55 protein-coding genes and 2 pseudogenes (2 of these 57 only partly in view) are annotated in these 56301 nt (G+C 68.5%); 22 read left to right on the top strand and 35 right to left on the bottom strand.

What is annotated here, in order from left to right; genetic code table 11:
* Together ACIA76_RS34955 and ACIA76_RS34950 are read left to right on the top strand one after the other, a co-directional pair.
* A protein-coding gene (locus tag ACIA76_RS34955; protein WP_397158227.1) for an ABC transporter permease crosses the window boundary here: on the top strand, nucleotides 1–611 show its 3' portion. It extends 160 nt beyond the left edge of the window; only the last 611 of its 771 coding nucleotides appear in the window; the start codon falls outside the window, past its left edge; it ends in the stop codon at nucleotides 609–611.
* A complete protein-coding gene (locus ACIA76_RS34950; protein ID WP_397158225.1) occupies nucleotides 608–1240 on the top strand; it encodes a TetR family transcriptional regulator in 633 nt (210 codons plus the stop codon). The genes ACIA76_RS34955 and ACIA76_RS34950 overlap by 4 nt, the downstream gene beginning before the upstream one ends.
* On the opposite strand, the gene ACIA76_RS34945 is transcribed toward ACIA76_RS34950, so the two are convergent.
* From ACIA76_RS34945 to ACIA76_RS34935, 3 genes are read right to left on the bottom strand one after another with little or no spacing between them, the layout of a single operon-like run.
* Entirely contained in the window at nucleotides 1224–1445 is a 222-nt protein-coding gene (locus ACIA76_RS34945) for a Trm112 family protein (RefSeq protein ID WP_397158223.1), read from the bottom strand. The two genes, ACIA76_RS34950 and ACIA76_RS34945, sit on opposite strands and share 17 nt — an antisense overlap.
* Nucleotides 1446–1455: 10 nt before the next feature.
* Nucleotides 1456–1920, bottom strand: a complete 465-nt coding sequence (locus tag ACIA76_RS34940) for a GtrA family protein (RefSeq protein WP_397158221.1) — start codon at nucleotides 1918–1920, stop codon at nucleotides 1456–1458.
* Entirely contained in the window at nucleotides 1917–4145 is a 2229-nt protein-coding gene (locus ACIA76_RS34935; RefSeq protein ID WP_397158219.1) for a hypothetical protein, read from the bottom strand. The genes ACIA76_RS34940 and ACIA76_RS34935 overlap by 4 nt, the downstream gene beginning before the upstream one ends.
* 125 nt (nucleotides 4146–4270) lie before the next feature.
* Between ACIA76_RS34935 and ACIA76_RS34930 the strand changes: the two genes are divergently transcribed.
* Both ACIA76_RS34930 and rffA read left to right on the top strand, forming a co-directional pair.
* Nucleotides 4271–5353 (top strand): glycosyltransferase, encoded by a 1083-nt coding sequence (locus ACIA76_RS34930; protein WP_397158217.1) that lies wholly within the window; start codon nucleotides 4271–4273, stop codon nucleotides 5351–5353.
* Nucleotides 5346–6479 (top strand): dTDP-4-amino-4,6-dideoxygalactose transaminase, encoded by a 1134-nt coding sequence (rffA, locus tag ACIA76_RS34925; RefSeq protein WP_397158216.1) that lies wholly within the window; start codon nucleotides 5346–5348, stop codon nucleotides 6477–6479. Before ACIA76_RS34930 ends, rffA begins: the two co-directional genes overlap by 8 nt.
* A 48-nt stretch (nucleotides 6480–6527) precedes the next feature.
* Here rffA and ACIA76_RS34920 read toward each other — a convergent pair whose 3' ends face one another.
* Complete coding sequence (locus tag ACIA76_RS34920) at nucleotides 6528–9428, bottom strand: AMP-binding protein (RefSeq protein WP_397158254.1); 2901 nt, start codon at nucleotides 9426–9428, stop codon at nucleotides 6528–6530.
* A gap of 466 nt (nucleotides 9429–9894) precedes the next feature.
* On the opposite strand from ACIA76_RS34920, the gene ACIA76_RS34915 reads away from it, so the two are divergent.
* From ACIA76_RS34915 to ilvA, 5 genes are all read left to right on the top strand, one after another.
* Complete coding sequence (locus ACIA76_RS34915; protein WP_397158214.1) at nucleotides 9895–11304, top strand: family 2B encapsulin nanocompartment shell protein; 1410 nt, start codon at nucleotides 9895–9897, stop codon at nucleotides 11302–11304.
* Nucleotides 11305–11318: 14 nt separating this feature from the next.
* A complete protein-coding gene (locus ACIA76_RS34910; RefSeq protein WP_397158212.1) occupies nucleotides 11319–12671 on the top strand; it encodes a family 2 encapsulin nanocompartment cargo protein terpene cyclase in 1353 nt (450 codons plus the stop codon).
* A 38-nt stretch (nucleotides 12672–12709) separates the two neighbouring features.
* Complete coding sequence (locus ACIA76_RS34905; RefSeq protein ID WP_397158210.1) at nucleotides 12710–13582, top strand: geranyl diphosphate 2-C-methyltransferase; 873 nt, start codon at nucleotides 12710–12712, stop codon at nucleotides 13580–13582.
* On the top strand, nucleotides 13579–14127 hold the full coding sequence (gene idi / locus ACIA76_RS34900) for an isopentenyl-diphosphate Delta-isomerase (RefSeq protein ID WP_397158208.1): 549 nt from the start codon (nucleotides 13579–13581) through the stop codon (nucleotides 14125–14127). The genes ACIA76_RS34905 and idi overlap by 4 nt, the downstream gene beginning before the upstream one ends.
* Before the next feature lie 153 nt (nucleotides 14128–14280).
* Complete coding sequence (ilvA, locus tag ACIA76_RS34895; protein ID WP_397158206.1) at nucleotides 14281–15510, top strand: threonine ammonia-lyase; 1230 nt, start codon at nucleotides 14281–14283, stop codon at nucleotides 15508–15510.
* Nucleotides 15511–15513: 3 nt separating this feature from the next.
* Here the strand turns inward: ilvA and ACIA76_RS34890 are convergent, their stop codons facing one another.
* The 5 genes from ACIA76_RS34890 to ACIA76_RS34870 form a co-directional block, all read right to left on the bottom strand.
* On the bottom strand, nucleotides 15514–16479 hold the full coding sequence (locus ACIA76_RS34890; RefSeq protein ID WP_397158204.1) for an ABC transporter substrate-binding protein: 966 nt from the start codon (nucleotides 16477–16479) through the stop codon (nucleotides 15514–15516).
* A gap of 29 nt (nucleotides 16480–16508) precedes the next feature.
* Nucleotides 16509–17537 carry an ABC transporter permease gene (locus ACIA76_RS34885; RefSeq protein ID WP_397158203.1) on the bottom strand — a complete coding sequence of 343 codons (1029 nt, stop codon included), beginning with the start codon at nucleotides 17535–17537 and terminating at the stop codon, nucleotides 16509–16511.
* On the bottom strand, nucleotides 17534–18286 hold the full coding sequence (locus tag ACIA76_RS34880) for an ATP-binding cassette domain-containing protein (RefSeq protein WP_397158201.1): 753 nt from the start codon (nucleotides 18284–18286) through the stop codon (nucleotides 17534–17536). The genes ACIA76_RS34885 and ACIA76_RS34880 overlap by 4 nt, the downstream gene beginning before the upstream one ends.
* A gap of 92 nt (nucleotides 18287–18378) precedes the next feature.
* The gene (locus tag ACIA76_RS34875; RefSeq protein ID WP_397158199.1) at nucleotides 18379–18702 is read right to left on the bottom strand and encodes a DMT family transporter; all 324 of its coding nucleotides are present in this window, start codon (nucleotides 18700–18702) and stop codon (nucleotides 18379–18381) included.
* Between the two features lie 55 nt (nucleotides 18703–18757).
* The gene (locus tag ACIA76_RS34870; protein WP_397158197.1) at nucleotides 18758–19216 is read right to left on the bottom strand and encodes a MarR family winged helix-turn-helix transcriptional regulator; all 459 of its coding nucleotides are present in this window, start codon (nucleotides 19214–19216) and stop codon (nucleotides 18758–18760) included.
* A gap of 147 nt (nucleotides 19217–19363) precedes the next feature.
* Between ACIA76_RS34870 and ACIA76_RS34865 the strand changes: the two genes are divergently transcribed.
* Nucleotides 19364–19840, top strand: a complete 477-nt coding sequence (locus ACIA76_RS34865; protein ID WP_397158195.1) for a hypothetical protein — start codon at nucleotides 19364–19366, stop codon at nucleotides 19838–19840.
* Between the two features lie 68 nt (nucleotides 19841–19908).
* On the opposite strand, the gene ACIA76_RS34860 is transcribed toward ACIA76_RS34865, so the two are convergent.
* The 8 genes and pseudogenes from ACIA76_RS34860 to ACIA76_RS34825 all read right to left on the bottom strand — a co-directional run bounded on the left by ACIA76_RS34860 (nucleotide 19909) and on the right by ACIA76_RS34825 (nucleotide 26649).
* Nucleotides 19909–21060: a lipase family protein gene (locus ACIA76_RS34860; protein ID WP_397158194.1), complete on the bottom strand. Its 1152-nt coding sequence runs from the start codon at nucleotides 21058–21060 to the stop codon at nucleotides 19909–19911.
* Nucleotides 21061–21127: 67 nt separating this feature from the next.
* Nucleotides 21128–21427 carry a helix-turn-helix domain-containing protein gene (locus ACIA76_RS34855; RefSeq protein WP_397158192.1) on the bottom strand — a complete coding sequence of 100 codons (300 nt, stop codon included), beginning with the start codon at nucleotides 21425–21427 and terminating at the stop codon, nucleotides 21128–21130.
* Between the two features lie 5 nt (nucleotides 21428–21432).
* The gene (locus ACIA76_RS34850; protein ID WP_397158190.1) at nucleotides 21433–21777 is read right to left on the bottom strand and encodes a type II toxin-antitoxin system RelE/ParE family toxin; all 345 of its coding nucleotides are present in this window, start codon (nucleotides 21775–21777) and stop codon (nucleotides 21433–21435) included.
* 49 nt (nucleotides 21778–21826) lie between these two features.
* A complete protein-coding gene (argH, locus tag ACIA76_RS34845) occupies nucleotides 21827–23248 on the bottom strand; it encodes an argininosuccinate lyase (RefSeq protein WP_397158188.1) in 1422 nt (473 codons plus the stop codon).
* Nucleotides 23245–24138, bottom strand: coding sequence for an SAM-dependent methyltransferase (locus ACIA76_RS34840; RefSeq protein ID WP_397158186.1), 894 nt, complete (start codon nucleotides 24136–24138; stop codon nucleotides 23245–23247). Before ACIA76_RS34840 ends, argH begins: the two co-directional genes overlap by 4 nt.
* Nucleotides 24139–24150: 12 nt before the next feature.
* Complete coding sequence (locus ACIA76_RS34835; RefSeq protein WP_397158184.1) at nucleotides 24151–25353, bottom strand: argininosuccinate synthase; 1203 nt, start codon at nucleotides 25351–25353, stop codon at nucleotides 24151–24153.
* A 136-nt stretch (nucleotides 25354–25489) separates the two neighbouring features.
* A pseudogene (locus ACIA76_RS34830) lies at nucleotides 25490–25924 on the bottom strand (helix-turn-helix domain-containing protein); the annotation flags it as partial.
* Between the two features lie 281 nt (nucleotides 25925–26205).
* The gene (locus ACIA76_RS34825) at nucleotides 26206–26649 is read right to left on the bottom strand and encodes a hypothetical protein (RefSeq protein WP_397158182.1); all 444 of its coding nucleotides are present in this window, start codon (nucleotides 26647–26649) and stop codon (nucleotides 26206–26208) included.
* A 211-nt stretch (nucleotides 26650–26860) separates the two neighbouring features.
* On the opposite strand from ACIA76_RS34825, the gene ACIA76_RS34820 reads away from it, so the two are divergent.
* Nucleotides 26861–27019: a hypothetical protein gene (locus ACIA76_RS34820; protein WP_397158180.1), complete on the top strand. Its 159-nt coding sequence runs from the start codon at nucleotides 26861–26863 to the stop codon at nucleotides 27017–27019.
* Between the two features lie 119 nt (nucleotides 27020–27138).
* Here the strand turns inward: ACIA76_RS34820 and ACIA76_RS34815 are convergent, their stop codons facing one another.
* Together ACIA76_RS34815 and ACIA76_RS34810 are read right to left on the bottom strand one after the other, a co-directional pair.
* Entirely contained in the window at nucleotides 27139–28356 is a 1218-nt protein-coding gene (locus tag ACIA76_RS34815; RefSeq protein WP_397158252.1) for an alpha-hydroxy-acid oxidizing protein, read from the bottom strand.
* Between the two features lie 19 nt (nucleotides 28357–28375).
* Nucleotides 28376–29125: an SDR family NAD(P)-dependent oxidoreductase gene (locus ACIA76_RS34810; protein ID WP_397158178.1), complete on the bottom strand. Its 750-nt coding sequence runs from the start codon at nucleotides 29123–29125 to the stop codon at nucleotides 28376–28378.
* 178 nt (nucleotides 29126–29303) lie between these two features.
* Here ACIA76_RS34810 and ACIA76_RS34805 point away from each other — a divergent pair, with 178 nt between their 5' ends.
* Genes ACIA76_RS34805 through ACIA76_RS34785 form a run of 5 tightly spaced genes read left to right on the top strand, consistent with a single transcriptional unit; the run spans nucleotide 29304 to nucleotide 35182 of the window.
* The gene (locus ACIA76_RS34805; RefSeq protein ID WP_397158176.1) at nucleotides 29304–30617 is read left to right on the top strand and encodes an enolase C-terminal domain-like protein; all 1314 of its coding nucleotides are present in this window, start codon (nucleotides 29304–29306) and stop codon (nucleotides 30615–30617) included.
* Entirely contained in the window at nucleotides 30617–31705 is a 1089-nt protein-coding gene (locus tag ACIA76_RS34800) for a sugar ABC transporter substrate-binding protein (RefSeq protein ID WP_397158174.1), read from the top strand. Before ACIA76_RS34805 ends, ACIA76_RS34800 begins: the two co-directional genes overlap by 1 nt.
* Nucleotides 31702–33216 carry a sugar ABC transporter ATP-binding protein gene (locus ACIA76_RS34795; protein WP_397158172.1) on the top strand — a complete coding sequence of 505 codons (1515 nt, stop codon included), beginning with the start codon at nucleotides 31702–31704 and terminating at the stop codon, nucleotides 33214–33216. Before ACIA76_RS34800 ends, ACIA76_RS34795 begins: the two co-directional genes overlap by 4 nt.
* Nucleotides 33213–34193, top strand: a complete 981-nt coding sequence (locus ACIA76_RS34790) for an ABC transporter permease (protein ID WP_397158170.1) — start codon at nucleotides 33213–33215, stop codon at nucleotides 34191–34193. Before ACIA76_RS34795 ends, ACIA76_RS34790 begins: the two co-directional genes overlap by 4 nt.
* A gap of 23 nt (nucleotides 34194–34216) precedes the next feature.
* Nucleotides 34217–35182, top strand: a complete 966-nt coding sequence (locus tag ACIA76_RS34785; protein ID WP_397158168.1) for an aldo/keto reductase — start codon at nucleotides 34217–34219, stop codon at nucleotides 35180–35182.
* A 2-nt stretch (nucleotides 35183–35184) separates the two neighbouring features.
* Here the strand turns inward: ACIA76_RS34785 and ACIA76_RS34780 are convergent, their stop codons facing one another.
* Nucleotides 35185–35853 carry a FadR/GntR family transcriptional regulator gene (locus ACIA76_RS34780; RefSeq protein ID WP_397158166.1) on the bottom strand — a complete coding sequence of 223 codons (669 nt, stop codon included), beginning with the start codon at nucleotides 35851–35853 and terminating at the stop codon, nucleotides 35185–35187.
* A gap of 41 nt (nucleotides 35854–35894) precedes the next feature.
* Here ACIA76_RS34780 and ACIA76_RS34775 point away from each other — a divergent pair, with 41 nt between their 5' ends.
* Nucleotides 35895–36749, top strand: a complete 855-nt coding sequence (locus ACIA76_RS34775; protein WP_397158164.1) for an amidohydrolase family protein — start codon at nucleotides 35895–35897, stop codon at nucleotides 36747–36749.
* Nucleotides 36746–37591 carry a fumarylacetoacetate hydrolase family protein gene (locus tag ACIA76_RS34770; protein WP_397158162.1) on the top strand — a complete coding sequence of 282 codons (846 nt, stop codon included), beginning with the start codon at nucleotides 36746–36748 and terminating at the stop codon, nucleotides 37589–37591. Before ACIA76_RS34775 ends, ACIA76_RS34770 begins: the two co-directional genes overlap by 4 nt.
* Nucleotides 37592–37616: 25 nt before the next feature.
* On the opposite strand, the gene ACIA76_RS34765 is transcribed toward ACIA76_RS34770, so the two are convergent.
* From ACIA76_RS34765 to argC, 6 genes and pseudogenes are all read right to left on the bottom strand, one after another.
* Nucleotides 37617–38126: an arginine repressor gene (locus ACIA76_RS34765; RefSeq protein WP_397158160.1), complete on the bottom strand. Its 510-nt coding sequence runs from the start codon at nucleotides 38124–38126 to the stop codon at nucleotides 37617–37619.
* Complete coding sequence (gene argF / locus ACIA76_RS34760; protein ID WP_397158158.1) at nucleotides 38123–39061, bottom strand: ornithine carbamoyltransferase; 939 nt, start codon at nucleotides 39059–39061, stop codon at nucleotides 38123–38125. Before argF ends, ACIA76_RS34765 begins: the two co-directional genes overlap by 4 nt.
* 77 nt (nucleotides 39062–39138) lie before the next feature.
* Nucleotides 39139–40320: pseudogene (locus tag ACIA76_RS34755) on the bottom strand (acetylornithine transaminase); the annotation flags it as partial.
* Nucleotides 40317–41207, bottom strand: coding sequence for an acetylglutamate kinase (gene argB, locus ACIA76_RS34750; protein WP_397158156.1), 891 nt, complete (start codon nucleotides 41205–41207; stop codon nucleotides 40317–40319). The pseudogene ACIA76_RS34755 and the gene argB, both read right to left, overlap by 4 nt.
* A complete protein-coding gene (argJ, locus tag ACIA76_RS34745; RefSeq protein WP_397158154.1) occupies nucleotides 41204–42421 on the bottom strand; it encodes a bifunctional glutamate N-acetyltransferase/amino-acid acetyltransferase ArgJ in 1218 nt (405 codons plus the stop codon). The genes argB and argJ overlap by 4 nt, the downstream gene beginning before the upstream one ends.
* Complete coding sequence (argC, locus tag ACIA76_RS34740; protein WP_397158152.1) at nucleotides 42418–43476, bottom strand: N-acetyl-gamma-glutamyl-phosphate reductase; 1059 nt, start codon at nucleotides 43474–43476, stop codon at nucleotides 42418–42420. The genes argJ and argC overlap by 4 nt, the downstream gene beginning before the upstream one ends.
* Before the next feature lie 130 nt (nucleotides 43477–43606).
* Between argC and ACIA76_RS34735 the strand changes: the two genes are divergently transcribed.
* Entirely contained in the window at nucleotides 43607–44404 is a 798-nt protein-coding gene (locus tag ACIA76_RS34735; protein WP_397158150.1) for an isocitrate lyase/phosphoenolpyruvate mutase family protein, read from the top strand.
* 121 nt (nucleotides 44405–44525) lie between these two features.
* Here the strand turns inward: ACIA76_RS34735 and ACIA76_RS34730 are convergent, their stop codons facing one another.
* The 5 genes from ACIA76_RS34730 to ACIA76_RS34710 all read right to left on the bottom strand — a co-directional run bounded on the left by ACIA76_RS34730 (nucleotide 44526) and on the right by ACIA76_RS34710 (nucleotide 51228).
* Nucleotides 44526–45176 (bottom strand): hypothetical protein, encoded by a 651-nt coding sequence (locus tag ACIA76_RS34730; RefSeq protein ID WP_397158148.1) that lies wholly within the window; start codon nucleotides 45174–45176, stop codon nucleotides 44526–44528.
* A gap of 801 nt (nucleotides 45177–45977) precedes the next feature.
* The gene (locus tag ACIA76_RS34725) at nucleotides 45978–47420 is read right to left on the bottom strand and encodes a GntP family permease (RefSeq protein WP_397158146.1); all 1443 of its coding nucleotides are present in this window, start codon (nucleotides 47418–47420) and stop codon (nucleotides 45978–45980) included.
* A gap of 30 nt (nucleotides 47421–47450) precedes the next feature.
* Nucleotides 47451–48071: a bifunctional 4-hydroxy-2-oxoglutarate aldolase/2-dehydro-3-deoxy-phosphogluconate aldolase gene (locus ACIA76_RS34720; protein ID WP_397158144.1), complete on the bottom strand. Its 621-nt coding sequence runs from the start codon at nucleotides 48069–48071 to the stop codon at nucleotides 47451–47453.
* The gene (locus tag ACIA76_RS34715) at nucleotides 48068–49678 is read right to left on the bottom strand and encodes an amidohydrolase family protein (protein ID WP_397158142.1); all 1611 of its coding nucleotides are present in this window, start codon (nucleotides 49676–49678) and stop codon (nucleotides 48068–48070) included. Before ACIA76_RS34715 ends, ACIA76_RS34720 begins: the two co-directional genes overlap by 4 nt.
* Before the next feature lie 14 nt (nucleotides 49679–49692).
* A complete protein-coding gene (locus tag ACIA76_RS34710) occupies nucleotides 49693–51228 on the bottom strand; it encodes an amino acid deaminase (RefSeq protein WP_397158140.1) in 1536 nt (511 codons plus the stop codon).
* A gap of 132 nt (nucleotides 51229–51360) precedes the next feature.
* On the opposite strand from ACIA76_RS34710, the gene ACIA76_RS34705 reads away from it, so the two are divergent.
* The 3 genes from ACIA76_RS34705 (at nucleotide 51361) to ACIA76_RS34695 (ending at nucleotide 53739) form a co-directional block, all read left to right on the top strand.
* Nucleotides 51361–52398, top strand: a complete 1038-nt coding sequence (locus ACIA76_RS34705) for a sugar kinase (protein ID WP_397158139.1) — start codon at nucleotides 51361–51363, stop codon at nucleotides 52396–52398.
* Between the two features lie 170 nt (nucleotides 52399–52568).
* Nucleotides 52569–53342 (top strand): IclR family transcriptional regulator, encoded by a 774-nt coding sequence (locus ACIA76_RS34700; RefSeq protein WP_397158137.1) that lies wholly within the window; start codon nucleotides 52569–52571, stop codon nucleotides 53340–53342.
* Nucleotides 53335–53739, top strand: a complete 405-nt coding sequence (locus ACIA76_RS34695) for a RidA family protein (protein ID WP_397158135.1) — start codon at nucleotides 53335–53337, stop codon at nucleotides 53737–53739. Before ACIA76_RS34700 ends, ACIA76_RS34695 begins: the two co-directional genes overlap by 8 nt.
* A gap of 1 nt (nucleotide 53740) precedes the next feature.
* Here ACIA76_RS34695 and ACIA76_RS34690 read toward each other — a convergent pair whose 3' ends face one another.
* The 4 genes in view from ACIA76_RS34690 to ACIA76_RS34675 are tightly spaced (at most 31 nt apart) and all read right to left on the bottom strand, a layout consistent with a single transcriptional unit that may run on beyond the window.
* Nucleotides 53741–54766 carry a hypothetical protein gene (locus ACIA76_RS34690; RefSeq protein ID WP_397158133.1) on the bottom strand — a complete coding sequence of 342 codons (1026 nt, stop codon included), beginning with the start codon at nucleotides 54764–54766 and terminating at the stop codon, nucleotides 53741–53743.
* A gap of 31 nt (nucleotides 54767–54797) precedes the next feature.
* Nucleotides 54798–55289, bottom strand: a complete 492-nt coding sequence (locus ACIA76_RS34685) for a hypothetical protein (protein ID WP_397158131.1) — start codon at nucleotides 55287–55289, stop codon at nucleotides 54798–54800.
* Between the two features lie 9 nt (nucleotides 55290–55298).
* Nucleotides 55299–56063: an alpha/beta hydrolase gene (locus ACIA76_RS34680; RefSeq protein WP_397158129.1), complete on the bottom strand. Its 765-nt coding sequence runs from the start codon at nucleotides 56061–56063 to the stop codon at nucleotides 55299–55301.
* A 9-nt stretch (nucleotides 56064–56072) separates the two neighbouring features.
* On the bottom strand, nucleotides 56073–56301 hold the end of the coding sequence (locus ACIA76_RS34675; protein ID WP_397158127.1) for a phospholipase D-like domain-containing protein. It continues 335 nt past the right edge of the window; only the last 229 of its 564 coding nucleotides appear in the window; its start codon lies off the right edge, out of view; the stop codon is at nucleotides 56073–56075.

Here is a 56301-nt window from a genome sequence, read left to right as displayed (position 1 = left end):
CGGGCGTGCCGCGGCTGTTCGATCGGGTCGGCATCGCCATGCTGGGCATCCTGCCGTTCATCGTGATGTTCCTGATCACCGCGATCGCCATGCAGCGCGAACGCATCTCCGGCACGCTCGAGCGGCTGATGACCACACCGCTGTCGAAACCGGATCTGCTGGCGGGCTACGGCACCGCGTTCTCCGTCGCCGCGGCCGCGCAGGCGGGGCTGGCATGTCTGGTGTCGTTCGGGCTGCTGGGGCTCACCGCGCGGGGCAGTGTCTGGCTCGTCCTGCTGATCGCGATCCTCGACGCCGTGCTCGGGGTGGCGCTGGGGCTGCTGGCGAGTGCGTTCGCGCGCACCGAATTTCAGGCGGTCCAGTTCATGCCGCTGATCGTCGGACCGCAGTTCTTCCTGTGTGGGCTGCTGGTGCCCCGCGATCAATTGCCGCGCTGGCTGGAGATCATCAGCGATGTGCTGCCGCTCAGCTATGCGGTGGACGCGCTGCAGCAGGTCTCGCGGTTCACCGGCGCGACCGGGCAGATGTGGCGGGATCTGGGGATCGTGGCCGTATTCGCCGCCGTCGCACTGGGTTTGGGCGCGGCCACGCTACGCCGGCGGACCGCGTGACGGGCGTGGACACCGGCGGGCGCAGCGGTCGCCGGCCGGGGAATTCCGGGACGCGGGAGGCGATTCTGGACGCGGCCCGCCTGCGGTTCGCCGAGGTCGGCTTCGACAAGGCCTCGATCCGGTCGATCGCCGGTGCGGCCGGGGTGGATCCGGCGCTGGTGCATCACTACTTCGGCGCCAAGGCCGAACTGCTCACCGCCGCACTGGATCTGCCGATCGATCCGCAGGTCGTCATCGGCCGGATCGCCGCCGCTCCCGATGACCAGCTCGGCGAGACCATCGTGCGGCATGTGGTCACGATCTGGGACTCCCCCGTCGGTACGCAGGCGGTCGCGGCCTTCCGCAGCATCATCGGTGGTGGCGGCAACGAGTCGATGGCACGCGCCTTCCTGCTGGAGGTGGTGCTCAAAGACATTCGCACGCGGGTGGATTCACCGCCGGGGACCGGCGACACCCGGGTCGTGCTGGCGGCCTCGCAGATGATCGGGCTGCTGGTGGCCCGCAAGATCGTCGGCATCGAACCGCTGGCATCGATGCCGCCCGAACTCCTCGCGCGGCTGGTCGGGCCGACGCTGCAGCGCTACCTCACCGGCGATCTCGGCGCCGCGGGGTTCAGCCCTGGGCGGTGAACGCCTCGTGTTCGGCGTCGCTCACCTCGCGCGCCTCATCGATCAGCAGGACGGGGATCCCGTTGTCGATGCGGTAGGCGCGGCGCAGGCGCGGGTTGTAGAGCAGGCTGTCGCCGTTGCCGTCGCGCACCAGCGACAGCGGGCCCTTGTCCTGCGGGCAGGCCAGCAGGCTCAACAGCGTGGAATCCAAGATATGTTCCGCCATGATCGATAACCTACCGGTCCCCGGGGACCGGACCGTGCGGCGCCCGGCGGAACGAGAAGTGCCGATGGCCGAAGAAGCTGGCCACCGCCACCAGGCCCATCACCACCACCGTCGCCGGGGTCTCGGGCAGCCGCCACACGCCGACCGCCAGCTGCACGCCCGCCGCATTCAACAGCAGCCCACCGGAATTCACCAGCACGAACCGCCCGAAGTCGCGCAACAGCTGCCCGCGCACCCGGAACACCAGGGTGCGGTGCGCGACGAAGGCGAACACGATGCTGACGCAGTAGGCCAGCACCACCGCCACCGCGGGCGGCCAGCTGTGGTCGAGCACCTTCAGCCAGAACACCGTCAGCGCCATGCCCAGCAGGGTGTTGGCGACGCCGACGGCCGCGAAGGCGATCTCCTGGCGGCGGATCAGGCGCAGCAGCGGACCGGGTGGCGGCGCGGGCGACAACAGCTGGGGGTCGGTCACGAAACCGCTTCCGCCAGTTCCCGTTCCGCGTCGCCGCTGGCCGCGGGCGGGGCCGGATCGTCATCGCGGCGACAGCGCGAGCGCAGGTACAGCCACTGCATGACGCCGAGGCCGATCAGCCCGGCGATCGCGCTCGCGATGCCGATCTTCCAGCCCGGCGGACGCCAGCTGACGTCCAGGACGGCGTTCTCGGTGCCCGCCGGAATGTTCACCGCGACAAAGGATTTCGAGACCGTCGTGAATCCGATGTCCTTACCGTTCAGGCTGACCCGATAACCCGGCCAGCCGAGCCGCGCGAAGACCACGCGCCCGCCCTCGGCCGAGGACACCCGCACCCGGCTGGTGGTATCGGATTCCGAGATCGAGGTGGCGGTGACGCCGCTGGTGTCGGCGACGCGACCGTTGATGCCCGAGATCGGGCCGCCCTCGCGCTCGAGCACCCGGATGTAGCGATCGTGTCCGGGATAGTCGACCCACTTCCAGCCCTCGGGCGCGGGATGGTCACCGGCCTCGGGGAACATGGCCCGCTGCAGGACGACCCGGTCCAGCTTCATCAGATCCACTGGTGCGCGACCGGTGCTCGGCTCGGGGGTGAACAGGCGGCGGAAGGCATCCGGGCAGACGCTGGAATCCCAGCGCATGCACAGCATTTCGCCGAACCAGTAGTGCCCGTTGGGTGTGTAGCCGTTGACGTAGTGCAGGTTCAGGTCCTTGGCGTAGTTGCCGAAAACCAAGGAGCCGTAGGCGCCCTGCAGCGTCTTGTCCTGCGGTTGCAGCAACCCGCGATCGCCGAGCTGAATGGTCAGCCCATCGAACTTCGGGAACGCCGCCTTCGCCTCGGAGCGGTTGGTCGGCAGGTTCCAGCTCATCGGATTCGGTTGTGCCGCACGCACTTGCAGATAGGCGATCGGGAACATCGCCGCGATCGTCAGCGTCACCGCCGCGGCCGTGCCCCGAGTACGGCCCAGCGCGATCACCCCCGCCCCGACCGCGGCCACCACCACGGCCGACAGCACATGCCAGAGGGCATCGTGCGGATCGGCGGAGAACGTGCGCACCCAGAGCAGCCCGATCAGCACCAGTGCCGCGAGGCCGCGGTGACGCCAGTTCGCGAAGGTGCCGAACCGGCCGAGCAGCACGCACACCAGCACCAGCAGACCCAGCGCCAGCATCGGCAGCACCCGCGCGGGCCAGCGCAGCGGGCCGACCGTGCCCGGTCCGGCCGTCCACATCAGGAACATGATCGCGAACAGCGCCACGGCGGTCAGCTCTCGCCACGCCGCCCGCGCCTTACCCCAGTCGATGAACGCCAGCGCCGGGATGAGGAACCAGGCGATATAGGTCATCGGCATCGGCTGGATATAGCCCCACCAGGAATTGAACGCCGGGAGCGTGGACGGGAGGCTGGCGTTCAGCGACTCCGACCACGGCACGGTGAGGAACTGGTCATTGTTGATCTGCGAGGTGCCGCGCCAGCTCACCTTGGCCGAGAGCATGCTCGGCAGATAGGTCGCCAGGCCCGCCAGACCCGCGAATCCGGCCACCACCGCCAGGCGCAAAATCGGCTGCCATTTGCGTTGGTAGACAAGCTCACCCACCGCGACGGCCACGAGCATGAGCGCCGATTCCACGGCCGGGAACACGTACTCCACCGAGATAGCCAGGTAGAGAAATACGAAGACCGGGATCGGTCCGCCCTTGCCGCGCGCATAGCGCACCGAACTCGCCCACGCGTGCACCATCCACGCCGTACCGGTCAGCGAGGTGACCCAGCTGGCCTGATCGAAGAACAGGAACCAGCCGGTGAACGGAAAGGCGATGCCCGCCACCGCCGCCCACTGCACGCGGCCGCCGTAGGCCAGGCATACCCGGTACACACCCAGCGCCGCGATGATCGCGAAGATCAGCTTCACGACCGTCGTCAGCACCGCCAGGTTGTCGACCGAGGGCGCGATCAGATCGATCAGCAGCTGCGGCGGGTTGAACAGGCCCGCCTCTTCCATCGTGTAGTTGCCGGTCATCCACTGCTCGGGCAGGAGCACCGGCAGATGGCCCTCGCGCAGATAGCGACCGAGCATCACCCACAGCGGGGCGTACTGGGATTCGGTGTCGTCGGTGTAGAAATGTCTCGCGTTGGCGAGCAGGACCGCGACATATCCCGCGACCACTCCGAGGGCGGTGATCGCGGCCCACCGATAGACGTCTTTACGCGGACTTTCCACCACGATTGACAGACCCTACAGGGCGCGAGGACGGCCTTGACAGCGTGTTAGAGTTCACGCGATTCGGGCTCTGTTCATCCCACTACACGCAGTCCGGCGCGCACCGTCGTCGAAAGTCGAACCAGCTGATGTCGATTCCCTCCGTACAGTCGCCGCATCCGCCGCCCGTCGCCGGTAACGGTCATCGCCGGGTGCACGCGGTCTCGGTAGTGGTTCCGGTCTATCGCGGCGAGCAGACGATCGCGGGACTGGTGCGGGAGCTGTCCGAGCTGACCCGGCCCACCACCACCGCCGACGGCAACACCTTCGCCGTGGAGGAGATCGTGCTGGTGCACGATCACGGTCCCGATCGTTCCGATGTGGTGCTGCAGCGGCTGGATCGCGAGTACGAGCGGGTGCGGGTGGTCTGGCTGAGCCGCAACTACGGCCAGGACGCGGCGACGATCGCGGGGATGGCGGCCGCGCGCGGCGAGTGGATCGTCACGATGGACGAGGACGGGCAGCACGATCCCGGATTCCTCGGCTCGTTCCTCGACACCGCGCTGGCGCAGCGGGCGGATCTGGTCTACTCCAAACCGTCCAACACCCGGCCGCACGGCTTCCTGCGCAATCTCACCTCGCGGGGCGCGAAGCTGGTGCTGGCGTCGCTGTTCGCATTTCCCGATTCGACGCGATTCGAAAGCTATCGGCTGATCCGCGGGCCGATCGGGCGGCAGCTGGCCGAGGTCGCCTCCAACGGCGTGTATCTGGACGTGGCGCTCACCTGGGTGGTGGACAATACCGCGCAGGCGCCGGTGGTGCTGCGCGACGAGGGGCGCGAGGAGTCGGGCTACAACTATCGGTCGCTGTTCTCGCTGTTCTGGAAGATGGTGCTGTGCAGCGGAACTCGCGGGCTGCGGCTGGTGAGCATGTTCGGGGTGACGCTGGCGCTGGCGGGACTGGTGGTCGCGGGAATCATCGTGTGGCAGAAGATATTCGGGCACGGCGACAATCCCGAGGGCTGGGCGTCGACGATCGTGGTGTTGCTGGTGGTGTCGGGGGCGATCCTGTTCTCGCTCGGCCTGATTGCCGAGTATCTGGGGGTTGCCCTGCATGTCCTGGTCGGCAAACCACTGTATTTGACGGTAGATTCGCCGACACCGCGTCCCGAGCACGAGGCGCGGACATCGTCCACGACCGCAGCGATCGGGGGGAACGACCCGCGTGACTGACCGCATCATCTTCAGCCGCCCCTTCCGGGCGGCGCACGAGCTGGCCAATCTGGAAACCGTGCTGTCGTCGGATCAGAGCCATGGCGACGGACCGTTCACCGCGGCGGCGACCGCGAAACTCAAGGGCATCACCGGGGCGCCGCACGCACTGCTGACCACCTCATGCACCCACGCACTGGAACTGGCGGCGCTGCTGCTGGACCTCGGGCCCGACGACGAGGTCATCGTGCCCAGCTTCGCGTTCACCTCGACCGCGACGGCGATGGCGCTGCGCGGGGCGGTCTGCGTATTCGCCGATATCGACGAACGCGGCAATCTCGATCCCGACTCGGTGGCCGCGGCGATCACCGAGCGCACCAAGGCGATCACGCTGATCCACTACGGCGGCGTGGCCGCGGAGATGGATCGGCTGCTGGAACTGGCGGGGGCGCACGGGCTGGCGATCATCGAGGACAATGCGCACGGACTGGGCGGCAGCTGGCGCGGGCGGCCCCTGGGCAGCATCGGCACGGCGGGCGCGCTGAGCTTCCACGACACGAAGAACGTGCACTGCGGCGAGGGCGGGGCGATCCTGCTCTCCGACGAGATCCTGATGGCCCGCGCGGAGATCATCCGGGAGAAGGGCACCGACCGGGCCCGCTTCCTGCGCGGCGCGGTCGACAAGTACTCCTGGCAGGACATCGGCTCCAGCTATCTGCCCAGCGAGCTGAACGCGGCCGTGCTGGACGCGCAGCTGAGCGAATTCGACACCATCCAGGCCGGTCGCTTCCGGGTATGGAACGCCTATGCCGCCGGGCTCCCGGGCTGGGCCGCCCGCAACGACGTCCGCCTGATGGAGGTCCCCGCGGACCGCGAACACACCGCGCACCTGTACTACCTGCGCACCCCCACCGAGACCGCCCGCGACGCGCTCATCGATCACCTACGCGCCCAGGGCATCTCGGCCCCGTTCCACTACGTCCCGCTGGACTCGAGCCCCGCGGGCCTCAAACTCGGCCGCACGCCCCACCCGTGCGCGAAGACCGCCGAATTCTCCAGCACCCTGATCCGTCTCCCGCTCTGGCCGGATCTGTCCGATGCGCAGATCGCGCGCGTCCTCGAGGCCGTCACCGCTTTCACGATCTGATACTTCCCGTCGTGCGGCCGCGGCCGGACGACGGGAAGCCCTCTGCGGTCAGTCGAGCAGACGGTCGAGGGCCTCTTGGGTCAGCGGCTCGTAGGCGTCCGAATCGCGGTTGTAGAGCCAGGTCTTATCGCTCGGTTCCAGTTTCACCGCGGCTTGGACCGCGCGGGTGGAGGGGCGATAGGAGGAGCTGCGGGGGATGTCGTCCACCACGTAGATGAGGTCGGGACGTTGAGCGGCGTCCAGGGTGCGCAGGCATTCGGTGACGTCCTTGGGCCGCAGGCGGTGGTCCGGGCGGACGCTGACGGCGGCGACGGCGAGGGTCTTACCCGCGGTGTGCAGGGCGAAGGCCACTTCCATATCGACGGGGGTGATGTCGTTGAGGGCGTCGACGATGGGCTGGGTGTAGACGGGGCCGCGGGCGGTGCGGATGACCGTATCGCGGCGGTCCATGAGCCAGTAGTCACCGTCGCTGTCGCGGCGGAACAGGTTCTCCGTCGGCATCCAGGCGTCGCCGGGAGTGAACACCCCGCGCAGGCCGCCCTGGGAGATGTCGACCGTCTCCGCGGCCTTGCCGATCAGCAGGCCCACCTCGTTGTCGGCGGCGCGACGCGCGAAACCCTGTGCGTCGGTGAGTATCTCGCCGGTCTCGGAGTTGTAGGAGATCAGCTCCACCCGCGCGGTCCCCGGTACCGGGCGGCCCTTGCAACCGATCTTCAGCCCGGCCACGTTGGCCAGCACCACATCGCCCTCGATGGAGGCGTAGAACTCCAGAACCCGTGCGGGAGCGAACCTTTCGGTCGTGCGCCGCCACAGCCCGGCGGGCATGCCGGATCCGATGAACAGCCGGATCGGATGCGGATGTCCATCGGGGAAGGTGCCGGCGTCGAGGATGTCGCGCAGCATCGTCCAGGTGTAGGTGACGACCGTGACCCCGTAGCGGTGCACCTCCTCGGCGAATCCGGCCGGATCCAGCGAGCGCGCCAGCGCGATCCGGCTGCCACCGGCCACCGCGCCGCCCAGGCTCACCAGCAGCCCGGACGAATGATGCAGCGGCGCAAGGCAGTAGACGGTATCGCGGCGATCCAGATCGGCCGAGGTCGCGGTGCCGAACGCCGACAGCGCCCAGCGATGGTTGGTGATGTACTTGACCTGCAGCTTATCCCCGGTGCCGGTGACGAGCACGAACGCCAGCTCACGCGCGAGGCCCGGATCCGGCCGGAACCAGCCGGGCAGCACCACCTTCGACGGATCGATCTGCTCGAGATCGACCACCTCGCCGTCCAGCGGCACGTCCAGCCCGCGGGAGTCGCCGCCGCCCAGCACGAGCACCCGGGCGCCGGTGGCGCACGCATCGCGCAGATTCTCCGGATCGGCGATGATCGTTCGGGCGCCGGTCAATTCGACCGCCCGCTCCAATTCGCTGCCCGGCGCCAGCAGCACGGCCACCGCGCCCAGCCGCGACAGCGCCGCCACCGCGGTGAGCGCGCTGGGCCGGGTCTCCATCAGCACCCCGATCCGCGCCGCGGGCCGCACGCCCACCGAGATCAGCCCGCGCACAACGTTATCGATGCGCACGTTCACCTCGGCATTGGTGTGCACGCGATCGTCGAACAGGAACAGCTCGCGCAGCGGCGCCCGGCGCGACTGCTCGGACAGCAAGCGCCCCAACGAGATTCGGGTATGCGGCTGAATCATGCCGAGGCGGGTCAACCGGGGCAGGGCCCGCGCCGCCTCACCGCTCAGCTCGAACGATCCGCGCACCGCATTGCTCGCGATGCCACCCAGCGCGGTGCCCAGCCCCGCGCCGGTCTCGGCGAGCGAGGCCGCGGTATGCACCATCCGGGTGGCCGCCGAACGCTGCCGGGTGGCGGGCTCGTGCTCGGTCATCGGCGCGATCTGCTCGGGCAGCTCGCCTTCGCCGCTGAGCCAGTTCACCCAGTCGCGCACCAGCGGCCAGGTGTGATTGGTCGCCATACTGCCCGCGACCAGGCCGAAGTGCCCGGCCACCAGTGATACCTCGTAGACATCGGCATTCGGCGCGGCCCGCAGGATGCCCCGCACCGCCGCCGGCTGCCCGATATCGTCGACCTCGCCGACGAAGGCCACGATCGGGCACTTCAGCTCCGCCAGCGATACCGGCTGATCGCGGATCACGAAGCCGCCCAACATCAATCGGTTGTGCACGACGAACTGCTTGAGCAGATCCGCCGCGGCCGGACCGGCGTATCCGACCCAGCCCTCCCGCTCGAGGAAGCGGCGCTGACGCTCCTTGGGCAGCAGCGCCTCGCGATCGTGCAGCTGGCGCAGGAAGTCCAGGCGCGCCTTGGCGGTCTTGACCGGATCGAGCATCTGGAATCCGACCCGGACCATCGCGTCGGTGATCGGCAGCCGGTTGAGCACATGGTCGGCCACGAAATCGGCCACCTCGGAGACCAATCCGTGCGGCAGACCGAAGGGCAGCCCGGCCACCACGTCCACGGGGGCGCCGAAGGTGACGATGCTCTCCACGCCCTTGCCGTAGCGGAAGGCGGCGGTCTGGTAGGCGAACATGCCACCCTGGGAATAGCCCATCAGATGGACGCTGCGACCGGTCAGTTCGTTGACCGTATCGATCGCGCTCGACAATGCCAGCACATGGTCGGCGAGGTCGCGCTGCCAGCCGCCCTCCTCGGACGCCGGGGAGCCGAAATCCATGACCCAGCAGTCGATTCCGGCGCGCTGCAGAATGCCGACGGCGCCGCCCTCGAGGTTCACGTCGTAGATGTCGGCGCTGACCATCAGCGGGGGCACGAGCAGCGCGACCGGGCGGCCGGGGGTGGTGTCGTCGGGGAAGTAGTGGCGCAGCCGGTACATCCGCTTACGCTCGGCGACCTCGTACGGCGACGATTCGACATCGTGGGTCAGCCCACCGAACCGGATCACCTCGAGCCCGTTCTGCGCGGTCGCCATCAACCGCTGCACCGACCCGATGACCGACCTCGTCGTGAACTTCACGGTAGCTCCCAGACCTCACCCTCGTACGTGACACCCATCACGGTCCCCTGCGTGTCCTGTTGAGCTTGCCACAGTGCGAGCCTACTGCGCGCACCGTGTGACGAGGCGCATTGGCCACTCCTACCCGGCCGTGTGGTTCGTCACCGATCGGGGTTCGGCTCTGCCACCGACCCCGATCGTCGCCGATTCGTTATCGGCACAACGCCTTTCACGGGGTCTCGAGCGATTTCGCCGCGAACATCCCCTTCGGGGTCATACCATCGATCTGCCGGACCGCATCGTCGCGTAACTCCGGAACGCACTGTCGCACATCACCATTCACTCGCGTCACAGACTCAGCAGGCGTCATCGAGCCTGCCGGTTCGTCATGGATAAAACCATCCGGTCCTCGGATGGCCATCTCGAGGTGAGGACTTCAGGCATGACCATCGAATTGCCGATAGAGACCGAGAATCAGACCCAAAAGAGCCTTTCGACCAGTGCCGCCCATTTACTGGCGCACACCACCAAATCCGAACCGCAGATGCAGGGCATCAGCTCCCGGTGGCTGACCCGCTCGCTGCCCTGGACACAGGTGCACGGCGGCATCTACCGGGTGAACCGCCGCCTGACCCATACCGTCGGAAACAATGAGGTCGAGTTCGATATCGACGGCTCGCACGCCCGCGTCATCCCCTCCGAACTCAGCGAATTGCCGCCGCTGCGCGGCTTCGACGACGAGGAGGTGCTCGGCGCGCTCGCGCATCGATTCGAACAGCGCGATCTCGAGCCCGGCACCGTCCTCGCCGAATTCGGGAATCCGATGGATCAGATAGTCCTGATCGTGCACGGCAAGGTGGGCAAACAGGGTACCGGCGAATTCGGCGAGACCACCCGGCTCGGCATACTCTCCGATGGCGATTTCTTCGGCGACACCCTGATGACGAACGGCGATATCCTGTGGTCGGCGACGGCCAAAACCCTCACGCAGACGACGGTGCTGGTGCTCTCGCGCACCGATTTCGATCGGGTGCGTGCGGACTCCCCCGCATTGCGCGAGCAATTGTCCCGCACCGCGGCCCTGGCGCAACGTCCGCAGAACAAACAGGGCGAGGCGACTATCGAGATCAGCTCAGGTCACGCCGGCGAGCCGCTGCTGCCCAGCACATTCGTCGACTACGAGGCCAACCCGCGCGAATACGAACTGAGTCTGGGGCAGAGCGTATTGCGGGTGCATACCCGCGTCGCGGATCTGTTCAACGATCCGCACAATCAGATCGAACAGCAGCTGCGGCTGACCGTCGAGGCCCTCTACGAGCGCCGCGAATACGACCTGGTCAACAACCCCGACTTCGGCCTGCTCAACAATTGCGATCTCAAACAACGCATCTACAGCGAATCCGGCGCCCCGACGCCCGATGATATGGACGAGCTGCTGAGCATGCGGCGCAGTACCAAACTGTTCCTGGCCCATCCCAAGGCGATCGCCGCCTTCGGTCGCGAATGCAACAAGCGCGGGCTGTATCCGGATCCGGTCGAGGTCGACGGCCATCGCGTCCCGGCCTGGCGCGGGGTCCCGATCTTCCCGTGCGGCAAGATTCCGATCAGCGGCAACCACACGACCTCGATTCTGGCCATGCGCACCGGCGAGAAGGATCAGGGCGTGATCGGCCTGCACCAGACCGGAATTCCGGACGAGTTCGAGCCGAGCCTGAATGTGCGGTTCAAGGGCATCGACGATCAGTCGATCATCTCCTACCTGGTGAGCTGCTATTACTCGGCCGCGGTGCTGGTGCCCGACGCGCTGGGCGTGCTCGACAACGTCCTGATCGCCCGGCAACAGGCCGAATGACGGGGTGAGCGACGATGTCGGTGCTGTCGCGTGTCGCGGCGCCGCCGGCCACACATGATGTGGCCGCGACGGTGACCGCGCTGCTGACCAACCTCGACCATGCGCCGCCCGCGGTGCTGGCACTACCGGGCGAGGCGAAACCATCCGCAATCCAACCGGTTTCGTCTCCCCTGGCCGAGATGCTCACGGACGGTTCACCGTACCGACTGCTCGGTCCCATCGGGCTCGGCGCGATAGCTGTGCCGAGCCCGCCCGCCCGGATCACCGAGCCCGAGGCACCCGCCGGTCCCGCGCCGGGGCGCATCTCGTTCGTGCCCACCGGAGTCGGCACCGCCGCGAGCGCCCTTCGCCCGCCCTCGGCGGCCCCGGCGGCGCCGGGGCGGGCGATTCCGGCGCTGTACTGTCCGCCGCCGGTCCGCGACGATCCCGCGCTGGCCGAGGCGGTGAACGCGGGAATCATCGCCTGGGCCGAGGCGATCGGGCTCTACGAGGGGCGGCTGGACGAGCTACGCAAGGCCGACTTCGGCCGGCTGATCATGCTCTGCCACCCCGATTGCAGTAATCCGGATCCGTTGCTGGCGGTGGCCAAATGCGCGGTCTCGGAATGGTCGGTCGACGACTACTACTGCGAGGCCGACGCCGACGACCGGGCGCCGGACGGCACCCCGTCCAGCGCCGAGGCCGAACTCGGGCCGCGACTCGAAATGGCCATGGCCGCACTGGATCCGGTGGATCTACCCGGCGGCTATCAGCCGCTGCTGGAGCGGGCGCTGGACGGCGATCCGATCCTGCGCGCGTTCCGCACCTCGTTCGCACATCTGGGCCAGCACGCGACGCCCGCGCAGCTGGCCCGGCTGCGCACCGAGATCGCGGGCTGGTTCATCGCACTGGGCGCGGAGGCCGGATGGCGGGGCGCGGGCCGGATGCCGCCGGTATGGGAGTACCTGGCCAACCGGCAGCCGCACAGTTTCCTACCCTGTATGGCGCCGATCGATGCCGTGGGCGGATACGAACTCGACGCCGCCGAATACACCGATCCCCGGGTCCGTCGCGTGGTCACCACGGCGGCACTGGCGGCCCAGATGGTCAACGACCTGTATTCGATGGCACGCGAAGACCTTTCCGACGGAAGGGAATTCAATCTACCGACGGTCCTCGCCGCCGAGGAGGGCTGTTCGCGACCCGAGGCCGTGCAGCGCACGGCCGAGATCCACGACGAGCTGGTGCACCGGTTCGAGCGGGAGGCGGCGATGCTGGCGGCGACCGGATCGGCGCCACTGCGTCGCTTCCTGGGTGGCCTGTGGGCGTGGCTGGGCGGCAACCGCGCCTGGCACGCCGACAGCCGGCGATACCGCGACAGCGACTGAGCGCCAGGGCATTTCACAGATCGAGAGGATGATCCGCCATGACCATGCTCGAACAGGGGACCGACAGCGTCCTACAAAGCGCCTATCAGCGGTCGGTCGCCGCCTATTGGAACAACAACCCCAACGACGATCGCGTCAACGTCAAACTCGGCGAGGTCGACGGTCTCTACCACCACCACTACGGCATCGGCGAGCCCGACCTGTCGGTGCTGGAGGGTTCGGAGGACACCCGCCAGGAGCGGATCGTCCGCGAACTCCATCGGCTCGAGACCGCACAGGCCGAACTGCTGCTGGACCAGCTCGGCGATGTGCTGCCCACCGATCGGCTGATGGATGCCGGATCCGGCCGCGGCGGAACCAGTTTCATGGCCAATCAGCGCTTCGGCTGCCAGGTCGACGGCGTGACGATCTCGGAGTATCAGGCGGGCTTCGCCACCGAACAGGCCGCCGAGCGCGGCGTGACCGACCGGGTGCGGTTCCATCTGCGCAACATGCTCGACACCGGCTTCGACACCGGGAGTATGGGTGGCATCTGGACCAACGAGACCACGATGTACGTCGATCTGGGCGAGTTGTTCACCGAATTCGCGCGGCTGTTGCGGCCGGGCGGGCGCTATGTGTGTATCACCGGCTGCTCCAACGATGTCACCGGCGGGCGATCGGCGGCGGTGAGCTGGATCGATGCGCACTACGGCTGCATGATCCATCCGCGCGGCGAATACTTCCGGGCGCTCGCGGCGCACAATCTGGTACCGGTCTCCGTGGTGGACCTCACCCCGGCGACCATCCCGTACTGGGATCTGCGCACCCACTCCGAACTGGCCACCGGCGTGGAGAAGCCGTTCCTCACCGCCTACCGCGAGGGGAGTTTCCAGTATCTGCTCATCGCCGCCGATAAGGTGGGCAGGTGAGCTCCACCTCCGAGGCAACCGATCGGGAATCCCTGCTCGTCGAATTGGTCGACGAGCAGGGCCTGGCCACCGGCATATGTCCGGTCGCCGAGGCCCATACCGCGCCCGGGCTGCTGCATCGCGCGTTCTCGGTACTGCTGTTCGACGAGTCCGGGCGGGTGCTGCTGCAGCAGCGCGCCGCGGTGAAGACCCGATTCCCGTTGCAATGGGCCAATACCTGCTGCGGACATCCGGCGCCGGGACAGTCCGTCGTCGACGCCGCGGCCGTGCGACTGGCCGAGGAGCTCGGCATCCGGACCCCGGTCCGCGAGATCGGGACCTTCCAGTACCGGGCCGCGGACGCGACGACCGGGCGGGTCGAATTCGAATTCGATCACGTGCTGATCGGGCGCTTCGACGGCATGCCGCCGCGGCCGGATCCCGGCGAGGTCGCCGATTACGCGTGGGTGCGGCCCGAGGCGCTCGCCGAGGCCCTCGACGCACGCCCGGATATCTACACGCCCTGGCTCGGCGGGGTGTTGACGGTCGTCGGCCGGTCGAACTGATTCACCCGGAGTGTCCACGGCCGATTTCCGCGCCCACCGGTACCCGTGGTTGATACGCAACCTGCACAGGTGACCCGCCCGTGGGGCGTGCGGATTGCGCAGTCCGCCGACCCTGCGGCGTGCACTCGAATCGCACGCGCTCCGTCTGGCAGCATGGCCGCCATGGAGTTGATCGGGTTGGATCGCATCGAGGCCGCGGCGAAGGTGCTCGAGCCGGTCATCCGGCGCACGCCGGTGGTCGCCTCGCGGGTGCTGTCGGAACGCACCGGATTCGAGGTGCGGCTCAAATGTGAGAATCTGCAGCGAACCGGCTCGTTCAAACCGCGCGGCGCCTACAACCGGATCGCGAATCTGCCCGAGGCCGACCGGGCGCGCGGCGTGGTGGCGGCCAGCGCGGGCAATCACGCGCAGGGAGTCGCCTGGTCGGCAACGACTTTGGGCATCGACTCGACGGTCTTCATGCCGGTGGGCGCGTCCCTGCCGAAACTGGTGGCCACCAAGGCCTATGGCGCGACGGTCCATCAGGTCGGCGAGACCATCGAGCAATCCCTCTCGGCGGCAATGGATTTCGCCGAGCAGACGGGTGCGACGCTGATCCACCCCTTCGATCACGACGATATCGTCGCCGGACAGGCGACGGTCGGGCTGGAACTGCTCGAGCAGCTGCCCGACGTGGGCACGGTCCTGGTGCCCACCGGCGGCGGCGGACTGCTGGCGGGCGTCGCGATCGCGCTGCACCACCTCGCCCCGCAGGTGCGGGTGATCGGCGTGCAGGCGGCCCAGGCTGCGGCCTGGCCGGAATCGCTGGCCGCGGGCAAACCCGTTGCACTGGAACGGATGTCGACCATGGCCGACGGTATCGCGGTCGGCCTGCCCGGTGAGGTGCCGTTCGCGCATGTGGCCGAATACGTCTCGACCATCGTCACCGTCGACGAGGACGCGCTGTCGAGCGCGCTGCTGCTGTGTATGGAACGCGCCAAACTGATCGTGGAGCCCGCGGGCGCGGCGGCGGTGGCGGCGCTGATGGCCTGCGGGACAGCGGAATTGGGGCTCGAGGGTCCGGTATGCGCGGTGTTGTCCGGCGGCAACGTCGACCCGCTGCTGCTGACCCGCATGATCGGCCACGGCCTCAGCGCGGCGGGCCGCTATCTTGCCGTGCGCGTGACGCTGTCGGACCGTCCGGGCAGCCTCGGCCGCCTGCTGGCGGCGGTCGCCAAGACCGGCGCCAGCGTGGTCGACGTAGTGCATTCACGCACCGGCGCATGGCTGGCCATCGACGAGGTCGAGGTCCTGCTCACCCTCGAGACCCGCGGGCCGTCCCATCGCGGCGATGTGCTCGAGGCGTTGGCCGGGGCCGAATACACCGTGCATGTTCAGGATTGATCGTCAGCACTTGCTCTTGTAGAAGTACTTCGAGTCGGCGCCCATATCGGCCTGGGTGATGGCGATCATGTCGGTCTGGATGGTGCGCGTGACCGGTTTGCCCTCGATCGCGGCGACGGCCTGATCGACGCCGTCCACACCGATCGTGGCCGGATCCTGGGCGATGAGCGCCTGGACGGTTCCGGCCTTCAGATCCTCGACCTGTTTGGGGCTGGCATCGAAGCCGACCAGTTTCACCTGGCCGAGCTTGTTGGCGTTGCGCAGGCCCGTCGCCGCGCCCTCGGCGGAGCTGAGGTTGGTGGCGAAGATTCCGGCCAGATCCGGATGCGCGGCCAGGGTCGCGGTGACGATCGAGGCGGCCTGCGCGGCGTCGTTGTTGTTGTACTGCACCCCGAGTGAGCTCATGCCCGGATGGTTCTTCAACTCGGCCTCGAAGCCCTGGGCCCGCTGGTCGGTGGTCGAGGTGCCCGCCTTGGTGTTGATCACCAGCGTCGGGCCCTTGTCCCCCACCAGCTTTGCCAGCGTCCGCGCCGCCAGCTGACCGCCCTTGGTGTTGTCAGAGGAGATCGACGACAGCGCGATCGAGGTGTCGTCGAGGGCCGTGTCGACCTCGATCACCTTGATGCCCGCATCCTTGGCCTGTTTTATCGGGGCGGCCATCGCCGTGGCGTGGGTCGGAGCGATGAGGATCGCGCCGGGCTTGTTCGCGATGACGCCGGTGACGATCGGGGTCTGCAGCGAGGCGTCGAATTGGGTGGGCGCCTGCGTCTGGAGTTGGTAGCCGAGCTTGCGGGCCTCGTCCTGTGCGCCGCACTGCATCGAGATGTAGAACGGCTCGTTGGCGACGCCGGGTATGAGCACGATCCGCTTGGTGTCGACCCCGCCCGAATTGCCGACCTTGCCGCCGCATCCGGCCAGTACCGCCGTCGCGGTCGCCAGCACGGCGACCATCACCGTCACGGTCCTCATTGTGCGCCTCACCTTCGAGATCTGTTGGGCTACTTACGGTCTCGCGACCGCCGTCGAATCTGGTCGAACCACACCGCCGCCACGAGCACAATGCTCACCGCGATCGGCTGCCAGAACACCGGCACCTCCGCGATGACGAAACCCTTGCGCAGCACCGAGGGGATGAACACCCCGATGACGGTGCCCAGCACCGAACCCGCACCGCCGAACAGGCTGGTGCCGCCGATCACCACACCCGCGATGGCATCGAGATTGTCGGTCCCATGCCCGCCGATCGTGGTGGTGCCGAAGTAGGCCAGATTCATGAATCCGGCCAGGCCCGCGAGCAATCCGGTCATCAGATACACCAGCACCAGATGCCGGGTGACCCCGATTCCGGCCCGGCGCGCGGCCTCGGCATTGGAGCCGATGGCATAGGTGTAGCGGCCGAAGCGGGTGGTGTGCAGCAACCACGCGCCGAACAGGGTGACCACCGCGGCCACCAGCACCAGAATGGGGACCCCGCCCAGCACCGTGCCGAAACCCAATGAGTTGCGCAGGTTTTCGGGCACCGTACGGGTATCGACACCGCCGGTGATCAGCTGCGCCGCGCCCAGTGCCGCGCCGAACGAGCCGAGCGTGACGATCAGCGGCGGAATCCTGGCCTTGGCCACCAGGATTCCGTTCACCAGCCCCCAGAACGCCCCGCCGACAAGCGAACCCAGCAGCCCGACCGTCACGATTCCCCATCCGGCATGGGTGGCATCCTGGCCGGGACTGAGCCATTCCATGAGCTTCGAGCCGATCACACCGGCGAAGATCAGCACCATGCCGACGGACAGATCGATGCCGGCGGTGATGATCACGAAGGTCATGCCGATCGACAGCACCAGCAGCACCGAGGTCTCGATCAGCAGGGTCTGCAGGGTGAATCGAGTCGGGAAGGCATGCGGGCGCAGGATGCTGAAGGCGCCGTAGAGCACGACCAGAACCAGGCCGATCCACAGCGTGCTCGCGCCCGAGATCCGTTGCCACAGACTACGTTCGGCGACCTCGACGACCTCGGTTTCGGTGCTCATACCACATCCTCGGTATTCAGCGCGCCGGTCATGGCGCCGACCAGTTGCTCGAGGGTGGCATCGGAGCCGAACCGCGCCACCCGCCGCCCGAGCCGCAGCACCTCGATCCGATCGGCCACCGCCAGCACCTCCGGCATGTTGTGACTGATGAGCACGACCGCGATGCCCTGATCGCGCACCCGGCCGATCACCTCGAGCACCCGCTCGCGCTGCACCACGCCCAGGGCCGCGGTCGGCTCGTCCATGAACACCACCTTGCTCGCCCACATCACCGCGCGGGCGACCGCGACGGTCTGGCGCTGGCCGCCGGACAGGGCGCCGATCGGCACATCCGCGCGCGGCAGGGTGACACCCAGGCGCTGGAAGTGTTCGGCCGCTTGCGTTTTCATGGCCTTGCGGTCGAGCATGCCGAGCCGTCCGGGCAGACCGCGGCGGAACAGTTCGCGGCCCAGGAACAGATTCGCCGCGGGGTCCAGATCGGGGGCGACGGCCAGATCCTGGTACACGGTCTCCACGCCCATCCTGCGGGCGGCGGTCGGCGAGGTCATCCGCACCGGTTCGCCGTCGAGCAGAATGCGGCCCTCATCGGGTTGTTCGGCGCCGGAAAGACATTTCACCAGTGTGGATTTGCCCGCACCGTTATCGCCGATCAGCGCGACCACCTCACCGGCGTCCACGCGAAAGTTGGCCCCCCGCAACGCCTCCACGCCGCCGTAGCGTTTGACCAAGCCCTCGGCTTCCAACACCACGGATCACCCCGTCGACATCGACTGTGCGGATGATCAATCCGCCCGCCCGATGGTAGTTTCACCCCGCCGGGCGCGGGGCGGAATCGGGCAAGTCAGTGCGCGCCACCGAGTTGCAGCGCGAGCACGCCGAGGATCACCAGCGCGATGCCGCCCATCTGGACCGCGGTCAGGGTCTCGTTCAGAAACAGCGCCCCGATCGCGGCGACCGCGGCTACCCCGATGGCCGACCACACCCCGTACGCGACCCCGATCGTCATGCCCCGCTTCAACGCCTGCGACAGGAGTACGAACGCCGCCACGTATCCGATCACCACGATGATCGACGGCACCAGTTTGCTGAATCCCTCCGACAGCTTCAGCGATACGGTCGCCGAAACCTCGGACACGATGGCCAACAGGAGTAGCAGGAAACTCATGGCCGCAAGATAACCACACGATCCCGACGGACCATCGGAACCGCCTCCGCACCAGCTAGATCCGCGGCGGCGGACCGGGAATCAGGGCGGCGAGTGCGGTGGTCAATCCGGTGCGATCCCCGGGGGTCAGCGAATCGAGGAGTTGGCGGTCGAGCCGGGCGGTCACATCGGCGGCGACGGCCAGCAGCTTGCGGCCGTGGTCGGTGACCTCGAGGCGCGCGCGGCGACCCTGGCCCGCGTTATGCCTGGTGACCGCGCCCATATCCTCGAGCGTGCGGACCGTGGCGTGCATGCTCTGCGCGGTGACACCCGCGCGACGGGCGAGGTCGCTGTAGGACAGTTCGGGATTGCGCGCGAGATGGCCGAGGGCGCCGAGCAGGCGCAGGCTCAGTCCGTGCTCGGACAGCGCCTCGTCCAGGCCACGGGCGGCGAAACGTCCGGCCAGGATCAGCCGGGTCGTCACCGATGTGACCAATGCCTCACCACCGGTGGGTCGCTGGGGATCGGGGCTCATCGAACGGCTCGTTTCGGCGGGGGCGGGCGGTGGGGGCGGTGCCGGGTGACGCACCTCCGATTCAGCCTAGCTTGCAGTCAGGCTTAAAGTCTGTGGGTGGGTCGATACCGGCCCGGCACGCCATGCTGATCGAGGATCGGGAGACCCGTGACGAAAATTCTTCTCTCACTGCACGTCATCGCGGTGATCATCGCGATCGGGCCGGTGACCGTGGCGGCGAGCAGATTCGCGCCCGCCGTGCGCCACATCGTCGCCGCCGCGGACGGGGTGCGCGAGACGCCCTCGCTGTCGACGCTGCATCGCATCTGCCGGGTGTACGCCGCGGTCGGCGTGGCCGTTCCGGTGCTGGGCATCGGCACCGCCGACAGCATGGGCATCCTGACCCAGGCCTGGATCGCGGTGTCGATCGCGCTGACCGTGGTGGCCGCGGCGGTGCTGGGCCTGGCCGTGCTGCCGGGGCAAGCGAAGATCCTCGCCGATCTCACCGCCGGAACCATTCCCGCCGAACCGGCGCTGTCCAAGGCCGTCGGCCGCGTCGCCGCCTATACCGGACTGTTCAACATCCTCTGGGTCGCGGTCACGGTTCTGATGATCGTGCGCCCGGGCTCGACGACCGGAGCCTGATCTCCGCATCGGTGGTCCGCCGCCCGCACAGTCCGTTGACCAGCACCAGGATTCGGGTCTCGGACGTATCAGCAGTCGTTCGGGGCGGCCACGCCGGCGAATCGGTCGGCGAGATAGGACAGCAGGCGGGGCACGGCGGTGACGCCGCCGGTCATATGTTCGCCGGGTTCGCGCAGACGGGCGACCGTGGCGCCGGCCGCGCAGTAGCGATCGAGGACGGTGTCGGCGGCCGGGAGGGTGACGACCTCGTCGCCGCTCGCGTGGTACTCCAGCACCGGGGCGCGCGGGGTCACCGCGCCGAGGCTGTTATCCGCCAACGTTTGTGCCAGCGGCCCGGCGCCGATCGGATCGGGAATGGTCGTCAGGGTGGACAGCCGGAGGAAGGGATGGCCGGCGAGCAGCTCGCCGACGCAGTGATTCCGGTCGGCGTCCACCACCTGTCGACCCGCGTCGTTCAGGATCGACCCCAGTCCGTCCTCCGGGAATGCCCGCGTCAGCCCGATCAGGCCGCCGACGAGGAATCCGGCATAGGGCCCACCGTCGATGTCGCGGAACACCTTTCGCAGATCCCCCGGCACTCCGCCCAGCGCCGCACCGACGAGATTGATCTCCGGCGCATAGCGCGCCTGCTGTTCGGCGGCCCACCCGGAGGCGAATGCCCCACCCGAGTAACCCATCACCCCCACGGGCGCATCAGGCGACAACCCCGCGGGCGCGAAACGCAATGCCGCGCGAATACCGTCGAGCACCGCATGTGCGGCCATCGGACCGGAGAAGAACTCCGACCGCGGCCCTTCGTAATCCGGCGCGATCACCGCCCACCCCCGAGCCAGCGCCGCCTCGGCCATGACCATCGCACCCCCGAGCGCCGCCCCCGGCGGCGCGGCGAACCCGTCCCGCAAGGTATGCGACACCGCACACCGCTCGGCCACGGAATCCTCGGCCTCCTGATACGACAGCAACGGCCGCACCCCCGGCCCGGCCCACGGCGCGCGCGGCACCAACAGGGTCCCCACTGCCACCACCGCACCCCCCTGCGCATCCTGGGTCGCATACGCAATCTGCCACGCCGACACAGGAATCGGCACCCCCATCGCCACAGTCGTCACGGGCGCCGCCCACAACACAACCCCATCCCCACCGCCATCGGCCCGCCCCACCCCCGCCCCCACCGACACCAGCAGCAGACCACACAGCACCCACCGAGCCACCCGCGCCATGGCGGCCACCCTATGCCGCCCCACCCCACGCAGCCGCGCCCTTCGCCGAAATCCCCTAGCCCACGCCCTAACTCGCGTCGCGGAGCGGATGGAATTCGACGCTCAATCGCACTTCCAACGCCTCCGCGATCCGCTCCAGCATGGGAATCGTCGGCATCGTGCCCCCGGCCTCCAGCCGCGCGACCGCCGGTTGTTTCAAACCGGCCCGCTCGGCAAGTTCGGCTTGCGTCAGCCCCAACTGTTCCCTGCGCTCCCGCACGGCAGTGCCGAGCTCGAATCGAATCCGGGCAGCCTCATATGCCGCGCCCGCCCCCGGGCGCTGCATCACCTCGGCACGCTTCTCGGCCCAGCCCTTACGTTCACCCATGGATCTCACTCCTCCTCCACGGTATGAGCTTCATCGATACAGCGTCGCATCACGCGCATCGCCCGCTCGATCTCGGCGGTCTCCCGCATCCGCTGCTTGGGAAACACGGTCAACAGGATGATGCGCCTTCCCGAAGCGATCCAGTAGGTGATTCGGACCGCGTCGCGAGAGAGATAGAACCGTAGTTCTCGCAGCTTTCCACTCAGCTGCCTGGTGTACGGCTCGCCCAGGAGTACGCCCCGTTCCGCCAACAGGTCGACGTAGAAGACCACGGTCTCCTGATCGTCGCCGCAGAGCGAGTCGAACCACTTCTCGACCTCCGGCTCCAGTTCCACCTCTCCCCAATTCATAACACGGACGTTATATCGACGGCAACCGTCACGTCCGAAGAATCGGTGATCAGTTCAGGTGGGTGCGGGCCTCGGTGGTGGCTTGGCGGATTTCGTCGAGTTGTTTGGCCACCTGGACGCCCGCGGTGCCGCCGCGGGAGTTACGTGAAGCGATGGAGCCCTCGACGGTGAGGACCTCGCGGACCTTCGGGGTGAGGGCGGGGTCGATGGTGGCGAATTCCTCGTCGGTCAACTCGGCCAGGCCTACGCCGCGGGATTCGGCGGTGCGGACGCAGGCGCCGGCGGCCTCGTGGGCGACGCGGAACGGGACGCCCTGGCGGACAAGCCATTCGGCGATGTCGGTGGCCAGGGTGTAGCCCGCAGGGGCCAGTTCGGCCATGCGGTCGGTGTGGAAGGTGAGGGTGGAGACCAGGCCCGCGATGGCGGGCAGCAGCAGTTCGAGCTGGGCGACCGAGTCGAACAGGGGTTCCTTGTCCTCCTGCAGATCCCGGTTGTAGGCCAGGGGCTGCGCCTTCAGCGTGGCGAGCAGGCCGGTGAGGTTACCGATCAGGCGGCCCGCCTTGCCGCGGGTCAGCTCCGAGACGTCCGGATTCTTCTTCTGCGGCATGATCGACGAGCCGGTGGACCAGGCGTCGGCGAGGGTGATGTAGCCGAATTCCGGTGTGCTCCAGAGGATCACCTCCTCGGCCATGCGCGACAGGTCGACCGCGATCATGGCCAGGACGAAGGCCGCCTCGGCGGCGAAGTCGCGCGCGGAGGTGGCGTCGATCGAATTGGCCGCGGCCGCATCGAAATCCAGGTCGGCGGCGATCGCCTCGGGATCGAGCCCGAGCGAGGATCCGGCCAATGCGCCGGAGCCGTAGGGAGATACGGCCGCGCGCTTGTCGAAATCGCGCAGCCGATCGATATCGCGCAGCAGCGGATGCGCGTGCGCGAGCAGATGGTGGGCCAGCAGCACCGGCTGCGCCGCCTGCAGATGGGTCTTCCCCGGCATCACCGCGTCCGGATGCGCCGCGGCCTGCGCGACCAGCGCGTCCACCACGTCCAGCACCCCGGCCGCGACTCGGTGCGCCCCGTCGCGCAACCACATCCGAAACAGCGTGGCCACCTGATCGTTGCGCGAACGGCCCGCGCGCAACCGGCCGCCCAGCTCCGCGCCGACCCGCTCGATCAGCCCGCGCTCCAGCGCCCCGTGCACGTCCTCATCGGAGTCCGCGGGTCCGAACGCGCCCGAATCCACCTCGGCCGCAAGGCGATCCAGGCCCGCCAGCATCTCCGCCAGATCACTCTCCGACAGCAGCCCGGCCTTGTGCAGCACGCGCGCGTGCGCCTTGGAGGCGCGAATATCGTAGGGCGCCAACACCCAATCGAAGTGTGTGGACTTGCTCAGCGCGGCCATCGCCGCGGCCGGTCCGGACGCGAAGCGCCCGCCCCACAGCGCGCCCTGATTGGTGCTGCCGCCCTGGTTCATCGCTCTCCTGTGGGTCGAATTGCGGTCATGAGAATGTGTCGGTTCAATTCCGGCAATGCGGTATCGCGCACCGCGCGACCGTGTTCGGCCAGCACGGCGACGGCATCGCCGTCGGACACCACCCAGTCGCGCGCGGCGAACCAGTCCCGCGGATCGGTGCGACCCGCCCACGGATACCAGAGACTCTCCACATTGCGAGGCACCGCGTCCACCGCCGCGGTCGGCGCGGGGCCCTCCGTGGTCACGGGCATCTCGCCGCGGCCGATGTTCAGCGCGATGCGGCTACCTGGGGCGCTGAGCGCGGCGACGTCGCCGAGCAGCCGGTCCTGCGCGTCCCCGGGCAGATAGCGCAGCAGCCCCTCCGCGAGCCAGGCCGTCGGCGCCGCCGGGTCGAAACCCTTGTCCCGCAGCGCCTTCGGCCAGTCCTGGCGCAGGTCCACCGCCACCTCGCGCCGATCGGCACGGGGCCGGTCCGCGGCGAGCGCCTCCGCCTTGAACCGCAGCACCTTCGGCTGATCCAGCTCGAACAGCACAGTGCCGGAGGGCCATTCGAGCCGATAGGCCCGCGCGTCCAGGCCCGAGGCCAGGATCACGATCTGCCGAACGCCCGCCGCCATCGCCGCGGCGAAGTACTCGTCGAAGTACACGGTGCGCGCGGTCATGAACGCGGCCATCGGCCCGTATTTGCGGTCGAGTTCCGGATCGATCTCCACCCCGCCGCGCTGCAACCGGCTCCAGCCCGGTCCGGCCGCGTCGACCAGTCCGGCCGCGTACGGGTCGTGGAACAGCGCATCCGGGCGGCGTGATTCCACCGCCCGCAAGGCTGCCACGCCGATGGCCGTGGCCCCGACACTCTCGGTGATATCCCAGCTATCGTCGTCGCTGCGCACGGCCGCAGGCTACTACTTCTTGCTGAGATCCCGGCGCGCGGCGACCTTGGACGACAGTCCGTGGATCTGCACGAAGCCCTTGGCCAGCGACTGGTCGAAGGTATCGCCCTCGTCGTAGGTGGCCAGGTTGAAGTCGTAGAGCGATTCGTCGCTGCGCCGGCCGTTGACCACGACGCTGCCGCCGTGCAGCACCATCCGCACCTCGCCGGAGACATGCTCCTGGGTGTTCTGGACGAAGGAGTCCAGCGCGCGCTTGAGCGGAGAGAACCACAGGCCGTCGTAGACCAGCTCGCCCCAGCGCTGCTCGACCTGCCGCTTGTAGCGGCCCAGCTCCCGCTCGATCGTGACCGCCTCGAGCTCCTGATGCGCAGTGATCAGCGCGATCGCGCCCGGGGCCTCGTAGATCTCGCGGCTCTTGATGCCGACGAGCCGGTCCTCGACCATGTCCAGGCGACCCACGCCCTGGCGACCCGCGCGGGTGTTGAGCTCGGTGATGGCCTCGAACACGCTGACCGGGCGGCCGTCGATGGCGACCGGAACGCCCTTGTCGAAGGTGATGATCAGCTCGTCGGGTGCCTCGAAGTTGACGGTCGGATCGACGGTGTAGTCGTAGACGTCCTTGGTCGGGGCATTCCACAGATCCTCGAGGAAGCCGGTCTCCACCGCGCGGCCCCAGAGGTTCTGGTCGATGGAGAACGGCGACTTCTTGCTGACCGTGATCGGCAGATCGTTCTCCTCGGCGAAGGCGATGGCCTTCTCCCGGGTCCAGGCGTAATCGCGCACGGGCGCGATCACGTTCAGATCGGGAGCCAGCGCACCGATGCCGACCTCGAAGCGGACCTGATCGTTGCCCTTACCGGTGCAGCCGTGCGCGACCGTGGACGCGCCGTGATACTCGGCGGCGTCGACGAGATGCTTGACGATCAGCGGGCGGCTGATCGCCGACACCAGCGGATAACGGCCCATGTAGAGGGCATTGGCCTGCACGGTCGGCAGGCAGTACTCATCGGCGAACTCGTCACGCGCGTCCACCACGATCGCCTCGACCGCACCGCAGTCCAGCGCGCGCTGGCGCACGACGTTCATATCCTCGCCGCCCTGGCCCAGGTCGATCGCGACGGCGACGACCTCCGACCCGGTCTCCTTGCCGATCCAGCTGATGGCGACGGAGGTATCCAACCCGCCGGAGTAGGCGAGTACGACGCGATCGGCCATGTCAGTAGCTCCTCATGTTTCGTGTGCAAAGTCCGCGGCGGCGTCGGGCCCGCCGACTCCCCCGGACCGCCCGAACCGCTTGCAAATGATTATGCATGATGATGCAAGCTCATTCATAATCGGGGCGCAGGCACCCCTACCGACCCCATCGGGTTCGGTCGAAACCCACATCGTCCGGCGGAGTCGGCGGCAAACCCTCCGACACCCGCAGCCTCTCGGCCATGACCGTCAGGAGGTCCTGCGAACCCTCCGACAGGGTCACCGCCCGGTCGAACAGCCTGCGCAGACCCTCCTCCTGGAATCGGCCGAGCACTTCGAGATCGCGATCGATGCGCGCCGCATAGTCGTCATCGGAGAAGTAGTCGGGCTTGACCATGAAGTACGTGGCCAGCGCCGCCACCACCTCGGCCGAGGGCATCGGCGCACGCCCGGTGAGCAACTGCTCGAGGTAGGACCTCGATACCGGGTACCCCTGCGCGGACAGGGTCACCGCCACATCGGCCGTGGTGCGCGGCGGCCGACCGGCGGGATGGACGGTCGCGAGGAGGTGATCGAGCCGCTCGGCGAAGTCACCGGCCGGTTGCCGGTCGGGTCGCCGATGGCCGAATCGCCGGGCGCGTACCCGCTGATTGATGTCCGGCGAGCCGGATTCGTCCGGCCCGCGCTCCGGCAGCACGGTGACAGTGGCGATCCCGGACGCCGGAGTCTGTGCGAGCTCGACCCCGAACAGCCCGGCCAGGACCCGTCTACCCACCGAATACCCCTCGGTCGCAGGCGGTTTCGGCACGCGCGCGGCGGCGGGCACGCCGAGCAATCCGGCCAGCATCCGGCGTCCCAACGAGGGCGCGGACATCAGCGCACATCCCTGACCGACGCACCACGGGACCCGGTCGTCGACCGCACCCCGGAACGACTCGCCTCCCCCTCGGCCTCCACCACACCGAGCGCGGGCGTACCCGCTCCGCTCACCGCCGCGGCGACCTGCGGGATGCTACCCAGTTGCGCGAGCACCGACGGCGCCGCGAATCCCAGGGCGACCGCCACGAAGGCGCCGCTGATCTGTCCGGTCGCGCCGAACATCACCGCGGACGCCGCCCCGAGCAGGGCGCGGCAGCCGAGCAGCCCGAGGTGCGCCGGCGCATCGACATACGACTTCCACTGGGGCGGATGGCCTTTGACGCGGCCCGTGGCCGTCCGCCGATCGGCCTGCCAGATCGCGAGGCATCGGAAGATCGACAACGCCTCGACCAGAATGCCGCCGCCGGCGCCGAGCAACGCGAACTGCCACCATTGCACGACGCGCCCTCCATATCCCATCCGGCCAGGCACCATCATCGCGCAAGCGGACAGGTCAGTACACCGTCTCCCGCAAACCGGCGGCACGCGACCCCGCCAAACAGGACAATTGCCACGAAATCCCAAGTGGTTCAATGCGATAGCCCACCTCGACCGGGTGCGATATGGGAACCTGAGAGAGGCAATCACCGGGCGTAGGAAGGAACGAGCGATGTTCAATGACTTCGGCAGCTTCTTCTACCAGATCGGATCGGACCTCCTGATGCTCGGGCAGTCGTTCTTCCAGGTCGTCTCCGATCTGTTCACCGCGGGCGGCGGATTCGGCGGCGGCGGTGGCGCGTACCCGCCGGGGCAGTACCCCCTCGGCTGAGATCGTCATGGTCGGGTGCCCGCCCCGGCATCCGACCATGAGCCCCGGCTGGGGGACTATCCGAAACTCACTCGCGCGAGCCGGAAGTCGAGCGGCTCGCCCTCGACCGCCGCACGGTCTCAGCGCCGGTCGAGCAGGCACACGTGGGCGGGTTCGAGTTCCTCGATCGAGGCGACGCCCAGCAGTTTCATCGTGCGGGTCAGCTGGGTGCGCAGGATCCCGATGGCGCGGTCCACCCCCGCCTCGCCCCCGGCCATCAGGCCGTACAGATACGCCCGGCCGATCAGGGTGAAGCGGGCCCCCAGCGCGAGCGCCGCGACGATATCGGCGCCGTGCATGATGCCGGTGTCGAGGTGGATCTCCAGCTCGTCGCCGACCGCGGTGCGCACGGCGGGCAGCAGATGCAGTGGGACCGGCGCCCGATCGAGTTGGCGGCCACCGTGATTGGACAGCACGATGCCGTCCATGCCCAGGCCCGCGAGGCGGATGGCGTCCTCCACGGTCTGCACGCCCTTCACCAGCACCCGGCCCGGCCACTGATCGCGCACCCACACCAGATCCTCGAATCCGACGGTCGGATCGAACATGGCGTCCAGCAGCTCGGCGACGGTGCCCGACCAGCGGTCCAGCGAGGCGAAGGCGAGCGGTTCGGTGGTCAGGAAGTTCCACCACCACTGCGGTTTACGCAGCGCGTCGAGGGCGCCGCCGAGGGTGATCGAGGGCGGTAGAGTCATCCCGTTGCGGGCATCGCGCAGCCGGGCGCCGGCGACCGGTACGTCGACGGTCACCACGAGGGTGTCGAAACCGGCCCGCACGGCCCGCTCGACCAGTGCCATCGACCTGTCGCGGTCCTTCCACATGTACAGCTGGAACCAGTTGCGCGCCCCGGAACCCGTTGCGGCGGCGAGCTCTTCGATCGCCGTGGTCCCCATCGTCGACAGCGTGAACGGGATCCCGGCCCGCTCGGCCGCCCGCGCCCCGGCGATCTCCCCCTCGGCCTGCATCATCCGCGTGAATCCGGTGGGCGCGATCCCGAACGGCAGTTCCACCCGTCGCCCCAGAACCGTTGTGCCGGTGTCGGTCTCGGAGACATCACGCAGAATCGAGGGCCGGAACTCGATCTCCTCGAACGCCCGCCGGGCCCGCGCCAGACTGATCTCCGCGTCGGCGGCCCCGTCGGTGTAGTCGAACGCCACCCGCGGCGTCCGCTTGCGGGCCAGCTCCCGCAGATCCCAGATCGTCTGCGCGCGGGCGAGTGTGCGCGTCCGTCCGGGGAAGGGCCGCTCGAACCGCACCAGCGGCGCCAGCTCCCGGGGTCGGGGCATCCGGCGATTCACCATGGCAGCGAACATACCGTCAGCTCCGCAGCCGCAGGGCGTGCATGCCCGCGTCGACCTCGAGCATCGTCGCGGTGGTCGAGGAGGACTGCGGCCCGGCCAGATAACACACCGCCGCGGCCACCTCCTGCGCGTCGACCAGCCGTCCGTGCGGTTGCCGCGCCCGCAGCGCCGCGAGCTCGGCGTCCGGATCGCCGCTGGCGGAAAGCAATCGCTGCACCCACGGCGTGTCGACGGTGCCGGGATTGACGCAGTTGACCCGGATGCCCTCGGCGAGATGATCGGCGGCCATGGCGCGGGTGAGGGCGAGCACGGCACCCTTGCTCGCGCTGTAGGCCGCCCGATTCGGCAGTCCCGTGGTCGCCGCGATCGAACAGGTGTTGACGATCGAGGCCGCCGGGGAGCGCCGCAGATGCGGCAGCGCCGCGCGCGAAACCCGCACCGCGCCCAGCACATTCACCTCGAACACCCGCAGCCACTCGGCATCGGAGTTGTCCTCGATCGTGCCTTGGGCGCCGATGCCCGCATTGTTGACCACGATATCGATCCGGCCGAAGCGTTCGGCCACGGCCGCGACGGCCGCCCGCACCGACTCGTCATCACACACATCGCACACCACCCCCACGATCCCGGCATCCTCACCGGGCGCGAGATCGAGCACCGCCACCCGCGCGCCCGCGGCGAGAAATGCCGCGGCAACGGCCTTCCCGATCCCCGACCCGCCCCCGGTCACCACCGCGGCCAGACCCGCCAGCGCTCCATCCGACATATCGACTCATCCCAGCATCGCTCCGATGTTTACCGATCGCGAACCTAACATTCACCGCGTCGTGTCAGGGGAGTTTGCCTGTGATTGCTGAAGATTGGCATCGATATCGGCCTCTTGCCTTGGCAGACATCGGATGTATAGTCGTGATCCAGATCACCGATCGGAACGAGGATCGCGCATGGCCCACATCACCGCGCTGGACACCCTCGATGTCCGGTTCCCCACCTCGGCCCAGCTCGACGGCTCCGACGCGATGAATCCCGATCCGGACTACTCGGCGGCCTATGTGGTGCTGCGCACGAATCATCCTGCGGGACACCACGGTCACGGCTTCGCCTTCACCATCGGCCGCGGCAACGAGGTGCAACAGGTCGCCATCGCCGCCCTGGCGCCGCTGGTGGTCGGCCGCTCGGTCGACGAAATCCTCGGCGACCCGGGCGGTTTCGCGCGCTCGCTCACCGACGATTCGCAGCTGCGCTGGCTGGGCCCGGAGAAGGGTGTGATGCATATGGCGATCGGCGCGGTCGTCAACGCGGTCTGGGATCTGGCCGGGCGGGTGGCCGCGAAGCCGGTGTGGCAGTTGGTCTCCGAGATGACCCCCGAACAGATCGTGGCCCTGATCGACTTCCGCTATCTCACCGACGCGCTCACCCCGGACGAGGCGCTGACCCTGCTGCGCCGCGCCGAACCGGGCCGCCGCGAGCGCGCCGACCGGCTGCTGGCCACCGGCTATCCCGCCTACACCACCTCACCCGGCTGGCTGGGCTACTCCGATGCGAAGCTGGCCCGGCTGGCGCGGCGCGCGGTCGCCGACGGCTTCGGCACGATCAAGATCAAGGTCGGGCGCGATGTCGAGGAGGATCTGCGCCGGCTGAAGGTCGCCCGCGACGCCGTCGGCCCCGATATCGGATTGGCCGTGGACGCCAATCAGCGCTGGGGCATCGACGAAGCGGCACAGTGGATTTCGCGGCTGGCCCCGGCGGATCTGGCCTGGGTGGAGGAGCCGACCAGCCCCGACGACATCCTGGGCCACGCCGAGATCCGCCGCCGCACCGGCGCGCGGATCGCCACCGGCGAACACGGCCAGAACCGGATCCTGTTCAAACAGCTGCTCCAGGCCGAGGCGGTCGATGTGGTGCAGATCGATGCCGCGCGGGTGGGCGGGGTCAACGAGAATCTGGCAATCCTGTTGCTGGCGGCCAAGTTCGGTGTTCCGGTGATCCCGCATGCGGGCGGCGTGGGACTGTGCGAACTGGTGCAGCATCTGGCGATGATCGACTACGTCGCCGTCTCGGCCACCATGTCCGGCCGCGCCATCGAATACGTCGACCATCTGCACGAGCACTTCCGCCATCCCGCGCGGGTGGTCGACGGGCGCTATCAGGCCCCGCGCGCACCGGGTTTCAGCGCCGAGATGCTGCCCGCCTCGCTCCGCGATCACACCTATCCCACCGGATCGGCCTGGCGGACCCGTAAGGAGCACGAGAACTGATGTACACCAGGATCATCGGCGCGGCCGTGGCCGCCGCCCTGGCCGTCACCGTCGCGGCGGGCTGTGCCCGCGAGAAGGTCGACACCCCCGCCGGGCCCGCGGCGAACGTCGGCAACGGCGCGGCCGACGGCGTACTCGTCGGCGCGGATCAGCCGCGCTCGGATTCCGATTTCTGGAGCGCCTACGCCGGATATCTGGGCCCGAAGGCCGCGGCGGCCGGGGTGAGACTCGAGAACACCTCCTCCGACAACGATTCCAACCGGCTGCGCTCGAATGTGGACACGCTGCTGTCGAAGAATGTGAGGGCGCTCATCCTGGCGCCGCAGGACACCGCCGCGGTGAAACCCGCGATCGCCGCCGCGGCCGCCCGCAAGGTGCCGGTCGTCACCGTCGACACCCGGCCCGACAGCGGCGGCGCGTATATGGTCGTGCGCGCCGACAACCGCGCCTACGGCACCAAGTCGTGCACCTATCTCGGTGAAACCCTGCACGGCAGCGGCAAGGTCGTCGAGTTCCAGGGCGACCTCGCCTCGATCAACGGCCGCGACCGATCCGAGGCGTTCGCCGACTGCATGCGCTCGAGGTATCCCGGTATCAAGGTCATCGAGATCCCCACCGACTGGCAGGGCGACCGGGCGGTCTCGGGCCTGCAGGACAAGCTGCTCACCGATCCGGATATCAACGGCCTCTACATGCAGGCGGGCGGGGTGTTCCTGCAGTCGACCCTGGCCCTGCTGCGGCGCAGCGGCAAACTGGTGAAAACCGGTCAGCCGGGCCACATCACGATCGTGTCCAACGACGGCATCAAGGCCGAACTCGACGCCATCGACGCCGGGGATATCGACGCCACGGTCTCCCAGCCCGCCGATCTCTACGCCCAATACGCGGTGACCTACGCCAAGGCCGCCACCGAGGGCCGCACCTTCGCGCCGGGCCTGACCGACCACGGCTCGACGATCATCGACACCGGCGTCGGCGGCATGCTCGAGGATCAGCTGCCCGCACCGGTGGTCACCCGCACCGGCGGCAAGGTCGGCGACATGGCCACGGTCGCGACGACCGATCCGGGGCTGTGGGGACGGAAATGACGCTCGCCCAGCAGGTTTCGGGTCCCGAACCGGTGGCCGAGGCGATCGGGGTGTCCAAACGCTTCGGGCGCACCGTGGCCCTGAACCGCGTCGACCTGCGTGTGGAAGCCGGGCGAACGCACGCACTGGTCGGGCGCAACGGCGCGGGGAAGTCGACGCTGGTGTCGATCCTGACCGGCCTCACCGCGCCGGACGAGGGCCTGGTGCGCTTCCAGGGCAGCCCCGCGCCCGCACCGGCCGACCGCGACGCGTGGCGAGCCAGAGTCGCCTGCGTCTATCAGCATTCGACGATCATCCCGGATCTGTCGGTGGCGGAGAATCTGTTCGTCAACCGCCAGGGCCTGGGCCGTCCCGTGGTGAGCTGGCGCGCCCTGCGCGCCCGCGCCCGCGAACTGCTCGACACCTGGTCGGTGCCGGTCGATGTCGAGACCCCGGCACGGGAGTTGTCGGTGGAGCATCGGCAGCTGGTGGAGATCGCGCGGGCGCTGTCGCACGGCGCCCGGTTCATCATCCTCGACGAACCCACCGCCCAGCTGGACGGCGCGGCCATCGCCCGGCTGTTCGCGCGCATCCGCGATCTGCAGGAGCACGGCGTCACCTTCCTCTACATCTCCCATCATCTGGACGAGACCTACGAAATCTGTTCCGATATCACGGTTTTCCGGGACGCCCGGCATATACTCACCGCCCCCGCCGTGGAACTCGGCACACCGGAGCTGATCGCGGCGATGACCGGCGATGCGATCAGCCTCGAGGCCGCGGCGCCCCGGCGGTCGCCACCACGCGGTGACGCGCCCGCGCTGCGGGTGCGGGGACTGACCCGGCCGGGTGAGTTCGACGACATCACCTTCGAGGTGGGCCGCGGTGAGATCGTCGGGCTGGCCGGGGGCGGCAGCAGCGGCCGGAACGAGGTGGCCGAGACGATCGTCGGATTGCGCCGGGCCGTCGGCGGCTCCGTCGAGGTGTCCGGAGTTCCCTTGCGCCGCCGTGGTGTTCGTGCCGGGCGCGACGCCGGAATCGGCTTCGTGCCGCGCGACCGTCATGACGAGGGCCTGGTGCCGGAGATGAGCGTGGCCGACAATGCCACCCTGACCGTCCCGCGCAGACTGGGCCGGTTCGGCGTGATCGTGCGATCCACCCGAGACGCCCTGGCCCGCAAGGCCATCGACGAACTCGGCATCAAGACCGACGGGCCCGGCCAGGCCGTGGCCGAACTGTCCGGCGGCAATCAGCAGAAGGTCGTGTTCGCTCGCGCCCTGGCCACCGATCCGGCGGTGCTGGTGCTGATCGCCCCGACCGCGGGCGTCGACGTGCGGTCCAAGCAGACGCTGCGAGAGGCCGTGCGCGACACCGCCGATCGCGGCACGGCCGTCCTGGTCGCCTCCGACGAACTCGACGATCTGCGCGACTGCGACCGGGTGCTGGTCCTCGTGCAGGGGACCGGGACGGCCACGTTCGACAAGGGCTGGGACGACCGCGAACTCGTCGCCGCCATGGAGGGAATGCTGTGACCGGCACGCCATATCGCCTGCGCTGGAGCGCGTTCCGCGACTTCCTGCTGGTGTCGCCCATTCTGCTGGTGCTGGTGGTCGGCTACTTCATCAACGACAACTTCGTCTCCCCCAGCAATCTCACCAATGTGCTCACCACCATGAGCGGCATCTCGCTGATCGTGCTGGCGGAGGTGTTGGTGCTGGTGGTCGGGCGGATGGATCTGTCGCTGGAATCGACCTTCGGGCTGGCACCCGGCGTGGCCATCTGGGCGACCATGGGGACCGCGAAGGTCGGCGCCTACACCTGGGCCTCGCCGTGGATGACGATCCCGATCGCGCTGCTGGTCGGGCTCGCGGTCGGCGCGGTCAACGGGGTGCTGATCGTGCGGTTCGGGCTCAACGGCTTCATCGTGACGCTGGCGATGCTGATCGCGCTGCGCGGCCTGCTCACCTTCCTCACCTCCGGCTTCACCCTGACGAAGATCCCGGATTCGGTCGAATGGCTCGGCAACGCACGGATATTCGGCGTTCCGGTGAACATCGTGATCTGCCTGGCGCTGTTCGTGATCGGCTATCTGATTCTGCAGTACACCACCGCGGGGCGGGCGCTGTACGCGGTGGGCGGCAACGAGGCCGCCGCGCGTGCGGCCGGAATCCGCACCGACCGCGTCGTGATCGCGGTGCTGATCATCGCGGGCGGGCTGGCCGCGGTCGGCGGGCTCATCTACTCCGGCCAATTCGCCAGCGTGCAGGTCAGCCAGGGCGACGGCATGATCTTCAACGTCTTCGCCGCCTGCGTGATCGGCGGCGTCGCGCTCAACGGCGGCCGCGGCTCGGTGGTGGGCGCGTTCTTCGGCATCCTGATTCTCACGCTGATCCAGAAGCTGCTGTCCTACGGCGGTGTGAGCGCCGATTCGCTGAAGTTCATCAACGGTGCGCTGATCCTCGTCGCACTGGTCATCACCCGCCTCGCCAGCGGACGACGACAGGAGTGAGATGCGAGCGGAACGGCTTCCCGATGCGTGAGGCGCGTGACCGGTGCGCCGTCACGACCCCGCCGCCGGGCGATACCGCCGTCGTGCTCGGCGGCGCGGGCTTCGCCGGGTTGTATCGGCCCGTGCGCGAGGCCGCCGCGCGTGAGGTGCTCGATACCGCATGGCAGAACGGGATTCGCGCCTTCGACACCGCCCCGCATTACGGTGCGGGCCTGAGCGAGGAGCGCCTGGGCCGGTTCCTGCGCGACCGGAACCGGGGCGATTTCACGATCTCCACCAAGGTCGGCCGCCTGCTCTACGACGATCCGGACGCACCCGACGGTGTCGACTGCTTCTACGGCGCGCCGAAACGGTCACGGCGGCGGGACTATTCGGCGACGGGCGTGCGCCGATCGCTCGAGGAGTCGCTGCACCGGCTCGGTCTGGACCGGGTCGATACGTTGCTGATCCACGATCCCGAGGCCCATATGCGCGCCGCGCTCGACGAGGCGATGCCGGAGCTGGAGCGGCTGCGAGCCCAGGGCGTGGCGGCGGGAATCGGGTTGGGCGTCAACGATGTCGGGGCCGCACTGCGGTTCGTCCGCGAGGCGCCGATAGCTCATCTGCTCATCGCCGGGCGCTACACCCTGCTGGATCGGCGCGCCGAACACGAACTGCTGCCCGAATGCGCGCGCCGCGGCATCCGGGTCCTGGTCGCCGGGGTGTTCAACAGCGGCGTGCTGGCGGATCCGGTGCACCGCACCACCTTCGATTACCGGACCGCCGAACCCGCGGTGCTCGCCCGCGCGCGATCGATGCAACGGATCTGCGCCGACCATGGGGTGCCGCTGCGCGCGGTCGCCCTGCGGTTCCCGGCCCGCCACCCCGCGGTCGCCGGCGTGGTGCTCGGGGCCGGCACTCCCGAAGAGGTCGAGGACAGCCTCGCCATGCTGGATATCGCTGTGCCGGAGGAACTCTGGCGCGAGCTGACCGAGCGGGCGCTGTGGTGAGCTCAGGCGGCGGCGCGCGCCAGCCACTCCATCACGCCCGCGACATGCGCCAGCGCCCGCGCATGGGCCAGATCCGGATCGCGCGCGGCGATGGCGTCACAGATGCCGCGGTGCTCGGCGACGGTCCGCTCGAACGCGCTCTCCTCGGTGACACCGCGCCAGATCCGCGCCCGCGTGGTGGGCATGGACAGCGAATCCAGCAGCGAGGCGAGCACCTTGTTGCCGCACGCGGCGCCGATGGCGGCGTGGAAGTTCAGATCCAGCGCCACCAGATCGGTGACCGAGGCGCTGTCGGGTGCGACGAGGGTACGCAGCTGGGCCAGTTCGGCATCGGTCATACGCTGCGCGGCCAGTGCGGTGGCGGCCGGCTCCAGGATGCGGCGCACCCCGAGGACCTCCAGCACGGAATCGTCCTGGTGGAATTCCAGCAGGAAGCTCATCGCGTCCAGCAGCGAATTCGGTTCCAGGCTGGCCACATACGTGCCGTCGCCCTGGCGCACGTCCAGGATGCGCACCAGCGACAGCGCCCGCACCGCCTCCCGCAGCGAATTACGCGAGACACCCAGTTCGGCCGCGAGATCGGCCTCCCTCGGCAGCCGGGAACCCGGCGTCAGATCGCCGGATACGATCATCGTCTTGATCTTCGCTATCGCATCGTCGGTGACCGACAATCCCGTTCCTTCGCTTTCCAGGATGTGAACCCATGCCTCCGATGACTGTAGACGCACATGTCCATGTTTGGGACATCACCGGTGAGAAGTTCCAGGTGGAATACGATTGGCTCAGTGAGACATCGGAGGTCTTGTTCCGGACTTACACACTCGACGATCTCGCGCCCCGGCTCGACACACAGGGAGTGGACGCGCTGGTGCTGGTGCAGGCCTCCGATTCCCTCGCCGAGAACGCCGCCCTGCTCGACGCCGCCGCGCACGCCCCGCGCCCGGCGGCGGTGGTGGGCTGGCTGCCGCTGCACCGGCCCGGCGAGGTGGCCGACGAACTGGATCGATGGCCCCTGGCCGGGGTGCGGCATATGATCCATCGCGATCCGGATCCGAAATGGCTACTGCGGACCGAGGTTTCGGAGAGCCTGGACCTGCTGGCGCGGGCCGGGCTGAGCTTCGACGCGGTGGCCGAATGCCCCGACCTGCTGGCCCAGGTTCCGTTGATCGCGGCCGCCCATCCGTCGCTGACGGTGGTGCTCGACCATCTGGGCAAACCGCCGATCGCCGTGGGCGGATGGCAGCCGTGGGCGGATCTGCTGACCGACGCGGCATCCCAGCCGAATGTGGTCGCCAAGATCTCCGGCCTGGCAACGGTTTCCGCGTCCGGCCACACCGCCGCGGGCTGGCAACCGTATGTGGACCACGCGCTGACGGTGTTCGGGCCGAATCGTCTGATGGTGGGCGGTGATTGGCCGTTCACCCTGACCGCGGCGTCGTATTCGACTGTGTGGCAGGCGACTCTGGGCACCCTGTCGGACTTGACGGGCGACGAGCGCGCGGCCGTCCTGGGCGAGACCGCATCCCGGATCTACCGAATCCCCCGAGACGAAGGAGAGCGTCCGTGAAGTTCCAGCGGATCGGCCCGATCGGCGCCGAACGACCGATCGTCATCGCCGACGGCCGGAGCTTCGACCTGTCACCCTTGACGCGCGACATCGACGGCGAATTCCTTGCCACCGAGGGCATTTCGGCAACAGCGACCGCACTGGCCGCCAACCGGCTGACCGCGGTCGACACCACCGGCCTGCGCATCGGCCCTCCGATCGCACGCCCCCAAGCGATCTGGTGCATCGGCATGAACTACGCCGCCCACGCCGCCGAATCCGGCGCGAAGCCACCCACCGAACCGGTCGTATTCTTCAAGACCCCCAATACGATCGTCGGCCCCCACGACGACATCCTCATCCCCCGTGGCTCCGAACGCACCGACTGGGAGGTGGAACTGGCCGTGGTGATCGGCCGCCGGGCCCGCTACCTGAACTCCCCCGACGAGGCGATGAACCACATTGCGGGATACACCATCTCCAACGACGTCTCCGAACGCCACTTCCAGCTGGACCGCTCCGGCGGCCAATGGTCCAAGGGCAAATGCTGCGAAACCTTCAACCCACTGGGCCCCTCCCTGATCCCCACGAACCACCTGAACCCGAAGAACCTACGCCTACGCTCATTCGTCAACGGCGACCCCCGCCAGAACTCCACCACCGCCGACCTGATCTTCGACGTGCCCTACCTGATCTGGCACCTATCCCAATTCGCGGTCCTCGAGCCCGGCGACCTCGTCAACACAGGCACCCCCGAGGGCGTCGCCCTCTCCGGCCGCTTCCCCTACCTACGCCCGGGCGACACCGTCGAACTCGACATCGAGGGCATCGGCCACATGCGCCAAACCTGCCGCCCGGCTTGACGATTCACCCCTTACCCGCCTCCGCTCAGGCGAGTTCCTCGATCTTGGCGGCCAATTCGGCCCCGGTCAGCGGCTCGCGGGCGATGACGGCGATCGTGTCGTCACCCGCGATGGTGCCGACGATCTCATGCAAAGCCGCACGATCCAGCGCGCTCGCCAGGAAGTGGGCCGCGCCGGGCGGGGTGCGCAGGACCGCGATGTTGCCGCTGTGGTCGGTCGATACCAGGAGGTCGCCCAGGAGTTTGGAGAGGCGGGCGGTGCCGCCGGTGACGCCGCGGACGGGGCTGCCGTCCTCGGGGACTACGTAGATGCCCGCGCCGCCGTCTGCCGCGCGCAGCTTGACCGCGCCCAGTTCGTCCAGGTCGCGGGACAGGGTCGCCTGGGTGGTTTCGATACCCTCGGCGGCCAGGAGGGCGGCCAGTTCGGTCTGGCTGCGGACCGCGTTGGAGGACAACAGTTCCACGATGCGTTGCTGGCGGCCCGCGCGGGTGCGGGCGATCGCGGGGCCGGGTTTGGAGGTGTCGGCGGCGCTCACACCGCCTCCGCCCGTTTGGCCAATAACCAGACCAGCAGCGCCTTCTGGGCGTGCAGGCGGTTCTCCGCCTCGTCCCAGACCACGCTGTGCGGGCCGTCGATCACCTCGTCGGTGATCTCCTCGCCGCGGTGGGCCGGAAGGCAGTGCAGCACAACGGCATCCGAGGCCGCGTGGGCCAGCAGGTCGCCGTCGATCCGGAACGGGCGGAAGGGGGCGACGCGGTCGCGGCCGTCGTTCTCCTGACCCATCGAGGTCCAGGCGTCGGTGGCCAGCGCGTCGGCGTCGGTGGCCGCGGCGATCGGATCGTCGGTGATATGGACGGTCGCACCGGTTTCCGCGGCGCGCTTGCGCGCGGCCTCGACCACCCACTCGTAGGGCTCGAAACCCGCCGGCGCGGCGACGGTCACGTTCATCCCGGCCGTCACCCCGCCCAGCAGCAGCGAATGCGCCATGTTGTTCGCGCCGTCGCCGAGGTAGGTCAGGCTGCGCCCGCGCAGATCGCCCTTGTGCTCGCGCAGCGTCTGCAGATCGGCGAGCACCTGGCAGGGATGGAATTCGTTGGACAGCGCATTGACCACCGGAACCGTTGCGGCCGAGGACATCTCGTCGAGCCGATACTGCTCGAAGGTGCGCCACACGACCGCGTCCACATACCGCGACAGCACCCGCCCGGTATCGGCGAGGGTCTCCTCACGCCCGAGCTGGGTGTCGCGGCCGTCGACGACGACCGCATGCCCGCCCAGCTGCGCGATGCCCATCTCGAACGAGAATCGGGTGCGGGTGGAGTTCTTCTCGAAGATCACCCCGACCCCGCGCGGCCCTTCCAGCGGGCGCCGCGAGAACGGCGCCGCCTTCAATTCCGCTGCGAGCGTGAGGACTTCGAGCTGCTCGGCCGGGGACAGATCATCGTCTCGGAGGAAGTGCCGAATGGTCACTGAGTTCCCTTCGCTGTATCAATGGCGGCACTCCCGGGGCCCTGCGTGGTTACGCGAGCTGCCTCCTCCGGGCCCATCGCTCGCGCCGCGGCGGCATCCAGGATGCCCGGTAGGTCGGTCACGAAGCCGTCGGCCTGCTCCTCGCTGAGGATCAGCGGCGGCGCGAGCCGCAGCACATTCGGCTTGGCCGGATTCACCAGATAGCCCGCCTCCCGCGCGGCGGCCTCCACGTGCTGCGAAACATCCTGTGTCAGTTGGACTCCGATGAGCAGGCCCGCGCCGCGCACCTGATCGATCAGCGGATGTCCGAGCTCGGCGATACCGTCGACGAGCGTCTTGCCCAGGCTCTGCACGTGCTCGAGCAGCCCGGTCTCGTCGATGGTCCGCAGCACCGCCAGCGCGGCCGCGGCGCAGACCGGATTGCCGCCGAAGGTGGTGCCGTGCAGGCCCGGAGTGAGCAGCTCGGCCGCCCGGCCCTGTGCGAGCACCGCGCCGATCGGCAGCCCGCCGCCGAGACCCTTTGCCAGAGTGATGATGTCGGGCACGATGCCCGCGGCCTGATGGGCGTAGAAGTGGCCGGTGCGGCCGATACCGGTCTGCACCTCGTCGAGGACCAGCAGCGCGCCGTGCTCGGCGGTGATCGCCCGCGCCCGGACCAGATAGTCGGCGGGCGGCACGACCACACCGCCCTCCCCCATGATCGGCTCCAGGAACACCGCCGCGGTCTCGTCGTCGACCACGGCCGCCAGTGCGTCGGCATCGCCGTAGGGCACATGCACCACACCGGGCGGCATCGGATCGAACGGCTCACGCTTGGACGCCTGTCCGGTCAGCGCGAGCGAACCCATGGTCCGGCCGTGGAAGGCCTCCTCGCAGGCAACGATCTTGGTCCGGCCGGTCAGCCGCGAGATCTTGAACGCCGCCTCGTTGGCCTCGGTGCCGGAATTGCAGAAGAACGCGCGGCCGTGCCCGTCACCGAAATGCGCCAGCAATCGCTCGGCCAGTTCGATGGTCCGCTCGTTGGCATACAGATTCGACGTATGCCCGAGGGTGCTCAGCTGCTGGGTCACCGCCTCGATGATCGCGGGATGGGCATGGCCCAGGATGTTGACCGCGATCCCGCCGAGGAAATCGACATAACGCTTGCCGTCGGCGTCGTGGACCACCGCGCCCTCGCCGCGCACCAGCGCCACCTTGGGGGTGCCGTAGTTGTTCATCAGCGCGGCCGACCACCGCTGCTGCAGCTCTTCGGTACTCATGAGGCACTTCCTGACTCGGCGGGGGTCACCATCGTTCCGATGCCTTCCCCGGTGAACATTTCCAGCAATACGGCATGCGGCACCCGGCCGTCGATCACGTGTGCGGTGGGGACACCGCCCTCCACCGCGCGCATGCACGCCTCCATCTTGGGCACCATGCCCGCGTCGAGGCGAGGAAGCAGCGTGGCCAGCGCGTCGGTATCGATGCGCGTGGTCAGCGACGAGCGATCGGGCCAATCGGTATAGAGGCCCTCGACGTCGGTGAGCACCACCAGTTTCTCCGCGCCGATGGCCTCGGCCAGCGCCGCGGCGGCGGTATCGGCGTTGATGTTGTGCACCACGCCGTCGGCGTCGGGCGCGATGGTCGAGACCACCGGAATGCGCCCGGCGGCGATGAGATCGTGCACCGCATCGGGATTCACGGTGGTGACGTCGCCGACCAGACCGATATCGGTCGCCTCGCCGTCGACGAGGACGGTGCGGCGGGTCGCGGTGAACAGCTGCGCGTCCTCACCGGAGATGCCCACGGCATAGGGGCCGTGCTTGTTGATCAGGCCGACCAGTTCGCGGCCGACCCGGCCGAACAGCACCATCCGCACGACATCCATCACCTCGGGCGTGGTGACCCGGAAGCCGCCGCGGAATTCGCCTTGCAGGCCGAGCTTGTCGAGCATCGCGGTGATCTGCGGGCCGCCGCCGTGCACGACCACCGGACGCACGCCGACCGTGCGCAGGAATGCCATATCGGCGGCGAAGGCGGTCTGGAGATCCTTGTCGATCATGGCGTTGCCGCCGTACTTGACGACCACGATCTTGCCGCTGAACCGCTGCAGCCACGGCAGCGCATCGGCGAGCACATGCGCCTTGTCGATCGCCGGCACCATCATGAGCTGTACGCCGAGTTCTCTTCCACGTACCCGTGTGACAGATCGGTGGTGCGGATGGTCGCCGCGCCCTCGCCCAGTCCGAGCGAGATCTCCACGTGTATATCGACGCCCGACAGGTCGACCTCGCGCGCCCCGGGCGCACCCATCCCGTTCACGCAGACCGGATTTCCGTTGAACGACACCGAGATTCGGTCCGGCTCCAGCGTGATCGGCGCGATGCCGACGGCGGCCAGCACCCGGCCCCAGTTCGGATCCGAACCGAACAGCGCGGTCTTGACCAGCGAATCGCGCGCCACCGCGCGGGCCCCGATCAGCGCCTCGTCCTCGTCGGCCGCACCGGTCACGGTGATCAGCACCCGCTTGGTGACGCCCTCGGCATCGGCCATCAGCTGCGCGGCCAGATCGTCGCACACCGCGAGCACGGCCGCGTCGAGATCCTCCTGCGACGGCGCGACCTCGCTGGCTCCGTTGGCCAGCAGCAGCACGGTGTCGTTGGTAGAGCAGGAGCCGTCGACGTCGAGCCGGTCGAAGGTCAGGCGAGTCGCGTTGCGCAGCGCGTGATCCAGCTGTTCGGGCGTGGCGACCGCATCGGTGGTGAGCACCACCAGCATCGTCGCCAGCGACGGGGCCATCATGCCCGCGCCCTTGGCCATACCGCCGACGTTCCACTTGTCGCGGTGATGGAACGCGACCTCCTTGGGCACGGTATCGGTGGTCATGATGGCGTGCGCGGCGTCGGTACCGCCGGACAGCCCGCCGCCCATCTCGCGCACGATCTCGGTGACCGCGGGCAGCAGCTTGTCCATGGGCAGCCGGTCGCCGATCAAACCCGTTGAGCAGACGGCGATCTCACCGGCTCCGGTCTCGGTTCCCCAGTTGCTCAACGCCTTCGCCAGCTCCTCGGCGGTGGCGTGGGTGTCCTGGAACCCGACCGGGCCCGTACAGGCGTTGGCGCCACCGGAATTGAGGATGACCGCGCGCACCTGCCCGCTCGCGAGCACCTGCAGCGACCACAGCACGGGCGCGGCCTTGACCTTGTTGCGGGTGAACACACCCGCCGCCGAATACTCCGGCCCCTCGCTGAAAACCAGTGCCAGATCGGGTCTTCCGCTGACCTTGATGCCGGCGGTAATGCCCGCCGCGCGGAAGCCCAGCGGTGCGGTCACGCCCTGTTTGCGGACCAGTTTGCCGCCGGTGACGTCGGTGGATGTCACGGTGCCACTCCTACGGTGGAAAGTCCGGCGGTCTCGTCGAAGCCGAGCGCCAGATTCATGGACTGCACCGCGCCGCCCGCGGTGCCCTTGGTCAGATTGTCGATCGCACCGATCACCACCAGCAGTCCGGCATCGGCGTCCACCGCGACCTGCAGGGTGACGGCATTGGAGCCGAGCACCGAACCCGTCTGCGGTAGAACGCCTTCGGGCAGCAGATGCACGAAAGGTTCGTCGGCGTACGCCTTTTCGTATACCGCGCGGGCCCCGGCGGCGTCCACTCGAACCGGAGCGGTGCAGGTGGCGAGGATGCCGCGCGACATCGGCGCGAGCACCGGGGTGAAGGAGACCTCGACCGCGGAATCGCCCACCGCGGAAAGGTTCTGGATGATCTCCGGGGTATGCCGGTGCGCGCCCGCGATGCCGTACGCGCGCGCCGAGCCCATCACCTCCGACCCGAGCAGGCCCACATCGAGCTTGCGGCCCGCGCCCGAGGTTCCGCTCACCGCAACGATATTCACGCGCGGCTCCACGATTCCCGCGGCGATCGCCGGGGCCAGTGCGAGGCTCGAGACCGTGGGATAGCAGCCCGGCACCGCGATGCGAGTCGCGCCGCGCAGCCGATCGCGGCCACCGGGGAGTTCGGGCAGGCCGTAGGGCCAGCTGCCCGCGTGCGGGCTCTTGTAGTACTTCTCCCAGGCGGCCGCGTCGGTGAGCCGGAAGTCGGCGCCGCAGTCGATGACAACCGTGGATTCGGGCAGGGCCCGCGCGATGGCCGCGGACTGCCCGTGCGGCAGGCCGAGGAAGACCACATCGTGTCCGGCGAGGGTCTGCGGGGTCGTCTCGTCGAGTACCCGATCGGCTAGGGGTAGCAGGTGGGGTTGCAGTTCCCCGAGCGCGGTACCAGCATTGGATCCGCCGGTCAGCGCCCCGATCTCGAGGCGCCCGGATCGGTAGGCCGGATGCTGTAGCAGCAGGCGCAGCACCTCACCGCCCGCGTATCCGCTCGCACCGGCCACCGCGACCCGCAACGCGGGCCCACTCGCGCTTTCCAACATGTGATGATTATGCACGATCGTGCAAGCTCATACATAGTTGGGTGGGCGACGGCCTCGTGAACAGGCGGTGATCGACGCGGTGATCGACACTTCGGCCACCGCCGAAGCGTCGTGCTCGTACGGTCGTGTCATGTCCGACACCTCGACCCTGTTCCGCCGCCTGCATCACGGCGAGCACCCTCTCGTACTGCCGAACGCCTGGGATTACAGCTCGGCCGCCGCCCTGGTCGCCGCGGGCTTCCCGGCGATCGGCACCACCAGCCTGGGTGTCTCGGCCGCGGCCGGACTGCCCGACGCCGCCGGAGTCGCCCGCGACGAAACCCTCACGCTGGCACGGCGTCTCGTGCGCCTGCCGGTGCCGATCACCATCGACATCGAGGCGGGTTTCAGCACCGATCCGGATGAGGTCGCGGACCTGGCGGTCACGCTGTCGGCCATGGGCGTGGCCGGAATCAACCTCGAGGACGGCCGCCCGGGCCCGGCGCTGGCCGATCCGGCCGAACAGGCCGACCTCATCGCCGCGATCAAGTCCCGCGCCCCGGGCCTGTTCGTCAATGCCCGCACCGACACCTACTGGCTGGATCTCGACCACGGGTCCACCTCCCATCGCCTCCGCCACTACGAAACGGCCGGAGCCGACGGGCTTTTCGTCCCCGGCATCCACAATACCGACGAGATCCGCCGTCTCACCGCGACTTTCGAGCTGCCGCTGAACGTGCTACAGCTCCCCGACGGGCCCACGGTGCCCGAACTCGCGACCCTGGGCGTCCGCCGGGTCAGCACCGGCGGCCTGCTGTTCCGTGCCGCGCTCGCCACCACGGTGGACACCGCCCGTGCCATCCGCGACGGCGCGCCGATTCCGTCGCCGATTCCTTCCTATGCGCAGATCCAGTCGCTGGTCACCGAATCACCGATCACGAGTTCGTAGCGCGCGAACCCTCGGGCTCATGCCACAGAGGAAGAGCCCGCGTTCTGTACGCGGGCTCTGTGGTTGGCCTCGTGATCTGTTGCGCGACCACCGGACCGGTTGGCGGCGCGCCGGACGGGAGCTACGAGCTGACGGTGATCGGGGTCGACGGGTCGGTGGTGTTGTTCAACGCGAAGGTGGCCGATGTCGTTGCCGTCGCGGGACTCGGGCAGGCGGCGTCGCCGGTGATCTTGACCGGCACCGTGACATCGGTGGCCGTCACCGTCGAGGGGTTGCCATTGGTGAAGGTACCGGCCACCGTGGCGGGCGAATCCGGCGAGAGCACGGCGGTGCAGGACAGCGCGCCACTGGTCTGCAGCGTCACTCCACCGGCGGGAGCCAGCAGATTACCGACGATCGGCGACCCGTTCTGCACCGAGACTCCCCAGGTGCCGGAGGTCGTGACGGTGGCACTGAGGGCGCCGGGCAGGTTGGTCGAGCAGTCGCTGATGGTCGGCGCCGCGATCTGCACCGACACCGAGCCGCTGGGGTTCTGGTTGTTCGGCGCCGCGGGCACGGAACCGGAGGTGGTGACGGTATTGCAGGTGACGGTCACGGGGCCTGCCGTGAAGACGATCGGACCCTGGTTGGTGCCCGAGACGGAGGCTCCGGCGGGGCTGACGGTGGTCGAGCCGGCGGCGGCCTGCGCCGGGCCGACACCGACAGCGACCGTGGCCGCCGCACAACTGACCGCGGCTAGTGCGACGCGCGCGACGAATAGTTTGCTGAGCATTGCGTACTCCTTATGTCCTCATGCGGAACGCGACAATGAATCGAATGAGCAACGCGACAGCCAATTGAACTGGACTGTCGACTAAAAGGCTATGGACAACAGCTTCGCCGCAGCAATGGCCAGGACCTGACTATTCTCGCGCAGGAGACCGGCTTCAAACGGTGTGCATTACGGTGGAAAGCTCCGATATACTGGAGAGTTTCCATACCAGTCGGCATTGTCGAATAGCATAAATACGCTTCCGTCCAGAATTAATTATGATATGATATAGCCTTGTGGCCTGTCTCGAGTTTTGATGATCTAGCAATATGGCCGGTCTACCTCGGCGAATGACGTATCCGAGGGATTCGACGAAACACATTGCCCCGCAACACAACTCTCGATGAACCCAGATAAGCGGGAAATCCATCCCCGTCGGCACCGAGGGTGCGGGTTAAAGAGGAGTTTGAGTTCCAGCCGACGGACCGTGTCTACAGCACGCCGCCGACAAGATCATCGAGATCTACACGTGATCTACATCACACTAGTGTGACTATGGCGTAGCTCACTTCCCGTGATCTAGTATTTCCGAACGAATCTATAGCAGTTCGACACACTGGTCACATAGGGGGTGAAATGCAATCCCTGTATATAACGCTGGCGGATGCCGGACTCGGCACCGGCTCGTCCACGTTCATGTTTCTGTTGAAGATCTTGGAGTCGCTGTCGCAGTCCGCATAGCCGGGCATCGTCGATGACCAACGCTCCCCGAGCACGTATCTACGAGCTCGGGGAGCGTTGATTCGGGGCGGGGCCGGGTGCTCAGGTCAGGATCGCGAACAGCACCGCCGCGACCGCGAAGCTGACCACCGACAGGATGGTCTCCAGGACCGACCAGGTCTGCAGGGTCTGTTTGACGGTGAGGTTGAAGAACTTCGAGATCATCCAGAAGCCGCCGTCGTTGACATGGCTGAGGATGATCGACCCCGCGGCGATGGCCATGGCGATCAGGGCCAGCGCGAGCTGGGAGTAGTCGTGGCCGGGCAGCAGCGGGGCGACGATGCCGCCGGTGGTGACGATGGCGACCGTGGCCGAGCCCTGGGCGATGCGCAGCCCGCAGCTGATCAGATAGGCCAGGACGATGACGGGCAGGCCCGCCTCGGACATGGTGTGCGCCAGGGCGTTTCCGACGCCGGTGGCCGAGATGACCTTGCCGAAGAACGCGCCCGCGCCGATCACCAGCAGTAGCATGCCCACGGGGCGCAGCGATTCGGCGGTGATGGTGCTCAGCTCCTGCACCGTCGATCCGCGGCGCAGGCCCAGCACGTAGAACGCCACCAGCACGGCGATGAGCAGCGCCACGGCGGGTGTGCCGAGGAACGTCAGCACCTGCAGCAGCCGGGAACTCTTGTCCAGCAACTGACTTCCGAAGGTGGCGCCGAGGATCAGCACCAGCGGGATGGCGATGATGAGGCCGATCAGCGAGGCCGAGGGCGGCGACTTCTCCAGCGTCGCAACCGATTCCGCGGGCGCGCCGGAACCGTCGGCGAGGGCCGCGGGTTCGGGGCGGACCAGGAACTCCGCGGGCACCTCGACCTGGATCCGCTTACCGATGAAGCTGCCCCACACGATGCCCGCGACCACGAATCCCGGTAGCCCGCAGACCAATCCCATCAGGATCAGCCAGCCCAGGCTCACCCCCAGCAGCCCGCCCAGCGATACCGGACCCGGATGCGGCGGCAGGAACGCATGCGTCATGGACAGCCCGGCCACCATCGGCAGGGCGTAGAGCACCAGCGAGCGACCGCCGCGCTGGGCGGCCACGTAGATCAGCGGCGCGAGTACGAAGATGCCGATATCGAAGAACACCGGAATGCCGAAGATCAGGCCCACCAGTCCCATCGCGACCGGAGCGCCCTTGGGCCCGAACAGGTTCAGCAGGCGTTCGGTGAGAACGTCCGCACCGCCGGATCGTTCGAGGATGGCGCCGAGCACGGTGCCCAGGCCGATGATCACCGCGATATGCCCGAGAATCCCGCCGAACCCCGTTTCCAGCAGGGAGTCACCGGATTTCAGCGCGGTACCCACGATCGTGGAGACCGGAAGTCCGGCCGCCAGCGCCAGGGCCAGCCCGGTCAGCAGCAGCGCCACGAAGGGCTCGAGCTTGAACCGGATGATGGCCGCGAGCAATACGGCGATGGCCAGGCCGCACAACACCAGTAGTCCCGGTGTGCTGGTGCGCAGCCAGTCGACGGCGGACTCCATTGTCTACCTCAATTCACTTCATGGAACGAATCACTGCATGGATCGAACGAAAGATGCCGCGCGCGAGGCGATATCGGCCCATCGGCCCTCGGCGACATCCGTGGGCGCCACGACGTCGGTGCCGGCGGTGACCGCCACTGCGCCATGGGCGAGAAACTCCGCGGCATTGCCCGCGTTGACGCCGCCGGACGGGATGAACGCCGTATCCGGGAACGGGCCACGCAGATCCTTCAGATAGCCGGGCCCCAGCGCCCGGGCGGGGAAGATCTTCACCGCGGCCGCACCGAGATCGAGCGCGGCGAGCACCTCGCTCGGGGTGAAAGCGCCCATGACGACCGGAATGTCGTGCCTGGCCGCCTCCCGCGCGACCTCGGCTCGGATGCCCGGGGTGACCAGGAAGCGCGCGCCGCTGCCGATGGCGGCCGCGGCCTGCTCGCCGGTCAGCACAGTCCCGACGCCGAGGACCGCCCGCTCCGATTCGCTCGCCCGGCGCAGCGCGTCGAGGACGTCGGGTGTGGTGAATGTCAGTTCGACACAGCGGATTCCGGATTCGGCGAGCGCATCGGCCAGCGCCCGCGGATCCGGGATGCGTGGCGCGCGCACCACGGTCAGCACGCGGTCGGCACGAATCACGTCCAGGGCGGTGGTCACCGGGTTTCCTTCCGTAGGGGGTCCAAGCGCAGTGCGCCTCCGGCCAGGCGGCCGGTGGGTGTGCCGTTCTCGATCGCGAATTCGCCGTTGACCAGCACGTGCACGATGCCGCGCGCTTGGCGTTTCGGATTCTCGAAGGTCGCGGTGTCGATGACACCGGCGGGATCGAAGACCACCAGATCGGCGACATAACCGGGCAGGACCAGCCCGCGCCCGCGCAGCCGCAGACGCCGCGCGGGCCGGCCGGTGAGGTGATGTACGCACTCCTCGAGTCCGAGCACACCGAGTTCGCGCACGTAATGACCGAGGTAGCGCGGGAAGGTGCCCCATGCCCGCGGATGCGGCCGCTCCCCGACCAGCAGCCCATCGCTGCCGCCCATATGCCGGGAGTGGCGCATGATGGCGCGCACATTCTCCTCGTGGCCGACGTGCTGCAGGATCGTGGTGCCCAGTTCGTCGCGCCGCAGCAGGTCGAAGAACACCTCGACCGGGGGCAGGCCCTCGTCGAGGGCGATATCGGCGACGGTATGGCCCACGTGGCGGTCGAGTTCGCGGTGGGCGACGCCGCTGATCTGAATGGTGTTCCAGTCCACGGTCACGCCGTGGCAGCCGTCGGAGCCTTTCACGGTGACGTCCAACGCGATTCGCGCGCGCGAGCCCGGATCGTCGAGGCGGGCCAGCGCGGCATCGGGCCCGCCCGACATCGCCCAACTCGGCAGCAGCGCCGACAGCGTCGTCGAACCGGGCAGATACGGATAGGTGTCCAGGCTGATATCGCAGCCGTCGGCGAGTGCGGTATCGATCAGCGCGAGCAGTTCCGGTGCGCGACCGCGGTTCGGATCGAAGTTCATGGTGGCGTGGGTGAGATGGACCGGGCAGCCGGTGCGCCGGGCCAGCTCGATCATCTCGGCATACGCCTCGAGCGCGCCCGCGCCGTAGGAGCGGTGATGCGGCGCGTAGAAGCCGCCCGCCTCGGCGACCACCTCGCACAGTGCCGCCAATTCGGCTGTGTCGGCGTACATTCCGGGCGGATAGGTCAGTCCGCTGGACATGCCGACCGCACCCTCGGCCAGGCCCTGCGCCAGCAGCTCACGCATGCGGTCGATCTCGGCCGTCGTCGCCGGGCGCTGGTCGGCGCCGATGACCAGCAGGCGCAGCGTGCCCTGGGGCACCAGATACGCGGCATTGGGGGTGATACCCGCGTCGAGCCGGTCGAGGTAGTCGCCGACCGTGCGCCAGGAGAAGTCCAGATCGGCGGGATTGCCGTTCCACCCGGCGATCTGGCGGCGCAGCACGGCCAGGGTGGCCTCGTCCACGGGTGCGTAGGACAGCCCGTCCTGCCCGATCACCTCGGTGGTGACGCCCTGACTGATCTTCGGGAAATGCCCGGGATCGGTGAGCAGATGCAGATCCGAATGCGCGTGCATATCGATGAAACCCGGTGCCAGCACCAGATTGTCGCCCTCGAACACCCGCTCGGCCCCCGCGATCGCACCCGGCGCCGCGATCTCGGTGATGCGCCCGTCGGTCACCACGACATCGCCGCGATAGCGTGGGTCACCGGTGCCGTCGACGATGTCGATGCCCCGAAACAGCATGTTGCTCATGATATTCCGTCGAATCAGAAGAAGGTGTGGACAAGATCGACGACCCGGGGCCGCTCGGCATCGGCATCGTCGATCACGGGAACCAGCCGCCACTTGTCCATGGCCGTACAGGGATGCGACAGTCCCAACCGGACGATATCCCCCACGGCGATCCCCGTCCGGGCGCCCTGAGGGCGCCCGGACGGGGAACCGGGGGAGGCGGAACCGCTGGAGGGGGAAGCGGAACCGCCGGGCTGGGAAACGGATTCGCCGGAGGCAGAAAAGGAATCGTCGGGCTGGAAAGCGGATTCGCTGGAAGCAGAAACGGAACCGCCGGGCTGGGAAACGGATCCGCCGGGGACAGAAGCGGATCCGCTGAACTCGAGGGAGGCGGATTCGCCGGACGGGGACGCCGGGAGCCGGAGGAAGGTGTGCTGGTCGGCCAGCGCTGACACCTGCGCGCCAGGCGGCACCTCACCTCCGGCTCCCGAAAGGCGTTGCGGTACCGGCAGTCCCTCATCGAACGGCAGGTCCCGCTTGCCCGCGTCGAGCAGGGCCAGGGCGGGTTCGGGGTGGGACAGGACGCGGGCCCAGGCGTGCATGGCCGAGCGGAGGCCGGGCAGGGGCGTGATGCCCGAGTAGAAGCCGTCGTCGTGGATGATGTAGGCCCCCGACCGCAGCACGACGGTGGTCGGAATGCCGTGTGCCCCTTGTTCGTCCGCGAGGGGTGCGAGATGCTCCACCACCAGGTCGGGGTAGGCGCTGCCGCCCGCGGAGACGATGGCGCGGCGCTCGTAGGCGCCGATCAGCAACCGATGTAACCGCGTCAGCTCGTTCAGGTAATCATGCACTGCGGCAAGGGATTCGGTGGCGCGGTCGTGGGCGAACACGCCCTCGTAACCGCCGGCACCGGCCAGCTCCAGCCGCCCGGATCCGCGCACCGCCTCGGCCACCGCGAGGGCCGCGTCGACACCGCGGGCGCCCGTACGCCCGTGCGGCCCACCCAGTTCCACCAGCACCGGCAGCCGCACCCCGTCGGGCGCATCGGCCAGGTGCCGCTCCATCGCCGCCACGGTCTCGACGCTGTCGACCCAGCTGATCAGTTCGAAGTCCGGATCCAGCGCCGATTCGCCCGCGGCCCAGCGCAATCCGGCCGGATCGACGAACGCGTTGGCCAGCACGATCCGATTCACCCCGAACGACCGCGCCACCTGCGCCTGCCAGCCGGTGGCCACCGTGATCGCCCAGGCGCCGGCCGCCAGCTGTTCGGCCCACAGCTGCGGGGCCATCGTGGTCTTACCGTGCGGGGCCAGCCGCACGCCCGCCGCGGCGACCCAATCGGCCAGCACGGCAAGGTTCCCATCCAGCGCGCCGCGGTCGAGGGTGAGCACCGGGGTCTGCAGATCGTCCAGATGTGGTGCGGTAGCGAGGAATTCGCGCACCGTGAGTCCCCAGGCGGCCGGGGGCAGCGCCTTGTGTTCGGGCCCGATGATCCGATCACCGAGCGCCGCCACCGCGGCCGTATCGATGCGACCCGCCCGCTCGACGTTCTCGCCACTGTCGATGGTCACGGAACTCCTCTCCGATACTGCCGCCATGTCTTTCGGCTATTGCACATTCTGCAACACCTGTTGCATACAGTGTTTGCTGTGGTTATTCTGCACAGGACGACCGATACCCGCAAGCATTCCAAGGAGATTCGTGTGACCCGCCCTACGCCGACCCGGCCGCGCGCGGTAACCGTCGGCGAGGGACTGGCCGTTCTGGTCGCCCGCCCGGGCCCGCTGGAGGACTCCCCCGCCTTCGAGCGCACCGCGGGCGGCGCGGAGGCGAATGTGGCGACCGTGCTCACCCAGCTCGGCATCGACACCACCTGGATCTCGCGGGTCGGTGACGACGGCTTCGGCCGCTATCTGGTGCGCCACCTGACCGAGCGCGGCGTCGACACGGGCGCGGTCTACGTCGATCCGACCCGCCCGACCGGGCTGTATGTCAAGGAGCGCGGCGGCGGTTCCGGCGGCCCCACCGATCTGGCGGCCGGGGCCAGCCGGATGCTGTACTACCGCGCCGGATCCGCCGCCAGCGCGCTGTCCCCGGCCGATCTCATCGCCGCCGCGGGCCCGCTCGATCAGTGCCGGTTGATCCACTTCACCGGCATCACCACCGCGCTGTCGCCCTCGGCCACCGAACTCACCGAGGCGCTGCTGGGCCTGCCCCGCCACGACCGGCTGATCGGCTTCGACCTGAATTACCGTCCGGCACTGTGGATTCGGCGTCCCGAATCCGCGGCCGACATCCTGGCCGCGCACCTGCGCCGCGCCGATGTGGCCTTCGTCGGCGCCGACGAGGCCGAGGAGGTCTTCGGCACCGGCGATCCGGCCCGGCTGCGGGAGATGTTTCCCGAGCCCCGGCATCTGGTGGTCAAGAACAACGGCCATTCGGTCACCGGCTTCCGCGGCGACACCTGGGTGGAGGTCCCGGCGCTGCGGCTCGAGGTCACCGAGGCGATCGGCGCGGGTGACGCGTTCGCGGGCGGCTACCTCGCCGCCCTGCTGCACGACCGCCCGCACGAACAACTGCTGCGCTTCGGCCATCTGTGCGCGGCCGCCGCCCTCACCGGCACCGGCGACGTCGCCGAACTGCCCCCGCTCGACCGGCTCGAATCCCATGCTGCGGCAACGCCTTCGGCCTGGGCACGGATACACTACGGCGCGGTCGCCACGCGGGATGTGGCGTCGTGAAGGGAATTCCATGAGTGAGCGCAGCGAGCGAATCATCGAGCACAGCGTGCCCTGGCTCATGCCGGAGCCGAGCGCCAGCGAGGCGGAGGCATGAGTGAGCGCAGCGAGCGAATCATCAAGCACAGCGTGCCCTGGCTCATGCCGGAGCCGAGCGCCAGCGAGGCGGAGGCATGAGTCAGAGCCTGCAGCGCGCCTTGATCATCCTCACCGAACTCGGTGAGGACGCAAGGACATTGGATCAACTGGCGACCCAGCTGGGAGTGCACAAGTCGACGGTGCTGCGCCTGCTGCAGACCATGGAGGCGCAGCGGTTCGTCACCCACGGCAGCGATCACCGATACACCCTGGGGGCACGGCTGTTCGAGCTGGCCAATCGCTCACTGGAGCGCCGCGACGTGCGCACGGTCGCCCGGCCGCATCTCGAGGCGCTCAACGTCGCCACCGGCCAGACCGTCCATCTGGCCACCTACGAATCCGGCGAGGCGATCTACATCGATAAGCTCGACGCCATCCAGAGCGTGCGGATGTATTCGCGCGTCGGGCGGCCCGCGCCGCTGCATTGCACGGCCGTGGGCAAGGTGCTCGTCGCGGCGCAGCCGCGCGGGCAGTGGCGCACCATCGCCGAGAAGATCGACTACCACCCGTTCACCGAGCGCACCATCCGCGGCCCGGAACGGTATGTGGCGGAGCTGGAAGCCGTTGTGGCCCAAGGCTTCGCCGAAGATCACGAGGAGCACGAGAGCTTCGTCAACTGCATCGGCGTGCCGGTGCGCAACGGCACCGGCACGGTGATCGCCGCGCTGTCGGTCTCGGTGCCCGATCTGCTCCTCGACCACGAGCAGGTCCTGGGCCTGCTGCCGCGCCTGCGCGCGACCGCCGACACCGTCTCCACCGCACTGGGCTGGAGCCCGAACCCCGATCCCCGAAAGGCCGTCCATGACTGAGAAGATCGCCGTCCGCACCACCGCCGCCCCCGCGCCCGCGCATACCTTCTCCCAGGGTGTGCGCAAGGGGCCGTTCGTGCAGGTCTCCGGTCAGGGGCCGGTCGACCCTGTCACCAGCGAATACCTCTACCCCGGCGATGTGGCCGCCCAGACCACCCGCACCCTCGAGAACGTCAAGGCCATCGTGGAGGCGTCCGGCGCGAGTTTCGAGGATGTGGTGATGCTGCGGGTGTACCTCACCAAGCGCGAGGACTTCCCGATCATGAACGAGGCCTACGGCAAGTTCGTCGAGGCCCACACCGCCGGCGGCGTCCTGCCCAGCCGCACAACGGTTTTCACCGGCCTGCCCCGCGAGGAGATGCTGGTGGAGATCGACGCCTTCGCGATCGCGGACTGAGCTACTCGGCCGCGGCGAGGATGCCCAGCACCTGATCCGAGAGGTAGAACGGCTCCAGTCGCTCGCGAATCAGCTTGGCCAGCACACCGTTTCGCTTGGCGGCCTCGACGACGGCGGGGCCGTAGCGCAGGATCTCCTCGGCGAGGTCGTCGGCGGTCACATTCAGTTCCGGCAGCAGTCCGGCCAGGGTGTGATCGCCGTACTTGCCGAAGAACACCTCCACGGCCTCGTCGAGCAGCAGGCCGACGTATTCCTTGTTGCGCGTGGTCTTCACGATCTCGTGCACCAGCAGCACCAGCTCGCGCAGATCGGTCTTGCTCAGATAGTCGCGCAGGCCGCTGACCGGCTCACCGGAATGCAGATCCCAGAACTCCATGGCCGCACCGTGTACCGGCGCCCCGCGCAGCGTCTCGCGGATGGCGTTGGTGACCCGCTTGAGCGCGTACAGCGTGCCCTTGGCGGCGAGATCGCCGACGCGGCTGCCCTCGGCGGCCTTACGCGCGGACTTCACCGCCGTCTGCCCCAGCGACATCAGCGAATTCACCCCGGGCACCTTGCCGGCGAGCTTCTTGTTGGCCTCGAGGATGTCATCGATCAACATATCGGTGAACTTGGCGGCGACCGGACCGGCGGTGGGCGCCTCGCTCAGCCGATCGAGCAGTCGCTCCTGGGTGCCGTACATGCCGAGGATCTTCTCGAGCAGTGCCTCCACCGGCTCTCGGTCCACCACGTCGCCGAGGGTGTAATCGGCGTTGGCGGCGATATGTTCGTAGAGGGAGTCCGACAGCACGCCGATCAGATCCTCCAGCAGCGGGCTCGCCCCGCCGCGGTCGACCACCTTGCGGACGGTCTGCTTGGCCTGGTCGAGCCGCACCACATCGCGGAAGACGATGGTGTCGGCCACGCCGATCACCGCCTCCGCATCGCGGGCCACCACCTCGGCGAAGCGCTCACCGGACACCTCCGCGAGGAGGAAGTCCACCTGGGCATCGAGCAGTCGCTCGGCGATCTCCCGCGGCTCGGTCATCGAGTTCCCTCAGTTCTGTCCGGACCGCCGGCTAGCCGGAATCGTTGCGCCGCATCGAATTCCGAATCTCGTCCAGGCGGTCGCGCGCGGCCTTCTCCCGCGCCTGCCACTGTTCGTCGGCACTGCGGCCCGCCGGTGTCTGGCGATCGAGTTCGCCCATTCCCTGTGCGGTGCCGAAGCGCTGCTCGACCTTATCGCGAACTGACTCGAAAGTAGGGACTCCGCCGGGTGTATAACCGGTTACCCCGCCGATACCCGTCGACGGTATGGGTACCCCAGAAACGGGGGCTACCTGCCCGAACGCGGCGGGCGTCGAGCCGGGGGCCGCGACGCCGGGCGCACTCGTGGCCGAACTCACATCGGGATCCAGCGTGATATGACCGGCGTGCGCGGACAGCTCGACCGCCACGAGATGTAACTGCTCGAGGCCCGGCCGCGCGGTGGTGGCCGTCACGACCACCGCCAGCAGATCCTCGTCGGTCAGGGCCGCGAGCAGTGCCGACATATCGCTGACATCAGACATGTATCCAGGCTACGCATCGGGCAGGACCGTGCGCGCCCACCGCGCGACGGTCGGGGCCCAGTCCGGGGACAGCACCAGATCGTTGTGGCGCCCGCCCGGATAGATCTCGAGCTGTTTGGGTCCGGGCGCGGCCCGATACAGCTCGTGCCCCATGCGTACCGGCAGCAGTTCATCGTCGTCGCCGTGCATGATCAGCGCCGGAACCTCCACCGTGCGCAGGCGGCTCAGACTGGGAAAGGCATTGGGGACGAAGGGTTTCGGCAGCAACGGATAGACCGCGCGGGCGGCGTCGCGCAGTCCGGTGAAGGTGGACATGAGGATCAGCCCGGCCGGCGGATGGGCGGTGGCCAATTCGATCAGCACCGCTCCCCCAAGCGACTTACCCAGGTACAGAACGCGATTCGGGTCGACGCCGGATCGATCGAGCAGGGCCTGGCGGGCCGCGCGGGCGTCGAGGTACATACCGCGTTCGCCGGGACGGCCCGCGCTGCGGCCGAAGCCACGATAGTCGAAGACCAGCACATCGAATCCGGCCTCCGCGAGCAGCGCGAGTATCGGGCTGCGGTCGCCGATATTGCCCCCGTTGCCGTGCGCGTACAGGATGTGCGCGAAGGGATTTCGCGATCGCACGAACCATCCGTTGATCCGGGTGCCGTCGGCGGCGGTGAAGTACAGATCCTCATAGTCCAGGCCGTACCGCTGCGGGGTCAGCGTGATCTGCCGCTCGGGGAAGAAGGTCAGCGCGTTGAGGATCGGTTCGGCCGGATGTCGCATACCGCCTTCCTACACCGACAGCGGCAGCATCGGTGTGCCGGTCGCGGCGTAGCCCACGGGCGGTTCGGGCATCAGCTGCAGCTTGCGCTCCTCGCGCCAGGCATAGGCGACCAGCGTATTGAACTGGGCCACGAAATGATCCCGCCAGGGCTGCGAGGAGAACTGCATGGCGGTGTTGACCTGCAGCCAGCCGCTGGTGCTGAAGTTGACCGAACCCTCCCAGCATTGCGGCCCCGGG

Origin of the sequence: Nocardia sp. NPDC051570 (genome assembly GCF_044454005.1) — a bacterium.
Classification (GTDB): Bacteria; Actinomycetota; Actinomycetes; order Mycobacteriales; family Mycobacteriaceae; genus Nocardia.
This window is presented reverse-complemented; position numbering and strand designations above follow the sequence as displayed.

Bases quoted from the DNA above. Each gene is read 5' to 3' on its own strand.
- ACIA76_RS34715 (WP_397158142.1), bottom strand. From the start codon at position 49,678: ATGAGCAACATGCTGTTTCGGGGCATCGACATCGTCGACGGCACCGGT.
- ACIA76_RS34850 (WP_397158190.1), bottom strand. From the start codon at position 21,777: ATGAATTGGGGAGAGGTGGAACTGGAGCCGGAGGTCGAGAAGTGGTTC.
- ACIA76_RS34725 (WP_397158146.1), bottom strand. From the start codon at position 47,420: ATGGAGTCCGCCGTCGACTGGCTGCGCACCAGCACACCGGGACTACTG.
- ACIA76_RS34930 (WP_397158217.1), top strand. From the start codon at position 4,271: ATGTCGATTCCCTCCGTACAGTCGCCGCATCCGCCGCCCGTCGCCGGT.
- ACIA76_RS34835 (WP_397158184.1), bottom strand. From the start codon at position 25,353: ATGGCCGATCGCGTCGTACTCGCCTACTCCGGCGGGTTGGATACCTCC.
- ACIA76_RS34735 (WP_397158150.1), top strand. From the start codon at position 43,607: ATGTCCGACACCTCGACCCTGTTCCGCCGCCTGCATCACGGCGAGCAC.
- ACIA76_RS34820 (WP_397158180.1), top strand. From the start codon at position 26,861: ATGTTCAATGACTTCGGCAGCTTCTTCTACCAGATCGGATCGGACCTC.
- ACIA76_RS34875 (WP_397158199.1), bottom strand. From the start codon at position 18,702: ATGAGTTTCCTGCTACTCCTGTTGGCCATCGTGTCCGAGGTTTCGGCG.
- ACIA76_RS34805 (WP_397158176.1), top strand. From the start codon at position 29,304: ATGGCCCACATCACCGCGCTGGACACCCTCGATGTCCGGTTCCCCACC.
- ACIA76_RS34730 (WP_397158148.1), bottom strand. From the start codon at position 45,176: ATGCTCAGCAAACTATTCGTCGCGCGCGTCGCACTAGCCGCGGTCAGT.
- ACIA76_RS34680 (WP_397158129.1), bottom strand. From the start codon at position 56,063: ATGCGACATCCGGCCGAACCGATCCTCAACGCGCTGACCTTCTTCCCC.
- ACIA76_RS34690 (WP_397158133.1), bottom strand. From the start codon at position 54,766: ATGACCGAGCCGCGGGAGATCGCCGAGCGACTGCTCGATGCCCAGGTG.
- argC (WP_397158152.1), bottom strand. From the start codon at position 43,476: ATGTTGGAAAGCGCGAGTGGGCCCGCGTTGCGGGTCGCGGTGGCCGGT.
- ACIA76_RS34700 (WP_397158137.1), top strand. From the start codon at position 52,569: ATGAGTCAGAGCCTGCAGCGCGCCTTGATCATCCTCACCGAACTCGGT.
- ilvA (WP_397158206.1), top strand. From the start codon at position 14,281: ATGGCCGCCATGGAGTTGATCGGGTTGGATCGCATCGAGGCCGCGGCG.
- ACIA76_RS34945 (WP_397158223.1), bottom strand. From the start codon at position 1,445: ATGGCGGAACATATCTTGGATTCCACGCTGTTGAGCCTGCTGGCCTGC.
- ACIA76_RS34910 (WP_397158212.1), top strand. From the start codon at position 11,319: ATGTCGGTGCTGTCGCGTGTCGCGGCGCCGCCGGCCACACATGATGTG.
- ACIA76_RS34795 (WP_397158172.1), top strand. From the start codon at position 31,702: ATGACGCTCGCCCAGCAGGTTTCGGGTCCCGAACCGGTGGCCGAGGCG.
- ACIA76_RS34915 (WP_397158214.1), top strand. From the start codon at position 9,895: ATGACCATCGAATTGCCGATAGAGACCGAGAATCAGACCCAAAAGAGC.
- ACIA76_RS34855 (WP_397158192.1), bottom strand. From the start codon at position 21,427: ATGGGTGAACGTAAGGGCTGGGCCGAGAAGCGTGCCGAGGTGATGCAG.
- ACIA76_RS34890 (WP_397158204.1), bottom strand. From the start codon at position 16,479: ATGAGGACCGTGACGGTGATGGTCGCCGTGCTGGCGACCGCGACGGCG.
- ACIA76_RS34860 (WP_397158194.1), bottom strand. From the start codon at position 21,060: ATGGCGCGGGTGGCTCGGTGGGTGCTGTGTGGTCTGCTGCTGGTGTCG.
- argH (WP_397158188.1), bottom strand. From the start codon at position 23,248: ATGAACCAGGGCGGCAGCACCAATCAGGGCGCGCTGTGGGGCGGGCGC.
- ACIA76_RS34920 (WP_397158254.1), bottom strand. From the start codon at position 9,428: ATGGCGACCGCGCAGAACGGGCTCGAGGTGATCCGGTTCGGTGGGCTG.
- ACIA76_RS34685 (WP_397158131.1), bottom strand. From the start codon at position 55,289: ATGTCTGATGTCAGCGATATGTCGGCACTGCTCGCGGCCCTGACCGAC.
- ACIA76_RS34810 (WP_397158178.1), bottom strand. From the start codon at position 29,125: ATGTCGGATGGAGCGCTGGCGGGTCTGGCCGCGGTGGTGACCGGGGGC.
- argB (WP_397158156.1), bottom strand. From the start codon at position 41,207: ATGATGGTGCCGGCGATCGACAAGGCGCATGTGCTCGCCGATGCGCTG.
- ACIA76_RS34800 (WP_397158174.1), top strand. From the start codon at position 30,617: ATGTACACCAGGATCATCGGCGCGGCCGTGGCCGCCGCCCTGGCCGTC.
- ACIA76_RS34785 (WP_397158168.1), top strand. From the start codon at position 34,217: ATGCGTGAGGCGCGTGACCGGTGCGCCGTCACGACCCCGCCGCCGGGC.
- ACIA76_RS34885 (WP_397158203.1), bottom strand. From the start codon at position 17,537: ATGAGCACCGAAACCGAGGTCGTCGAGGTCGCCGAACGTAGTCTGTGG.
- ACIA76_RS34870 (WP_397158197.1), bottom strand. From the start codon at position 19,216: ATGAGCCCCGATCCCCAGCGACCCACCGGTGGTGAGGCATTGGTCACA.
- ACIA76_RS34695 (WP_397158135.1), top strand. From the start codon at position 53,335: ATGACTGAGAAGATCGCCGTCCGCACCACCGCCGCCCCCGCGCCCGCG.
- ACIA76_RS34775 (WP_397158164.1), top strand. From the start codon at position 35,895: ATGACTGTAGACGCACATGTCCATGTTTGGGACATCACCGGTGAGAAG.
- ACIA76_RS34905 (WP_397158210.1), top strand. From the start codon at position 12,710: ATGACCATGCTCGAACAGGGGACCGACAGCGTCCTACAAAGCGCCTAT.